Source organism: Microcoleus sp. Pol12B3 (assembly GCF_036701355.1).
Lineage (GTDB): Bacteria > Cyanobacteriota > Cyanobacteriia > Cyanobacteriales > Microcoleaceae > Microcoleus.
On the sequence record NZ_JAUBQS010000050.1, the window covers coordinates 1 to 46369 of the forward strand.

The following is a 46369-nucleotide window of genomic DNA, read 5'->3' on the forward strand; positions in this document are numbered from 1 at the left end:
TCCTGGCACATCTTTAGATGAACTCATCTGTGCCTACTGCGCTCAATAGTGTCTCTTTTTTATTTGAAATGACTATAAATTTATATTTGAAATGCCACAAATAACGAGTCCATTTATTTTACACAAGCCAGCGTGCGCTCAGTTATTTTATAACAACTCACAACTAATGACTAAAGCTTATCTTGCCGCTAACCAGACGATTACCAAACCTTTACCTTGGCCGGCTAAAGTTCAGAGGCGTAGGTCTCAGACAAATGTTTTTTAGCTGGAAATAACGGATATGCCACCAACATCCAAAGCACTTTTAGCGGAAGTCCAGCATAACACAGGAGCGACTCGAAACTTGCATTTTTATGCCAAGGGCGAAACCATTCCTATGATGTCGCATGGCCTTTGGCGAGTCTGTCAAGGTCTAGCACAACTGAGTACGCTTTATCCAACCGGAGAAGAAGGACTTTTGGGTTGGGTTGGGCCTTCGATGTGCTTCGGTTTGTGGTTGACAAGCTTGCAAACTTACCGAGCTACGGCGACATCAGATATTTATTTGATGTGGTATTCTATGGTGGAAATCGAAGCTTCTCCTCAATTGTCTCACGAGTTGCTGCCTCAAATGGTAAGGCGACTGCGACAAATGGAAGCAATTTTAGCGATCGCCGGACAGCGGCGAGTAGATGACCGTTTGTATCAGCTACTGCTATTATTGCAACAGGAATTCGGTCAGCCTGTGGTTGAGGGAACTTGTTTGAATATCCGCTTGACACATCAAGATATTGCTAATGCGATTTGCACGACGCGGGTAACAGTAACTCGAATGTTGGGAAAATTGCAGCAGCAAGGGTTAATCAGTCGAGATGGCGATCGGCATTTAATTCTTAACAAAGATGTTTTTGCGTCCAGGTCGGATTTGTTTGGCTGCAACCCCCAAGCTGTGTAGCAAGCGCCGAAAAAAATCTTATTCTGCTTCGCCAATCAGCGTAAACGCCGCCCAATCTTGCGGAGTTGGGTGCATCTTCATTGTCATCAGCATTGCTTGCCGCAAAGCTTGAGCTTTATTCGGTTTTTTCTGTAACTGGCGATAGAATTCTGCCATTAATTCCCCTGTCGCAGCATCGGGTACTGGCCACAGAGAAACGATAATACTGGAAACACCAGCACTAATTAAAGCACGAGATAACCCAAGCACGCCATCACCTGTGAGTTTTCCTCTGCCAGTATTGCAAGCACTTAATACCACTAATTCAGCATTTAATTTTAAATCCAAGATTTCGCTCGAAGTCAGCAATCCGTCATCATTTCCTGATGGAGCAAGGGCGATCGCTCCCGGTAAATCTCGCCTCTTCACTTCATTGAGTAATCCGTGAGTTGCCAGATGAATAATCCGGGCTTTTAGCATCTGTTGAACAATCGATGCTTTAGTCGCTTGAGCGCCTGTAATCGGTTTAGTATTCAGAAGTTGGGCAATTGTAATTGCTTCCTGTTCACTGCCCGGTAAGGGCTCTAATTGGCGCGGCGGGATGCCAATTTTGGGCATAATTGGATTGCCTACAACTAAGTTATTCTGGAGAGAAACTTGTTGGACTTTTTGCCGTGATTGGCGGGTTAACTGCAAAATTTGAATGGCGGGAGCGGTGAGGATGGTATGTTTTTCAATCAGATATTGACCTGTCGGATCTTGTAAGGCGACAAAGGGAACTAAAAACAGGGATTGATGGGGAATGAAGATGACAGGAGCATTCGGGTCAGTAGGTAAAAGATCGGCAATGGGTTGAATGAGTAGTTGATAACTTTGCTGTAATTTGGGGTAGATTATGCGAGAATTAGCAGGGGTAGAATCAGGGCGATTAGCCGCTTGTCGATTGGCAGTGTCCCCCGATACACCCAGAGCCTCGCGAGTGCCGCGAATCATCTCAGCTAAGGCTGTATCTTGCTCGTTGAATCCTCTCCTCCCGGTAGCAGCAGATACTCTGGTCCCTTCGGTGGCTTCGGGTAGATTGATGTTCAGAGATTTGAGGTCAACTGAGCGAAAGGTAATTTCACCAGTTGGCTTAATTACCCAAATATAAAGGGCTTGATGCTTAATAATTGAATACTCGACGAGGGTAGCGTTTTGCTCTTTAGCGATTTGTTGAATTTGCTGGATATTGGGGGGGTTGATAGTAGTTGTGGCAGAGGCAGATGCGGCAAGGCGAGATGCCAATAACTCCACAAAAGCTCTAGCTCTACCCCGTTCGGCAATTTCTAAAGCGTCGTTAGTTTTTTTCTGAGCAATGAAGACTTGTTGTAAATTGACGTAGGGGTTAGTTTGGGTTTCAAATATTGACACTTTATTGGCATCGTCTAATCCAGCACGGAGAGATTCCAAAACTTTAATACTATCAAGTAGGGTTTTCTCTGCTGCTGGGAGATTGCCAGAGTTGGAGAGAGCCACTCCTAGATTGTTGAGATGCGTCCCCTCGCTTTCGCGGTTTTTAATTTCTCGCGCGATGGCCAACGACTGCTGAGCGTACTCGATGGCTTTGGCGTAGTCGCCCAGGTAAAGGTAAGCAGTTCCCAGATGTCCCAGAGCCACTCCTTCACCTTGGCGGTTTTTAATTTCTCGCGCGATCGCCAACTTTTGCTGTTGGTACTCGATGGCTTTGGCGTAGTCGCCCAGGTAAAAGTAAGCAGTTCCCAGATGTCCCAGAGCTTTCCCCTCGCTTTCGGGGTCTTTAATTTCTCGCGCGATCGCCAACTTTTGCTGTTGGTATTCGATGGCTTTGGCGTAGTCGCCGAGGGTAAGGTAAGCAAGTCCCAGATTTCCCAGAGCTTTCCCCTCGCTTTGGCGGTCTTTTATTTCTCGCGCGATCGCCAACAACTGCTGGGTGTACTCGATCGTTTTGGCGTAGTCGCCGAGGGAAAGGTAAGCAGCTCCCAGATTTCCCAGAGCCCTCCCCTCGCTTTGGCGGTCTTTAATTTCTCTGGAGATCGCCAACGAATGCTGAGCGTACTCAATGGCTTTGGCGTCATTGGTAACAAGTTAAGCTAAGAAAGCATTTGTCAATCAGCAATTATGCTCAACATTTACTCGGATTTTGGGCATAAAACTGAGATTTGGGCGATCGAGGAATCCTGCCGAGGGTGATATTTATACCTACTCCCTCTCAAATCGTGAATTTTCCACTCCTCAAAAAGCAGTTTTTTTGAGTAATATTACTGATTGACAAATGCAATTAAGTTTTAACTTGTCACCAATGCTTTGGCGTAGTCGTCGAGGGAATCGTAAGCAACTCCCAGGTTTCCCAGAGCTTTCCCCTCGCTTTGGCGGTCTTTAATTTCTCGATAAATTATTAGTGCCTGTTGCCAAGACTGCAATGCAGCTTGAAATTGACTAATCTGATACTGCTGACGCCCTTGGTCTAACAGTCGGTCTGCTTCGGCTTTCCGCTGAGCTTGAGTTTGAGCCAAGGCCGGAGAATTGATGATTTTAAATTGAGAGTTAGGGATAAACCGAAACTCACCTATAGTCAGCGCCGCTAAGATTGAGATGAGTCCGGACAATCCAATTTTTTGCAGTTTCATAACTTTTGACAGCCCTCTGGTTTGAATATCCGCTTGACACATCAAGATATTGCTAATGCGATTTGCATGACGCGGTTCTGTTGACTGTTGACTGTTGACTGTTGACTGTTGACCGCAAGATAGCGACATCTACCTGGAAGGAAGAGGATTGGAGTAATGAATAGTCTTTTTTTAATTTCTCCCGATCGCAGTTCCGGCTTTAAACCAATTCTTTCTGGTAACAGTAACGCGAATGCTGGGAAAATTGCAGCCGCAAGGGTTAATCATTCGAGATCGATCTCGGCATTTAATTCTTAACAAAGGTGTTTTTGCGTCCGCCTCCGATTTTTTTGGCTGCCACCCTCCAGCAGTATAGCAAGCGACCGCCATTTGCATTTACATAATGCTGTCTAATATTAAAGCCAAAATCGAATTGCATCAGAATTGTCTGTCTTGATTTTCCTCCCCCTATCTACAGCAACACATTTGTAGCCGGAAAAGATATCATTAAGCGGTGCATCTATTTAGGACAAAACTCAATGGCTAACTCAACTCAAGAAACACCGCAACCAGACAAAAAAGAATTAACTCAGATCACAGCTAAACCTCAAGAACAACAAGAAGAACCGCCAAATAAAGGTGACGGGCGGAAATAGTCGATCGCGCGGAATGATACCGCAGCAGAAGATAAAGAAACCGGGTTTTTTGACTCTTATTGAAGGTTTTAAGCAAATATTGTGGTTAAAAAACCCGGTTTCTAATTATCCGCGAGTTTAGGAAATAACTTGACAAATTATTCGGTTTGTGCGGTGCCGTTGTTCGATCGTAACTTCGGCTTTCCAGACTTTCCACGGAGGCCGTCCAAAGAAACCACATCAGCCTCAGAACTCTCCCTAGCCACCCGAATTAGCAACCCCGACAACAACAAACTCGCCAACATCGAAGAACCCCCGTAACTAAAAAACGGCAGCGGCAAACCCGTAGTTGGCAAAACCCCCGTCGCCACCCCAATATTCAGCAGCGACTGTCCCACCATCACCACCATCACCCCAATCGCGACCAACTGACTCTCACTATTTCTAGCCTTCATCGCTACTCTCAAAGCCACAGTAGAGTAAGCCGCCAACATCAGCAGCAGGGAAAAACCTCCCACCAAACCAAACTCCTCAGCAAACACAGCAAAAATAAAATCGCTGTACTGAATAGGCAAATAAAATAACTTTTGCTGGGACATCCCCAAACCCACACCCCAAATGCCCCCAGAACCCACAGCCAGGAGACTTTGAATCAACTGATAGCCGTCTTGCATCGGATCAGCCCAAGGATTGAGGAAAGACATAATCCGGCGGCGCTGATATTCCCTAAAACTAATACTTAAAACGGCTAAAAGCATTCCCCCCATAGCCGTTGCGCCCAACTGCAAGTAAGGTAAGCCCGCCGCCAAAGCCACCAACCACAAAGTCATCCCGCACAAAGCCGTGGTACTTAAATTGGGCTGCAACAAAATTCCCAAAAGCATTGCGCCGAAAATTAACAGCCAAGTTAAGCGAACTTTATTCGTCAACCGGGACCAGTTGCCGAAAATGCGGGCGCTTTGGAGAACAAAAAACGGCTTAATCAACTCAGAAGGTTGAATAATCGGAACCGGACCCAGAGATATCCAGCGAGTCGCCCCGTTGATTGTGGTTCCCACCCCCGGAACCAAGGTCAGCCACAGTAATCCCAGCAGCAACAAAACGCCTAACTGAGATGTTTTCATCAGGTAGCGCAGTGGGGAGTACACCATCAAGTTAAAACCGGCCAGCCCGATCGCCACTGCGATTAGCTGTCGTTTAAAATAATAAAGGCCGTCTCCAAATTCATAATTGGCAATGGGATAGGAAGCCGAAAACAATGCTGTCAGCCCAACAAACAGCCACAGAAAAGTCAGCCACCTGAGCCACCGGGCCTCAGCGGCCCATTGAGACGCGCTGGGGTCAAAAAATGGAATCAAGCGTCGAATGTCGTTAGCCATAGGATTTTAGAATGATCTCAATAAACTCTAACAAAGATGGCTAAAGTACCAGATTGGTTAATTTACGCATTAATCTGTTCGCTATTATATGGTTTGTGGGGATTTTTTGGCAATTTAGCGACTAAATATATTGACTACAAAACTGCTTTTGTTTATGAAGTAATTGGCGCTATTTTAAGTACTTTATTTATTATTATCCAAACTAATAATTTTAGTTTTGAGGGAGATGTTAGGGGAATTTTGTTTGCCATGTTAGTTGGCGTTTGTGGCACGGTGGCATCATTAGTATTTTTTATAGCCCTTGGTAAAGGTGAAGTTGCCAATGTAGTGAGTGTTACGTCTATCTACCCGCTGATTACTATATTATTATCGTCTTTATTCTTAAAAGAGGCTATTACATTACCACAAATGCTTGCTGTTTTCTTAGCGATAATCGCAGTTATACTTTCTGCTTATTGAAATATTGGTCAATGATTAGATTAACAACTTTGGACATTCATCCTTCTACTATAACAACAAAAAAGAGGTCGCGATCGACCTCTTACCCCTCTACTAATCCAGCTTCGGCTCTTAAAGTAAACCTGTATTAGCTCCGGGCTTACCGGTAGCCAGTTGCACTTTAATAATTCTGCCGCCCATTTTCATAATTCTTTGCTGTTCCCGAAACCAGTTGTCGTAAGGAACAAGCTTAGTAAAATAGGTATTTTGCAATTCGCGCTGAGTGCGGATGCGGGTTTGACTTGGGACGCAAGCAGTCACCTTAAACATTCTCATGGGAAACTAACTCCTGAGTAGGTTTACAGATTATTAGATGGATTTTTTAAAGATTGAAGGCAGGGAGTTAGGAGTCAAGACTAGCTCGTTAAAACTCGTCGGGCTTTCTCGACAAGCCTTTGACGGTCTAGCAATCACTCTCAACTTCCCTGACCTCTTTTCAAAGCCAAAGGTAACAAGTCCAAAGTTAAAAGTTAAAAGACGCCAGAAATAAATGTTATTTCTTCTTCTTTCTTCCTTCTTCCTTCTTCCTTCTTCCTGAGTCTTAGCTCAAGCCAGAGCAGATGTAGTCGAAATAGACGCCCATTTCTTTACCAGCGTCAGAACCGACCAAACCGGCGGTGACTTCTTTCATTGCTTGGATTGCTTGTACGGTAGAACCGATGGGCACGCCCAAGGAGTTGTAGGTTTCTTTCAAACCGTTGAGCACGCGCTCATCAAGGATGGAAGGGTCGCCAGCTAGCATAGCGTAGGTGGCATAGCGCAGGTAGTAGTCCAAGTCGCGGATGCAAGCTGCATAACGACGAGTGGTGTACATATTGCCGCCGGGACGAGTTACGTCAGAGTACAACAGAGACTTAGCAACTGCTTCTTTGACGATTGTGGCTGCATTGGCGCTGATGGCTGTAGCGGCGCGGACGCGCAGTTCGCCAGAAGCAAAGTAATTCTTGAGCTTGTCTAGAGCGCTGATGTCCAGGTACTTACCTTGAACGTCAGAGGAATTGATAACGGCGGTAATTGCGTCTTGCATGGTTGTCTTGTTTCCTAGAAAGTGGCTGAGTCAGTCCAATTTTGGAGCTAGAATTTGGAATTTGGGATTTGGGATTTAAGATTTTTAAATGGCTGGTTATTTGCAAAAGCTTTTAACTTGTTGCCGGCAACCCCCAATTTTTCAATCTAAAATCGAAAACCTAAAATCGAAATTCCTTACTGCATCGCACCGATAACGTAGTCGAAGTAAGAGGAAGCTTCGGAAGCATCTTCTCCAGACAGCAGCGAACTTGCTGCACTTTTCATAGCGCGAACGCCTTCGGCGACGGCTTCAATCGGGGTGCCGAGAGATTTGTACATTTCGCGGACGCCGACAATACCGATTTCTTCGATCGGAGTAATGTCGCCAGCTACGATTCCGTAGGTGATCAAACGCAGGTAGTAGTCGAGGTCGCGCAAGCAAGTTGCGGTCATTTCTTCGCCGTAAGCGTTGCCGCCGGGAGAAACAACATCAGGGCGCTTTTGGAAAAGTTGGTCGCCTGCTGCCTTGACGATGCGTTCGCGGGATTCGCTCAAAATTTGGGCGATGCGGACGCGGCGTTCACCAGAGGTGACAAAGCTCTTGATCCGATCTAATTCACCTGGGCTCAAGTAGCGAGCTTCGGCGTCTGCGTTGACGATTGATTTGGTGACGATACTCATCTTGTGTGTACCCGCTGGATATTTTGCTATATGAACTGCTCTGCGCTGAGCTAGCGAAGGCGGGCGCTTGCGTCCCGTATCTTTCCTGCTCAGGCAGGAGCTTTGACGGGGAAGGCTGGACTTTCCACACTCAGCAACTGTTGAAGTTGTTGGTGGGTGACTGCCTTCGGTGCTTAACGGCGCTGGTTCTTCACGCCGGTGCGGTTGTGAGTGCTCGCACTAAGCCTGTCGCTTACAATACCATAAATGACTGATGCGATCTTTAATTTACGATCGAGATTGCAGCAGGCCACTTAGTGGCGATCGAGTGACTGTCCGGCAGTTAGTAAGAATATTGCTTCTCTGACACAACTACCTCTCGCAAGTATTTTGAGGCATTATGTTCACATTCTGAGTGTTACTGTAATAGTTTGTAACATTCCTTTTCATATTTGGGCCCTCGCTAGGGTGTTCTGCGTTAAAATTTCACGGCTCAAAAAATTGCTAAAATTATCTGGCAGCAAGGGTTGCAGCCGATCCAGCATAGAGGGGAAATTGTGGCGGGCGACGGCACGAGGGTCAAAGACTTCTTGCTGAGAGGAAAGGGAGACAGAGGGGGAGATGTGCGATCGTCTCACATCTTGCACCATTCTCAATAAATCGTGGACGGGCGGGATCTCTTGTCCAAGGCCTGTCAACTTAAGGTAAAACCGGCAGTCCTAAGCGGGAATGAATTCCCGCTTAGGACTGCCGGGTGAGCGGGAAGACTGGCGGACTAAAAGCTTAAGTTGACACCCATGGCTCCTGCCCAACTCCTACTACCCATAAGAACACTCACTCTTTGTGTTTGTGCAACAGACCGTCGGCCCTGTTCTCGATCGCGATGCCAGATATCAGAATCATCGGAAATCGTAACTTTCGAGCTTGTAGCTAGATTTGACTCTCACTTTTAATCTGGTGCGCCGTGAAAAGAAATCTATCAGCCGTTAAAAAAGCTTTGCAGTTTGGGATTAGCGGTGCTGTCGGCGGTTTCGTCGGCAATCTCATCACCGAACCTTTCATGCAGCGACTCCCTGGTTCGGAATCTTTTTTTGACAGTGTATTGTCTACAGGTCGCTGGTTTGGATTGGTAGGCGGTGGTATTGCTACTGCTATCATGTTCGGCTATTATTACTATATCAAAGGCAAGCCTCAAATTAAACAGGCTTTAAAAAATGGCGGATTGTTTGGTTTAATAGCAGGAGCGATTTCTGGGGCGATCGCCGAAGGTATTTACAGCGGAATTGGCGACGGAAACAACGAATTATTACGAGTAATTTGCTGGGGAATAGCTGGCAGTTTGTTAGGACTGGGACTTGCACAGCGGATTCCTAATTTGGGAGCGCTTCGCGGCACGGGAGGCGGCGGTGTTGGAGGAGTTTTGGGCGGCTGTTTGTTTATTCTGTTTGCTTACAATCTATCTGGTACCGCAGGCCGCTTAGCTGGCTGTGCTGCGATCGGTTTTTGGATTGGAATTATGCTAGTTGTAGCAGAAACTTTGTTTAACAAAGCTTGGCTGGTAATTAGTTACGATACCGGAGCAAATCGCACTCTCACTCTGGGTTCGGAACCAGTGACTTTTGGCAGTGATGAAAATTTGTCTATTATCTGCATTCCTAATGTTTCGCCCTTGGCCATGCGGTTTCAATTGGAAGCAGGTCAAATTGTTTGCGAGAATGTCGATAGCGGGGCGGTCAGTTATTTGCGATCGGGCGACCAAAAGAGAATCGGTAACTGTACAATTACAGTAGGAAACTCTGACTTGCCAGCGCCAACACCAGCAAATATTCCGCCTACCTTTATATCAGATCAGCCCGCAGTAAATTCTTTTACTAGCAGCAAATTATCTCTAAAATTAGCCAGTCGAGTTATTCCTCTGAGTGCGGGAACTCAACTATTTACCTCTGACATACCGAGTTTAACAGCCGCAGCATCTAACGGTCTTGTAGCTATAGTCACTTCTCGATCGAGAAACGAGCTTTCGTTAGGATTGACAAATTTGTGCGATCGCGCTTGGTGGGCTACAGACATTCAAGGCGATATAAAAATGGTAGAACCTGAAAGTACCCTGACTTTGGCATTGGGAACTCAAATTGAATTCGGTGAAATTGACGGCGAAATTGTGTAAGTAAGTAGGTAGGTAAAAACTCATCGAATAACATCATTTACAATAAGCTTTTCATGGGCGCGCAGGATCCCAACCCCCAAAAACTTACTCTTTGTGGAACGGGCATCTTGCCCGTTCTTAACAATAATTCAAGCAGAACTGCTGCTAACTCCATTAATTACCGCCGCACCAATCAAATGAGCTAAACGCAAAGCTTCAGGAACTTTACCAGTGTCTGTCAAACGCTGAAGAACCCTCGCTATTACTTCCGGTTGTTCGCCGCAAACTTGAAAAAAGAAAGGTTCAAAAGCGTGAATTTTCCCAGCGCGGCGCAACAATTCTAAACGGTATTCCGAGTCGGGTAAATGGCGGAGGGCTTTTTCAACAGCAGCTAAATTTGGTTGGCGGCGCATGACAGCAACACAAGGAATTTGTAGCCGCGATGCTAACTCGGTAAGGTCAATAATATTGAAACCGCCGAAAGCTATTCCGTCTAGCAAAACCAGATGCAATTGCGGCAGAAATTTGCCTCCGAGGAGTAGCCCAGAAATAGCATCCGTGGCATCTAATCCGTCTGGGAGGACTTGTCCCCACACCATTCCTTCAAATCGAGTTCCCCCGCAGACTATGCCTGCGATCGATACCAGACTCCCGCTTGTACGAGAAAAGGGAGCGTCGTCAAAGCCAATAACTTTAATTGTGCGATCGAGCCTGAGCAAATCTGCCAGTTTCAACTTGTGGAGTTCCCTAAACTAAAGTTTTTGAGATTAGGTTGTGTCTTACATAGTATCATATACGTTAAATATCTCATTACTAAAAAGGTTTTAGACAATTGGCAAAAAAATACGTAGCAGCCATCGACCAAGGAACCACCAGCACCAGATTTATCATATTCGATCGCCTGGGACAGATAATTTGCAGCAACCAACAAGAACACCAGCAAATCTATCCGCAACCAGGATGGGTTGAACACAATCCCGATGAAATTTGGCAGCGCACTCAAAGCGTAATTAAAAACACCCTCGAAATAGGCGATATCGACCCGCAAGATATTGCTGCTCTCGGTATTACCAACCAGCGCGAAACTGCTATTGTTTGGAACAGAAAAACTGGCAAACCTTACGGAAATGCGATTGTTTGGCAAGATACCCGCACTCGCTTTATTTGCGATCAATTAGCTGAGGTTGAGGGCAAAAATCGATTTCAAAAACGATGCGGTTTGCCGCTGGCAACTTATTTCAGCGGGCCGAAAATTAAGTGGATGCTGGACAATATTCCAGGATTGCGGGAAGCTGCAGATCGAGGGGAGGCGATTTTTGGCAATGTCGATACTTTTCTGATTTGGCACCTGACTGGCGGCGCGCACATTACCGATGTTACCAATGCCAGCCGCACGATGCTGATGGATTTGCAAACTCTCGATTGGGATGCCGAAACTTTGGAAATAATGGCAATTCCCCGCCAGATGCTGCCAGAAATTCGCCCTTCCAGTCAAGTTTTTGGAACTGCAAAAGGATTGCTTGCAGGTGTTCCAATTGCTGCTGCTTTGGGCGATCAGCAAGCCGCCCTGGTCGGGCAAACTTGTTTCAGTCTGGGGGAGGCGAAAAATACTTACGGCACGGGCTGTTTTATGCTGCTGAATACCGGTGAGGCGATCGTCCCTTCAAAGCAAGGATTACTAACAACAGTCGCCTACAAGATGGGGGAATCGCCCGCTGTGTATGCTTTGGAAGGCAGTATTGCGATCGCCGGAGCTCTAGTGCAGTGGCTGCGGGACAATTTGGGCATCATCAACACATCTGCTGAAGTAGAAACATTAGCAAATACAGTCGAAGATAGTGGGGGAGTTTACGTTGTACCGGCATTTTCGGGACTCTACGCACCCTATTGGAAAGACAGCGCGCGGGGAGTAATTGCAGGTTTAACTCGGTACGTGACTAAGGCACACATTGCCCGCGCAGTATTGGAAGCGACAGCGTGGCAAACGCGGGAAATATTGGATGCGATGAATCAGGATTCAGCAGTGCAGCTTTTGTCTTTAAAAGTAGACGGAGGTATGGTGGGAAATCACACGCTGATGCAGTTTCAGAGCGATGTTTTGGGAGTGCCTGTGGTGCGACCTGTGGTAGCAGAAACTACTGCACTTGGTGCGGCTTATGCGGCTGGTTTGGCGGTGGGCTTTTGGAGTCAGCTAGCCGAATTGCGCGACAATTGGGCGGTGGATTGTACTTGGGAGCCGAAAATGCCGATCGCACTTCGCGAGCAAAAATATCGCTTTTGGAAAAAAGCAGTTTCCCGCACATTCGATTGGGAAGAATAAATCGCTGATTTAACCCCAAAATCCGTATTTAGTGATATCCTTAAATCCCGCACTATTTTTCAACTTGCAAATAGATGATTTCCCTAAAGAACTTTAAAAAAACTCTCACCACCTTTCTATTGATACTGACACTGGCATTTGTAGAAATCGCCACTAATTCCCAAATTGCGATCGCAGATACAGCGACAAATCCCACCGCAGCAGAAGTTTTCAGCGCCAACTGTGCAGGCTGTCACATCAACGGCACCAACATTATCAAGCGTGGCAAAAACTTGAAACAAAAAGCATTGAAAAAATACGGCATGGATTCAATCGCCAACATTTCCAACTTAGTAACCAACGGCAAAGGTATTATGCCCGCTTACAAAGATCGTTTGTCGAAACAACAAATTATCGATGTTTCAGCTTACGTGCTATCCCAAGCCGAAACCGATTGGAAATAGCACCTCGGTTGATTATTTATAGCTTAGGCAATCTTGCCACAGACATCAGATATTTCTTTACAGCAGGTTGAAGCGCGAACAGAGTTTCACTTTCGGCTGGGACTGTTTCAATTAGCGATCGTCGTAAAAGCGATTCTAACGCCTTCAGCAATTCTAAACCCCTCTCTTGCTGAATATCGGAGTGCAAATTTTCACAACCAACAGGCTTGACTTCTTTCGCCATGCAGTGTAATAGCTGGATTTCTAATTCTGATAAGCGATTAAATTGCCGAGATAACGTATCGCTATAATCTCCCAGAAACAGCTCATTTCTTAAAAAGTTAGCAATGCTGTCCCCAAACATATCATGAATAGTTGTCGTTACTATTTTTAACGCTAAAGGATTGCCGCTGTATGCCTCTATCAATTGTGAGTATTCACCTTCTTCAGACAAACCCTTGTTTTTAAGGATTTCCACAGCCGCTTCTCCCAAACTACCCAATTTCAATGACCGTACCGATTGATTTTGACCTTCTAACGCAGCAATTTCTTTAGGTTTTTCGCAGCTTGTCAACAGCAAGCAACTTTGATGCTGCGATTTTCCTACTTGTTTCAGAAATTCCCCATACACTTGATATCCTTCTCGATAATTTCCTGTTAACTGATCAGTGCAGAAAACAGCTTCCCACTCATCTAAGATTATCAAACATCGACGCTTTTGTAAACACTGAATCAGGCGCTGGATACCATCAGCGATGATTGTCTGTTCTATTGCATTTGTGGAAGCGATTAGGTTCTCCAGGGAAAACTCAAGCTGCGAGTTCGCAGCTTGAAAAAATTTTTTATTCTGAGTAATGAACTGCAATTTATCTAAATCGCTTTGCGGTTTATCAGATAAAAATTCGATTAAATTGACCAGAGTATCTGCCAACACAGGTGCATGACTGAGGTTGACCCAAATTAAGCACTCAAACTGGTGTTTAATCAGATTTGTTAGCTTAGATGCTAAAGCAGTTTTGCCAATGCCACCCATACCCAATACAGCAACTAAGCGGCAGTTTTCTTGTAAAATCCATTGTTCTAAGTTAGCAAGTTCTGTTGTGCGCCCGCAGAAAATAGACGTATCCACCGCTAGCCCCCATTCAGTTCGATTTTCGATGGGAGTTTGGGGAGTTTGAGTAGAATTTCTCAATGTAGGAAGGAATGTTTTTCCACTACCCTTTTGTTGATAACCACGTATTTCTAGCATTTTTGGGATTTCTTTCCAGTCTTTCGGTTGTTGCAGCGTCAAAACTTGAATGTAGCGATACAGCCCTCTCGATAAGTCTACTCTAATACCGGCACATTCGCGGTGGAGTGCGGCGGCGATTTCCACCGGACTATAATTGCAAAGCAATCCTCGCAGGTAAGTTTTTTCTAAAGGAGTGAGTCGCTGCTTTCTACTGCTGGCGTACTCTTGTTTGGCTGCTGTCAAGTCTGCATATAACTGTTCGAGATTCCAGCCAGCCGCAGCCTCTATAAATTTCTGTGCTGGTATTTGCAAAAGTTTATTTCGCTGTGTCATGTATATTCATAATAAGTAAACACCCCGTCAACTCGATACAGCTACTTTTTCCGTCGGAAAAAGTTAGATGCACCTGATGCCACCTTGTAAGCGACTTTAATCTGTTTTGCCAGTTCAAGTCGAACACTTCCTTGCGATTAGAACACAATCTTGCTAAATCATGCGAAACTGTTTAGGTGAAATGCCTGTGTATCGGCGAAAGCACTTTGCAAAATGACTGGGATTGGCAAAGCCACACTCGATCGCAATATTGTTTATTGTCCATTCTGTCTGCTTCAATAGTTGCTTCGATCGCTCTACTCGTTGCTGAATTAAGTAGGCATGAGGAGTCATTCCAGTCGATTGCTTAAACAAGCGACAGAAATAGTATTGACTCATACCTAATTCGGCTGAAATTTCTGCTAACGAGACATTTTCACTAAAATGCTCGTTGATGTATTCAATAGCTTGCTTCAGTTTGTATTTTGACAAGCCGTCTTCATATTCCATCAGAGTATGCTTACGGGTTGAGTAATATGTTAAGCAATGAGCCGCTAGAGCCGTCGCCATTGAATCCGCATAAAAGCAACTATTATTTGGATCGTTTTCCAATACTGCTGTCAGTGCTAAGATAATTTGCCAAACTAGCAGATCGGGTTTTTTAAGCGTCAGATTAACTTCAACTCGATCTGGGTTTACTGACTCATAGGCGGCATGATTAAGAAATGTAGGCTCAAGGTAGCAGTGAGTGATATCATTTTCCTGACTCCATCTAGCCTTAATAGGTGCGTAAGCAGGAAGTATTTCAATGCAACCCGTTTCATCCCGGTCATGCTGCACTAGGTGACGCTTACCATCAAAGGCTAATTCCACTTCTGTTGGCTCCTTCCAAAATGGAAGACAAATTATATGTTGAGAACCAGATGTTTCAGGAATTTCCATTGCAGGCAGTTGATAGTGTGCTAGATGAATATTTTTCCATCCCGCGTCATGACTGGAGTGAACGAGCGGGCGCTGAACAAACTTTGAAGTTGCATCTTGTTGAGAATAATCAACAGCTAAAGGTCTTTCTGTTAGCATCTTTTTAAGTCCTTCCAATCCCTATGGATAAAATTTTTCTCCAGTAGCTACCTCATCGGTATAACTACGAGTTATACGGAAACTTTCTGTATAATATGCCAAATTTAGTAGATAGGCGGACTAATTCTATAAATAACACTTAGGATAGTTTTCAATCGCTAACTATATAATCAGGGTTTCAGGCTTTCATCAAGCCCCGATACAAACGGTAGAATGGCATTTTTAGGCTTTCATTCAAAAACTTTCCTAACGGGACTTAAACAAATTGCTGACTAAAATCGGCTTGTATTCCGCTGTGGGTAAATAGTTTAGCTCGCTCCGGGTAATGGAGGCTCAAACCAGTTGTAGTAACAGAATAGCAAAAAAAAACGATCTGAAACCATTATAGCGAATGGGTTTGAGCCTATTTTCAAGATAAACTTTGTTTAAGTCCCGCTAAGTATTGTTAATTATTAATTTAATTTAAAGAAATAATTTTAATCTGGTGTATTTCTCACAAAAATACCTAATAAAAATACTAATAGCTCTTAGGTAACTTATCGGTCTTGAGTGTTTTATAAATGTAGAAGGCAGTATTTTATAACACCTGCTATCAAAAAAGTTAAGAGGACAGCTTAAATGGCATCAATTCAACTGACCAATCGGCTAACTGCAACTGACAAGATTATCATACCTCCCTTGGGTTCTATTGATACAACAACTCGCGCTAAAGATTACATCTTAGAGGTAGAGTTAGTTAATCAGCCAATATCAATCGATCTTTTTAAAAATGATGTGGGCAGTAGCTATGACCCTTACGTGCAAGTCTTTCAGGTATTCAAAGGCAGCAAGGGTGCGAATGTCGCTGATAGGGGTATTCTTGTTGCTCAGGATGATGATAGCGGCGGCAGCCTCAACTCAAAAATAGCGCCGGGTGTTGGTGACCTACCAACTTTTCCTGCTCCCCCGCTTAGAAGTCAGCCTGGTGTGGACTATGTAGTCCGCGTGACTAGCCCTGAGACCTTAACATCACTTCCTGAGCCTTTCACATTACAGGTTTCCACTCCCAGTGGCAATGTCGCCTTGAAAGACCCCATAACAGGTGCGACTTTAGATGCACAAGGCAACATCATCGGGGGCGGTAGCGGGGACCCTCTAACAGGCAATCTTCCCGTCGCGCGTTTCTTTGACAAGGCGGCAGGAGGGCATTTTTATACCACAGACCCGACAGAGAAAAATGACCGACTAAACAACCCTTTTCGTTACCAGAGTGAAGGCGATGAATTTATCGCTCCAGCCAACGGTAACGCAAAGGTTCAACGCTTCTTCAATACAGCATCAGGAACCTATTTCTATACGAATAAACCTACTGACATACAGTTTATTCGCGACAACTTACCGCAGTTCCGTGCTGACGGAGACGCTTTCAATTCATATAACACGGCTGTTTCGGGTGCGATACCCGTCTTTCGTTTTACCAACCTGGCGAGGGAACGGGAAAATCCGCAAAATATTACACACTTTTTCACCGCAGACCCAAACCAGCGGCGGGCGGTACAGGGGAGGTCAGATTTCCGGGATGAGGGGGTTGCTTTTTATGCTCTTCCCGCCTAAGCAGGCAGTTGGATTCATCTAGGTTTAAAATGAGTAGTAGGGTGCGTGCGACGCACCCTACTTTTTTATCTATTAAACTTTTGGGTAACAAGCGATATTTTGGTCATCCTATGAACAATCTCAGTACAAAACCTTCGCTTTTCAAGGCTTTAACTGTAATTAGCTTGTGTTTGTATCTAATCTTAGCGGTTAGCCCGCCCGCTTTCGCCTCGATTCACAAATATCCCGAAACTGCTGAGACAGTAATGTTCCGATCCGTACAAAGCCTGCGTGATACAGACGATAAAGCATGGCAATTTGTTTTGTACAAGCGAGTAAAGTCGGGAGTAGTAAAGTCTTTAAATCTGAGATTAGTAGGATTTCCCGGAACAGAATTGCAGCACCCGGTTCCGCTGAAAGTTGCTGCGGGCAAGCGCGAAATTGGCAATGCTAATGATATTTGGAACGAATCGGGTTTGCCAATTAATGTCGGAGAATACGATTTCAAATCAATAATTACACAATTGGAAAGTAATCGACCTTTGCAGTTGAATTTGCCCGTGAAAAATCAAAATGAGACACAATTGCTGGTTCCTCCTTTTGCTGTCAGAGAATGGCGACTGTTGTTAGACAGAAATTAATTATACCAATTTAATTTGTGTCTACATTTAAAGTCCATACAATTTCCAATGTCACAAATCGCTATGTTTAAATTATGCCTTAAGGTAGATTTAACGTTATTGAAGAATAATAGAGTAGGGCAAAAACTACATAAATCAATTAATCGCACTGTAGATTTAAAATCGCTCAAGCTTCAGGGATGTATCAAAAATAACTTTATTTACATAGACCTTAAGGTAGATTTAACCAATTTGAAGGGTAATTATGAAACAAACTAAAAGCTGAGTTAGTCGGTTGACAAAACTTCAGTGTTTTAACGTAGGTGTATTCAGGGTGAAGCTACTATGACTTTAATCAGTAAAATTGTCCGAAAAGCTTTGGCAACAGGTTACTTAACGGTTGAGGCCGAAGAACAGTTGCGACAGCAGTTGCAGATGACTAAGTACGGCTTAGAAGATTTTGAGGCTTTTATTAATTTGCAAAAAGAGGTGATGGAGGGTAGGGTGAAACAGCAAGCTTTGGAATTGTTACGATCGCGCAAATGTTCTGTGACGGCTTGAATCCCGTCCGATCGACCTTTTGGATAAAATAAGGTCGATCGACATACGAAGGTCGATCGGCCTTTCGGGCGCGGACTCTCGGGCCCACCCCACAAGAAAATTCACTCTTTGTGGAACAGGCCGGAAAGCCTGTTCATAAAAATGATACGCCAAGCCTGGAAAAATGTTTCTACTGCATTCCTAGCTGTTGGCTTAACGCTTCTGGAACATCAACGGCTGTATCCAAACCTCGAACATTCTCCCACTTTGTATTCTCGTTCCATTTGACATCGCCAAAAGTGCGATCGCTAAGGTATGCGCCGCTGAGGTCTGCGCCGCTGAGGTCTGTGCCGCTGAGGTCTGTGCCGCTGAGGTATGTGCCGCTGAGGTATGTGCCGCTGAGGTCTGCGTAGCTGAGGTCGGCGTAGCTGAGGTCTGCATCGCTGAGGTTTGCGCCACTGAGGTATGCGTAGCTGAGGTCTGCATAGCTGAGGTTTGCGTAGCTGAGGTTTGCGCCGGAAAGCTCAGCGCCGCTGAGGTCTGCGCCGCTGAGGTCTGTGCCGCTGAGGTATGCGTCACTGAGGTTTGCGGCGCTGAGGTATGCGTCGCTGAGGTTTGCGCCGCTGAGGTTTGCACCACTGAGGTTTGCGCTGCTGAGGTTTGCGCTGCTGAGAAATCTCCCAACTGTTTGGACAAAGCCCAAATTCCCGATACAACAGCTATAACCGATGAGACACAACAACCGACTTGCATCGTCAAGTGTACCTCCAGCATTAAGTTTCCCACAAGGATAAAACACTATTTTGTCTTTGAATTCAGGTGTCTCCTGACCGTAACGGTGCAACTCCAACAGCAAAATCATCACATTCAAACCAGCATAAACATCTATTTGTCGCTGTCCCAATTCTTGGGTTTTCAATTGATCTCGCAGTAGGCGCATCTTCTTCTGAGGCAAGCTTTCCGGCAGCATATCAATAAATTCCCCCTCGCACCACCGCAGATAAAAATCCTCCAGACGCTGGAATAACTCCACAGGGCGAAACAGACTTTCCTTCCCTGCAAGAGCCGGAGTTGTTAACAACCCCATCAAATATTCCACAATTTCTTCTGTCAGCGGCCCATAACCCAACAAATCATAAATCTCCCAGTCCATCTGAGAGTCTTGAGTATTAAATTCTCTACGTTTCTTTCCCGGTTCCGTCCACTCTTCCAGACTTTCTTTCAATCGTTCCGCACACAGAAATTCACCAAAACTCTTGTGTACAAACTCCACAGAACCTTCTTTACTGCCTTGCTGAAGATAAAAAACCGCCAAAGCATTTCTCAGAGGATTATCGCCAATCTGTTTTTGTGCTTCTTCAAGTAATGCTTTAACCGAGTTGTCTTCTCTCAATCGTTCCCCAATCATCGCTACAGGAGCGCATTCCTCTCCCGACTGCACCACGCACAACCCTGCTTCTCTCAGGATGCGCCGCAAATCCTCTATTTCCAGTTCTGTCAACTTGCGATTGTCCTTTTCAGACCGCTGTTTTGTGAGTACCCAATTCACAGCTTTGTTGTAAATTAAAATTTTTGCTTGAGTGCTGTTAGTTCCTTGAAAATCGTCAATTTTCAACTCTCCATCTCGGTGCATCGCTGCTAACAGATAAAGCAAGAGCGGTTCTCGCGCCAAGTCTGATTTGACCTGTTCTGGACAACATTCATCTTGCAAAAAATGCTGAAAAGCTGAGGTTTTTTCTGCCCCTAATTGTGTTTCCCACTTGCTCAACCACTGCTGCTGTAGTTCGTCATCCATTACCTGAATTCCGACGCGCTCCAGATTATCCGGCATTTGCCTTTCAACACTGTGCAAAGCTAAAGGTCTGCCAGTAATCAAAACCCGGTGTCCCATTTCCGAATTCTGAGCGCAGTCCCGCTGAAATTGTCCTACTTGCTCGAGAAATTCCTTTAAACCGCCGCTGCTTCTCCCTTCCATCAGCAACTCGTCAAAGCCATCCAAGAAAAACAAATATCGCGTGTTTCTATCTGTCAACCAGCCGTCATCGCTAGCAAAACCAGCATTAATTGCTTTTTTTAGCGTTTCTGGGAAACTATTTTGCAATTTGGGAATATATCGCAGTCGAATTAACACGGGCGTCCAAACTGGATGAAAATGTTGTCGCACCCAGTCAGCAAACATCCGACAAAAAACGCTTTTACCGCGTCCGGGCCCAGCTTCGACAAACATCACCCGATTTTGTTTTTTTTCATTCTCAAGCAAATTTTTTGCCCAAGTTTCTAAATCGAAAGCTTCTGCATTATTTATGGGCTTACCATTTGCATCAAGTGGCTTTTCCTTCAGAGGCACGTAGATATCCTTGAATGCAAAATTTTCTGCAAATACGAGTTCTAGGGGTAGAGAGGCAATTTGTTCTTGCAGGTAGTTGTTAATGCTGTAATATTTCTCCTGTTCCTCACGCCATTCGCTGATAGAAGGCTGTCCAAGATGTTTCATGGCATCGCCGGAAGCTGCCCAAGCTTCGATTAAATAGCGGTGAGTATTAGCAGCAACTCTCTTTGTCAAAATTTGAGCTTCATCGGCATTGAGTCCGGCTTGTTGCAGCCGCTCTGACAGCACTCGGTTAAATTCCGTGGCTAACATCGAATCGCGAAAGCAAATAACAGTTTCTTTGGCTGCTTTATCGTTCAATTCTAAATCTGCCAATTTTTCAAGCAACTGCTTAACTCCATCGGAAACAGGAGTTTGCCCGATGCGATTTAACAGACTATCGTCTTGTCCAAGAACCTCCTTAAAACTTTCCAGATAAGCCGCCTGACTGACGAGGAAAATGCACTCAGCTAAAGTCGGCTGCTGTTGAGTTTTTTCTATAAAAAACGCCAGCATTTTCGCCGCCATCCCGATAAATGGTAATCCAGTTCCCACAACTTGAGCTAAGGGAGAGTTCAAAACCTCTAGCAGTAAGTTGCTATTGTCCAGCCCTTGTTCTTTGAACATTTTTGCCAATTCGGCGGCTGTTTTCCCAGCTTCTCCGATTCCCTCCGCTGCTTCGGCGGAACACAGTTCTTTGATATCAGTATTTAAGAATTTCCAAATGCGATTTGCCATTTTTACCTGCCCTATTTCAGAAGAGAGAATCTGAGAAAATCTACATTTAACTCTGTAAGCATTCCGTAGTTCGTCGCCACAAATCTGTTCTCAAACTAACAATTAGAAAAGATTAAGTGCCTTTTACCTTGACAAAACTACAACAATCCGCAATAATAGTAGATTGTCTGTCTAAATCCGGCTCGGATCAGGTTAAGACATTCCAAAAGCTGGAGAGCAGTCAGCAGTCAAAAGTCCACAACGACCAATGACCCATGACTCATCAGCTACCTGTACGGCAATCTCAACAACCATCCCATGACTTACGCAATCATTGAAACCGGCGGCAAACAATTTCGGGTAGAACCAGGCCGCTTCTACGACATCGAACTGCTTCACGTTGAAGCTGAATCCAAAGTCACCATAGACAAAGTATTTCTGATCCAGCACGAAGGCGAGGTTCATATCGGCCAGCCTCTACTAGAAAATGCCACAGTAGAAGGAACGGTTCTCCGGCATTTCCGGGGCCGCAAAGTCCTCGTCTACAAGATGAAGCCGAAAAAGAAAACTCGGAAGAAAAAAGGGCACCGTCAAGAAACAACTCGCTTTATGATTGACTCGATTAGCGTCAACGGTACAGTCTTAGCAGCCAGAGACTTAACTCAAGCAGTTGTTGAAACCCCCCAAACCGCCGAAACTGATTCAGAATAAAAAATAGTAAATACAGTTGAGGATATTATGGCCCACAAGAAAGGTACAGGCAGTACACGTAACGGACGCGACTCTAATTCTCAGCGTCTGGGTGTCAAAAAGTACGGCGGTCAAGTTGTCAAAGCTGGCAACATTTTGATCCGTCAACGCGGCACTAAAGTTCACCCTGGTAATAATGTTGGTATCGGCAGGGATGATACTCTGTTTGCCATGATTGACGGTGTGGTGACTTTTGAAAGAAAAGGAAAAACTCGCAAGAAAGTCAGCATTTATCCTGTTGTAGCAGCACCTGTGGCTGAAGCTGTCGCAGTTTAATTCTACGTTCCTAGGTTCGTCTGAATTTTTGATAACTTAACGTAGAACCGATAGTCCGACAGGGGTTTCATCCCCTGCCTCAAAGCTAAAGTCCTCTGAAGAGGACTGAAGAACTCATTAGTCCTCTTGAGAGGACTTTAGCTATTAGCCAGGGAATGAATTCCCTGGCGGACTAGAGGCTTAATTTGTCACCTATTTGTGGCTAGCCTCCCCCGACAATTGTGACAACTTCTAAGATGTCGCCCTCTTGCATCTGTGTAGTTTCCCAAAATTGTTTGTGCAGAATTTCCCCGTTGTACTCCACAGCCACCAAGCGCGGGTTTAATCCCAATTGTTCTAGTAATTTTGGTAACGGTGTGTCGATCGCACAATTGCGGGTTTCTCCGTTAACTTGCAGCGCAATTTGATTTATCATCAGTAAAATATCTGTTTTTAGGGCGGGTTTGGTAACAAAATTATATTTTATGCACAGATTTCCTGTGCTAAACCCGCCCTAAAAATCGCAAATAAACCTAGCTTTTTCCGTGCAAAGCTTTTTGAGCTTTCAGATTCTCCATCCGAATCAACTGCGAGATGAAAAACTGCGTGACTAAAGTAGGCTGTTCTGCTTCCATAATCGCGCGTACTGCGGCAACCCTTTGAGCTCCGGCATTCAATACTTCATCGAGGTTGTTGATATCAATTCCGCCGATCGCAAACCACGGAATCGGCGACTTATCAGCAGCATACCGCACATAGTCCAAACCCGCCGCCTGTTTATCAGGTTTAGTCGGAGTGGAATAAACAGGCCCAACTCCAATGTAGTCGGCTCCCTCTTCAATAGCTCGCTGCATTTCCTCGCCATTCGTAGTAGAACGACCGATGATCCGTCCCGGGCCGAGCAACTTGCGCGCTTCCGCCACAGGCCAATCTCCCTGCCCTAAGTGTACGCCGTCGGCATCCGCTGCAATGGCCAAATCCACGCGATCGTTCACAATCAGCAAAGCATCGTAGCGGTGACAAAGTTCGCAAAGCTGGCGCGCGTTAGCCAGCTTTGCGCCGTCGTCTGAGCTTTTGTCGCGGTACTGCACCAAAGTCAGTCCGCCTTGCAAAGCAGCTTCCACGACTCCCATCAAGTTGTCTCTCGGCGAAGTTACAAGGTATAACTGCGATCGAAGTAACTGCTGGTAGCGCCGGTAAGCCAGCAAATTGCTTTCGAGAGTATAAACCCGATAGCGCATCTGCTTAAAAGCTCCGCCCATATTCCGATCGTAAATTTTGCCGTATTCTTCGAGTACCCGCAGAGCTTCTTCCACCCGACAGAAATTCGCCTCCAGTAGCTGCTGAATGCTCGAACGCTGCTCTTCCTGCGGGTGAGTCAACTCCGTACCCGGATCGGCCGGCGTATCTCTAGCACTGCGAAGTTCTGCGACGTGCCAAGCAGCCAATTCTTGACGCAGTTGCTTGCACTCGCCAGCTAAATCGGCGTTGTTGAGACCAAACCTGCACCATTCTTCAATAATTCTCAACCCTTCCCGCGATCGATCTAAATTTGCATCTAAAATCCGGCAGAGGGCTGGCTGTGCCGGTAAAGTTCTGTTTTGTTTGTCGGTCATTCAGAACCACCCTAATTATAATTAATCTTACCAATCAACCCGCTATATTCTCTCACGCCGTCAAGATTGTGGCAAAGCAGGCGGCTTAATTTTGGCATAAACCGATGTAAATTAGACAATAATTTTTAAAGTTTTATTGAATTTGATGAAAACAAAGCATAATAGATCAAACTTGATAAGAGTGGAATCGTTAAACTGCATACCACACTTCGGAGGAGAGCCGTGAGGTTAGCAGAACAACACAAAAGATTAACAGCAGAAAACCCCAGCAGGCGGGTGAAATCAAAGTTCGATCGCAAAAACCCGACACCGAAATCGGGAAGCGGAACTCGGATCGCAAATCAGTGGGGTTTATTTATGCTCCTAAATTCTCAATATAGCGAGTGCAAAGAAAAGCGATCGCAAAAATCTTGTTTGAGTTCTTGCCTTTTGCTCGTTTTTGCCACCACCGCCCTTTGCAACCATCAACCGTCAGTTATCGCTGCCGGGATACCGGGAGTGCAGCTACTTTCTCAGACGCTCGAGAGCGAGATTAACATACTGTACGTCAGCTCGATCGGTGGCAGCGACACAGGAGGCAACGGCAGCGATCGAGCTCCGTTTAAAACCCTTACCTACGCCTTAAGCGTCGCCCCGCCCAAAACAGCGATTTTGCTAGCGCCCGGTACTTACAGCGAGCAAACCGGCGAAAAATTTCCATTAATGCTCAGGCCCAGCGTGACAGTTCAGGGAAATCCCAACACTCGCGGTCAAAATATTGTCATCAAAGGCGGAGGATACTTTATCAGTCCGACTTCGGCGGGTCAAAATATTGCGATTTTAGGCGCAGATGGGGCGGGACTCAGCGGGGTGACGGTGACGAATACCAACTATCGGGGTTACGCTTTGTGGATCGAATCGAGTTCTCCGACGGTTGTCAACAATACTTTTTCTGGCAGCACTCACGACGGAATTTCGGTAGTGGGTACTTCCAGGCCTACGATTGGCGGGAATGTTTTCTCGAAAAATGGAGCTAACGGCATTACAATTTTTGGGAGTTCCCAGCCGGAAGTTCGAGATAATGTGTTTGAAAACACCGGATTTGGGGTGAATGTAGCGCAGAACGCTTCGCCTCTGCTAATCGGTAACAAAATTACTCGCAATAAAGATGGCGTGGTCGTGCAAGCTAATGCTAGACCTGTGCTGCGTAACAATTATATCGAGAGTAATCGCCGGGACGGAATTGTGGCGATCGCGAGTTCTCTGCCGGATTTGGGAACTGCCGCCGAACCGGGGGGCAATGTAATTCGCAACAACGGTCAGTACGATGTCAACAATGCGGCAAAAGGTCAAGTAATCCCAGCTTACGGCAATCAATTGTTGAGCAGCCGGACGACGGGTTCGGTTGATGTGGCGGGAACTTTTACGCCGCCGCCAATGGGGGGAAGTGCTTTGCAGCTAAGGGCCGATCGACCTCCCAGCATCGGTGGCCCAGACACTTCTCTCCCTGTTTACACTCCCGGTCGGCTAAGTCCCAGAGTTGAAAGAGCGCCACTTCCCCCACCTGCGCCCGTTTCCAGGCGACCAGTGCAAAATCGACCGACACCGCCAAGCGCTCAGTTGCAGCAAGAACTTTCTGGGAGGAATGCCGCTGCTTCATCGGTAGTCCCAGGGACAATCGCAATTCCCGTGCCCGATCCGAATTATCGATCGGTTTCGGAAAGTTCGGTACAGCAACCAATTATTCCTCCCAATTTTGATAGTTCCAGTTCGGTTGCTTCCGAAGGTAGATTGCCGGTTCCGGGCCGCAACATTCCTATCGGAAGGGGCGGCTATGTACCTGCACCTTTAGGGGGGAATTCTTTGCCCGATGCCGAGGATAATTCGCCGTCATTTGATAGAGCCAGAGCTTTGGGTTTCCGGTATCGAGTTGTGGTGGATACCGACAGGCCGGGCGATCGACAAAAAATGCAATCCCTCGTTCCCGATGCTTTTCGCTCTTTTTCCAGCGGGCGACCGGTGATGCAAGCCGGTGCTTTTCGGGAACGCGAAAAAGCTGATGAATTGCTACAAATGCTCAGCGCTAACGGTTTGAATGCTCGAATTGAGGAGATTAAATAGTTATTGGGCATTGGGCATTGGGGGTTGGGCATTGGGAATATCCTTTCCGGCTAAGCTGTTCGGCATTTAAAGGAGCTTAACCAATAACCAATAACCAATAACCAACAACAAAATTTTAGGGCCTAGCATATCGGATGCCAGACCCTAAAAAGTTTGTAAATTAAGTTGATTCAAGTGGGTTTTTAGCTCTGCTGAGTTTCAGCAAACTACAACTAAGGTGGACTTTTTTGCAACTACTCTGCATACGAGCTAGCTATCAGCGGAGTCTATTCAGACTTCTGTGTTTGACTGTTGTGCGATCGCAACTTTTGATTCATACAATAGCCTCAAGCTATCTAACCAATACGAATCGCAATGTCAACCTTTCTTTGCTAATAAGCTACACGGTTCAGGCGTTGCCTGCGAACTAGAGCCGATCGGGACAAATACTCTAATTCCAAATTTTTTATCCAAGTTTTTTGTGCTTCTTGGTTTTGCCCCTCATGTTTTTAAGTTAACACCAACTGCGCGCATAAAAACACTTTGTTTACCAAACTTGACACTTTTTGACGTGCAGAAATACTTCCAAAAGCGATTATTAACAATTTGTACGATCGCCCGATACCGCAACGTGCATATCCGGCACTTTGCGCTTGCTATCAACGCAGCAGAGCTTCCCAAGTTGCGCGGCCGACAATGCCGTCTGCTGGCAGTTGATATTGTCGCTGAGCCGCCTTGACAGCAGCTTGAGTTTCCGGGCCAAACACGCCGTCAGCACTCACCCGCAAAAATCCCTTGACCCGCAGCCGTTCTTGCAAATCTCTGACTGCCGCCCCCCGCATTCGTCTTCTTAAAACCGGAAAATTTGTTGGCTGCGCTTGGGGGTTAATCTCTGAGTTGTCGGCACTTACAGGAGCGTTGGCGATCGGGTTTTCGATCGCGCTCGGAGTCGCAGGAAACAGCCGGTTCCAAGTATCTTGACCGACTATGGCGTCGGGAGGCAGGCCTGCTGCTTCTTGGAACTGAGACACAGCTCTAGCGGTGCTTTGTGAGAAAATCCCGTCTACAGTGTCAGGGTAAAAGCCCAATAATTTAAGAGCAGCTTGGAGTTCGCTCACTTCCGAGCCGCGGCTGCCCAATTTGAGCGTGGGGCGGACGATCGCACCTGTTTGAGCGATCGGGCTGTTGCTGTTACTCTGTTCGGAGATAGGTAGCTGTGCGACAGCAGGAGTAGGGGCGATCGATCCCATTACCAATAAACCGCACAAACTCCAGCCGAAGAGCAAACTTGGAACCTCGCGGGCTTCATTCCAGCTTGCTGTCAAGTTTTGGGACATTGGGAATTCGACCTCTGCAAAACTGGTAGCGATCGTACATCAAATCTGGAAAAAATTGGGAATTTGGGCATTGGGAATTGGGCATCGGGCATTTACTGGTTCCGAGGCAAAGCCAGGTTCCCACATTAAATCAAAACTCGCAACTTTTCCTTCCTTGCCTTTCCTAAAAAAAATTTATCCCTCTCAAATAGCTGCAATTGGCAAAAAAACTGCTAGATTGCCCTACAGAAAACATTGAACCGCGTTCATTGGGCCCCAGCAACACCATGTCCGAATCCAGAACCGCCAGCCAAATAGACATCGGCAACGTCAACATCGGGAACTTCCAAGTCGGCAGCATCAGCGGCACCAAATACAACGATTTTAACGCCAACGGCCGCCCCGATCCCGGAGAAGTCCCCATTCCCAACTGGCAAATCTACCTCGACCTCAACAACAACGGCCAGCCAGAATTTAACGAACCTTCCACCCTTACAAACCCGCAAGGCAACTACATCTTCGCCAACCTGCCACCGGGAACGTACCAAGTTAGGGAAGTCCAGCAGCCGAACTTTCGCCAAACTACCCCAAATCCCGCACCCATCACGATTACCAGCGGCACAAACGCTGGCAATATCAATTTTGGCAACAACTTTAACGCAGGGACGATCGCAGGCACAAAATTCAACGACATCAACAACAACAGCAGCCGAGATCCCGGGGAACAAGGGCTAGCTAACTGGCAAATTTACCTCGACCTCAACCGCAACAACAGGCTCGACGGCGGCGAACCTGTTACTTTGACCAACCCTCAAGGCAATTACGCTTTTGTCAATATTCCCGCAGGTACATATTTGGTCCGAGAAGTCCAGCAACCGGGTTTTCGCCAAACCACGCCTGACCCCGGCCCGGTTAACGTTACTTCCAACGCCACTGTCAACAACATCAATTTTGGCAATGTCTTTTTTGTCGGCAGCATCAGCGGTCTCAAATACAACGACCTCAATGCCAACAGCGTCCGAGATGCGACAGACCCGCCTCTGGCCAACTGGCCAATTTACATGGACCTCAACGGCAACGGCAGCTTTGAGCCCGGCGAACCCAACACCATTACAAACCCGCAAGGCAACTACACTTTTGCCAATGTTTCTCCCGGCCGATATTTGGTGAGGGAAGCCCAGCAACCGGGATGGGTACAGACTACGCCAAATCCAGGCCCGATCGACATAATCGGCAATACCAACGTTGTGGGCGTCAATTTCGGCAACAATTTTCCTACCGGCAGCATCAGCGGCTTTAAGTTCAACGACATCAACGCTAACGGTATCAACGAACCGACGGAGCCGAGAGTTGCCAACTGGCCGATTTACCTTGACCTCAACAACAACGGCGGCCGAGACCCCAACGAACCTTCGACTTTAACAAACGCCCAAGGTAATTTCTCTTTTATTAACTTGCCCCAAGGGATCTATGTGGTGAGAGAAGTCCCGCAGCCGGGTTTTCGACAAACTACGCCCAATCCGACTCCGATCGCCGTCGGCAACGGCACGAATGCCACTAATCTCAGCTTTGGTAACGTGTTGGTGACGGGCACGATCAGCGGTGTGAAATTTAACGATTTTAACGCCAACGGTCGCCTAGATCCCGGGGAACCCCCGATCGCCAACACTCAGATTTACATCGACCTCAACAACAACAGCAGTTTAGATCCGGGCGAAGCGAGTACCTTAAGCGACCTTCAGGGCAATTACAGTTTCCGCAATGTTCCGGTAGGTAGTTATGTTGTCCGCGAAGTTCAGCCACCCGGTTTCATTCAAACGACTCCGCCTGCGGTGGTTGTTGTGTCGGCAGAGATTCGGGCTAGCAAAATCGATGTGGTGACGGGAGATGTGGTGACGGCAGATGCTGAGGGTAGGTTGGCTAAATCCTTGAAGGACGACCCGCTGACGAATGCCAGCAGCTATGCGGGACTGGAACCTGCAGGTAATATGGTGGCGGATAGCTTGCCTTTGAGCGAGGGTCGTGATAGCGATCGAATTACTAAATTTTTGCGTGATGGATCTTTGGCCAATTTAGGCAATATTCCTAACTTTGGGCAACAGAATGTCGGTCTGGAGCCTCACTCACAAAGTGGTAATGTTGTCAACACAAAGGAATTAATTAATAAGGGGGCGATCGGGAACTGGGTCAGCACTGTGGCTGCGAGAGATTTCTCGGTTATGTAGGGTGAGACAAAGCTCGATCGCCCGGAATCCCAAACCGCAGATAAAAATAACGAAGAGGTGAAAGGGCGCTCGCGTGATACCCTATTGTTGGCAACCTCCAACACTCAAGCCTAAGTTCCGGCAACTCCGAAGCTGGCTTGTATATTGGGTGCAAGACTCAGAGGTAGTAGCATCTCTGTGAGTGAGAAACTATCAGGTAATTCCCCCAAACCCATCGGCGTATTTCCAGTCAGGGCAAGTCATAATCAAGTCCGGTAGCTCGATCGATGCTGGTTCTGTGTCCTTGGCAATCCCAGAGGAGGCGATCGTCTAGGACAGTGAACCAGGACGAACAAGAACGATGCCGCCGGACTTGATGTCAGGGGGGAGAAGTCAGTCTTAGGCTTTTTAAAGCTCGAAACAGCAAGTATGTACGGACAGAGAAGGCGTGCAAATCCTGAAGAAGTTGCCCTCAAATTGCCAGGGTTCTTCAAAACCTGATATACTTGCCAGCGACAAAGCTTGAGGCATTGTTGTGTGAGATGGGAACATTACCTCAAGTGCAGACGTATGTAAAATCGAGTAGCGGTTGTCAGCTATTAGTAAAAACTACTCAGCAAGTTACAACCCATACAGTAGTCTGTAATTTACGTGGATTTAGGTGTGAAGGAGAGAAATCATGGCAGATAACTCAAATAACTCAAACGAAGAGCGCATTGCCCAGCAATTACAGCCAGTGGTGGTTGGGAATGCTGGCCCGGCAATTTTAGGCATCAAGTTCTTTGACCAGAACCGGGACGGCATCCGACAGCCAACTGAAATAGGTCTGCGGGATGTCCCCATTCTCCTCGAACCAGCAACAAGCAGCAACGGTGTATTTAATGCTGGTACTGGCGAACTCTCAACCACGACGGACGCTAACGGCGCGTTCTCATTCATAAATCTTGTCCCCGGCAACTACGTACTTACGGAAACGGCAATACCTCCTGGTTTAACCCCTACTACTCCCAACCCCCTAGCTGTCACCGTTGGCAACAGAAATGTCAACGTTTTGTTTGGCAACGGCCCAGTCGATCAAGGCAGCCGAATCGTTGGATGCAAATACCTAGACATAGATGCCGACGGCTTCCGAGATGGAAATGAACCGGGGATTAAAAATGTCAGGATTTATATTGATGCCAATGGCAACGGTCAACGCGATGCAGGGGAACCCAGCACCTTAACAGACAAAAATGGTGCATGGTCGTTCAACGTAGCACCCGGAACCTACAAGATTCGGGAAGAACGGATCATACGACAAATTAGTTCCGTTACCGGACTAGAAGTTAATGCTACAAACGCAGAACCCTTAGAAACACAAGATTTTCCCCAAAGCACACCCCCCGGCAACGTTCCCGTACTCGACGTGACGGTAGCAGCCGGTCAAACCTTTGCCTGCGCTCAAGTTGGCGATACTCCGCTCTATCAAATTGAAGTTAACAAATTTCGAGACATAGACCGCAACGGCTTGCGAAATGTTGTTAGTGGAGTATTGGAACCCCCGATTGCCCGAGTACCGTTTATTTTAGATGTCAACGGGAACGGTCGCTGGGATGGAGCAGGCTCCGAACCGATAGCCATCACAGATGCCAACGGAGTAGTTACCTTCAAGGATTTGCGAGCTGGCAATTACAGAGTGTTGGAAATTTTTCCAAGTGTACTGCCTGCTGAAGTAGGTGGTGGTGTCCCAGGAAACCTCAATGCTCCAGTATCAACCACTGCAAACCCCGCTCTGGTTTCGGCACCAGGGCCGCAGGCGCGATTCCAGGGTACGATCAGCAGAGAGCAACCGCTGCTAGTAGCAGACTCAACCTACACGCTGAAACCAAACGACCCTAAATTCGTAGACTCCAACCGCGACGGCGTTCAACAACCAGGTGAAAGATCGATCGCGACCACTGGTGAGCGGCCGATTTTTGCAGCCCCAGTTACAACTTTACCAGCCCCCAACCCCTCGCCATCACTTACCTTTTCTCCGGTTGGAGCTACTCAGGGTATTGGCAGTAATGCCGGTGTGGGCAACACTCTACCAATCATCAATGTCTTCAAGTACAATGACTTGAATGCCAACGGTCGCTACGAACCAAATCAGGGTGAAGCGCCAATTAGCGGTGTCAGTGTCTTCCTAGACACCAACAATAATGGCACTCCCGACACTGGAGAACAGCAACTCAGGACAAATGACCAGGGAAGAGCCGCCTTTACGAACTTGTCACCGGGCAACTATATCGTCCGCGAAGTTGTACCGCCGAATTTCTCGCCTTCTACTGCAGATCGCGTCGATGTTACCCTCAATCTTCAGGACGCCAACGTTACCTTTGCCAACACACCCAGCAGCAACATCACCGGGTGCAAGTTTGAGGACTTCAACCTGAACGGTTATCGAGATGGAAACGAACCAGCTATTCCTGGTGTCAGTATTTTTATCGATACTAATGGTGACGGTCAGTTGCAAGCAAATGAACCGACTACTACTACCAATCAGTTTGGTACCTTTGCATTCAACAATTTGCGCCCTGGCACTTACAAAATTCGAGAAGTAACGCCTCCTGGTTACTTCCAAACTACCCAACCAGTAGATGTTGTTCTCGGTGCAAATCAAACCTTTACTTGCGCTTTGGTCGGTAACTCCCGCCGTTACGACCTCTTGGTTCCTAAATTCCGAGATGACAACCGCAACGGTATAAAAGACGGAAACGAACCGCCTCTTGCCGATGTGCCCTTCACTTTGGATTTGAATGGCAACGGCCGCTACGATGCTGCAACAGAACCGCTGGTGAGAACTGATGCTGCTGGGATTGCTCGGTTTAATAATTTGTCTCCAGCCAGCTACTCTGTTTTGGAAGTCTTCGATACTCCGGGCGTTCCCAACAATTTCCCGATCCGAACTGGGCCCAACCCGGTTAGCTTTGACGTGCCGGGCCCTAACACAGTACCGACAACTCCAGAAAGAGTTATTCAGAGCGTCGATCCGGTGACTGGCGACACGGGTGTGGTAACTGCTTCTAGCATCCCCGATGCTCTGCTCGACGGCGGCATTTCACCGGATGCTACCGTTAACGCTAGCAGCGCCGATAGCTTGCTCGCACCTCAGAGTGCAGGTTTTAGCCCCTTTGTTAACGGGGACGATTTGCAACGCGAGGCGAGTTCGCTGGTTCTACAGTTTTTAGAAAATAACGGTCTCAATGACAAGGATTCTAAATGGATCTTGGGCGCTTCTTCTACTCAGAATGCTCAGCCTTCCTTCTCTTAATGTTAGGTTGGGTTTCTAGTTCGAGACTCAGCAATTAGTAACTAGCTTCTTTAAACTGCACGTCAAATCATTTTTTGGCGTGCTTTTTTCTGTTTTGACACTAATTAGAGGCTCGCGGGGCGGGTTTATCGATTTCTTGAATTACCGGAAATATTGTTCGTGAAACCCGCCTCTACAACAAATATATCCCGATGCTGCTAGAGGGGGGTTTTACCGACAATCTTTGAGGAAAACTCACAATTTATATAAACCAGCCCGCCACAATCATGGGTTCGGCTGACGGATTTATTTATCTCTTTAATTACTGTCTTTAGTCGTAGGGCACGATCGGCAAAAAGAGCGATTCCCCGCCTCAAGAAAACCTTTATTTATAGAGGTAGAACGTAGAGGAATATGTTATGCCAACTCAACAACAAACCAATCCGGCTCAACATCAAGAACAGCAACCCGGTATTGAATCCCAAATGACCCCGCAACCCCAATCCTTTGCGGAGGGTTATCGCGGTAGCGACAAATTACGGGACAAAATAGCCTTAATTACCGGCGGAGACAGTGGGATCGGGCGTGCAGTGGCGATCGCCTTTGCCAAAGAAGGCGCTAACGTGGTCATCAGCTATCTCAACGAAGATGATGATGCCAAAAAAACCAAAGAGGCGATCGAACAACAAGGCCGCCGCTGTATTGCGATCGCCGGCGACATCGGCGATGAAAGCATGTGTCAAAACCTTGTAGAACAAACAGTTAAAGAATTTGGCCATCTCGACATCTTAGTCAACAACGCCGCCGAACAACATCCCCAAGAAAGCATAGAAAACATCACCGCCGAACAATTAGAGCGCACCTTCCGCACCAACATTTTCTCCATGTTTTATCTTACAAAAGCCGCTCTCAAACACCTCAAAGAGGGAAGTGCAATTATCAACACTACCTCTGTCACCGCCTACAAAGGCAATCAACAATTACTAGATTACTCCTCCACAAAAGGAGCAATTGTTGCCTTTACCCGTTCTTTGTCTCAAAGTTTAGCTGAGAAAGGAATTCGCGTCAACGGAGTCGCCCCCGGTCCGATTTGGACGCCTCTAATTCCTGCAACTTTCCCTGAAGAAAAAGTGGAGAAATTTGGTGCAGACACTGCCTTGGGACGCGCAGGTCAACCCGATGAAGTTGCCCCCAGTTACGTGTTTTTAGCTTCAAAAGATTCGTCTTACATGACTGGTCAAATTTTGCATCCCAACGGCGGATCTGTTATTAACGGGTAGATTTGGCGCGAGTTAATATATAAATAACCGCATTTTGTGGGGGAACTTTCACCCACAACCTCTGACTATAACTCACCATATAAATAAACCCGCCCCCACAACCACGTTACCTAGGGCGGGTTTATTCATTTTTTTAGTTATATTCAATCTGCTAGCATCGTCGGGCGTAAAATCCAGTCAACAGTGATGCCCACTTAGCTTCGCCAAAGGGTTAACAATCACGGACGATGCAACCGAAATTGATACAATTAATCTGCCCTCATCTGCGGTTAAAAAAAGAGAATTTATCCAGCCGCAGATGACAAGAGATTGACGCAGATGAAGGCTGATGAAAAGAATAGATAAATGAATAATTCCGATGCTAACAGATTTGATATTAGTTTTTGAACATTGGTGAGTTTACACAAATGACACAAATGAGTTTACACAAAACAGTAATCCCGCTACGTGGGTAGCGGGATTGATAGGTTGCAGTTTAGCTAGTTTTTAGCTCGCCTAGAGCTACAATTAGCTCGCTGCTGAATTAGCTCAGGTTAGCCATTTCTTGCTGGATAGTGCTTTTGGCTGCTTTGAATTGAGTAGCCATTTGTTCCATTTGTGCTTCGCTCAAGTTGCGGCGAATTTGAGGGAACATATCGTTTTCTTCTTCTTTTACGTGATCTTGAACCGCTGTTTGGAGCTGTTTGATTTGGGCTTTGAACTCAGGAGAACTCGGGTTCATTGACTTAATCTTGGCGAGCATTTGCTTCATTTCTGCTTGCTCGTCGTACAGTTCTTGAGTGTTGCTGTAGTAGCTGCGAATTGCTGGGTAAACAACTTGTTCTTCGGCTTCGGCGTGAACGCTGAGGTCTTTGTAAAGTTGACCGAAGAATTCTTGTAGTTTTTGAGGATCGTCGGTGCTTGCGATTTCCATAAATAGGGTATCGGTTTTGCGGTGATCCATTGAGATGATTTCGGTAATGTTCATCTCATCTTTGCTGCGGGTAACTGCACCGCCGATGATGCCAGTCATGGCTGCCATTGCATCTTGTACGCGGGCCCAAACGCCTTGGTCGGGGTCTTTGCCGGTCAGTTCGCGCACGCCTAAAATTTCGAGAACTCCTTTAAGTTGTTCTTGGTGAGCGCGGTTCTCAAAGTTAACTGTGTTGAGGGGGGTAATGGCAGCTTCTATGTCAGCGCCGACTACTTGAGCAGCTTTGTGAATTAACAAACCGGCCATTGTTTGTTTGTGTTTGAGCAGTTCGTGCTGGCTGACTTTTTCAAACAATGTGAGTTCAGAACCTTGCATGAGTTTCTGAACTTCTTCAATCATTTTTGTGCTGGTTTCTTTGGGCTCGGCTTGAATGCCGTATTGCACGATCGTAGTTTCTAATACGCCCAAGTTTTTGCGATCGTCTTCGAGCATATCTCGGAAGCGCTGGGCTAGTTCGGAGTCGTTGCAGGAATTGATGAACAATTGCTCGTTAGCGATCAACAGGTTTTGCAGCGCTTTCATGTCTGCTAATTTAGTGGCGATCGCTTGGCGCTTGGTATCTTCTAGGGTAGCTACCATCTGTCGTTTCTCCTCTCAATGTCTTTAGTGTTCTTACATCTCTTAATTTATTGATATATTCTGATAACATCCTCTTTCTCCCGACTGATTCATTAATATCCCGCGCAACCTATTGACTTTTAAACCAAGAAATGATAGTTAATTAATGCTAAGGTCGTTTTTGAAAAAAGCAGAAATTACCCTTAATAACAACCGCCAACTGACAACTACCAAGCGCCAACTGCCAGCAGTCAACTGACAACTGCCAACAGAAGACGGACTTTTGTATCAATTAATCCCGATCGCATAGCTGGAAGGCGCTACCATAGTTGCAGCCGAAGTTAACTAAAGTTTAAGAATAACTAGCTTGTCTCAACTGCTCACTGCTTTAGAGTTCCCAGCCAATGTCTGGAAGCTGAATAATGGGTTAACGGTCATTCACCAGCGGATTTCGGCCACACCGGTGGTCGCGCTAGACGTGTGGGTGAGGGCTGGCGCTACGCTGGAGCCAGATTCTTGGTCGGGAATGGCTCATTTTCTAGAACACATGATATTCAAAGGGACGGATTCGATCGCGCCGGGAGAATTTGACCAGGTAATCGAAAATCGCGGCGGTGTCGCCAACGCAGCTACAAGTCACGACTACGCGCATTTTTTTGTTAACGCAGCAGCCGATTATTTAGCAGAAACAGCCCAGCCGCTGGCAGAATTGCTGTTGCGGGCTTCGATTCCGGATCGGGAATTCGATCGCGAGCGAGATGTGGTACTCGAAGAAATCCGTCAAGCTCAAGACAATCCCGATTGGCTGGGTTTCCAAGCCATGATGGAAACAGTTTACCAGCGGCATCCCTACAGGCGATCGGTACTCGGCACGGAAGAGCTGCTGATGTCGCGAACTCCCCACGAAATGCGCTGTTTCCACCGATCGCACTATCAGCCGGAAAATATGACTGTGGTGGTAGTCGGGGGAATTGATGAAGAACAGGCTAGGGAGATCACGGCGAAAGCATTCGAGCAGTTTTCAGACAGGTGGGATTGTCCCAAATTAACTGCAGAGGCGGAACCGCCACTGATAGAAATTCGCCGTCAGGAATTGGGCCTCCCCCGATTGGAACAAGCGCGGCTGATGATGGCCTGGACGGGCCCGGGAGTTGAACATTTGCAAAGTGCTTGCGGCTTGGATTTGCTGTCGGTGTTGCTCGCAGACGGGCGGACTTCGCGTTTAGTCAGGGAACTGCGGGAAGAATTACAATTGGTAGAGGCGATCGACAGCACTTTCTCGCTGCAACGGGAATCGAGTTTATTTACTATCAGTGCAGTCTTGGAAGCCAAGGATGTCGAACAGGTGGAATCTCGGATTTGCGATCGACTTTGGCAATTGCAGTCTGAGCCAGTTTCCGAGGTAGAATTGCTCCGCTGTCAGCGTTTGCTGTGCAACGATTTTGCTTTCTCCCTCGAAACGCCGGGACAGCTCGCCGGTCTTTACGGATATTACAATACGATCGCCACTGCGGAATTAGCGCTCAGCTATCCCACCAGGATTAAAGCATTTGGGCCTTTAGACCTCCAGCGCCTAGCTCAACAATATCTCTCTCCCCGACGCTATACAGCCGTGGTACTCAAACCAATCTAATAACGGTTGACGGTTGACGGTTGACTGTTAATTGAAAAAAGGTAAGAGAAGACTTGCAGCTAAAATAGCAAGAGCGATGGTTACATTAAGTCATCATCGTTTTAGGCATATTAAACATATGTCATACAAAGTAGATTTAGGTGGATTCCTAGATTTACCGGGTTAAATGTATCTGTTACTGTGGTCAACAATCAACAGCGAACAGTCAACAGCCAACAGTCAACAGTCAACAGTTAACAAAGAATTCAATGAAAAATGAAATCCAGCGCACGGTTTTAGACAACGGTATTGTTGTCTTAGCAGCAGAAAATCCAGCAGCAGATATTATTGCAGCTAGGATATTCCTGCGGGCCGGCAGTCGCTACGTGCAGCCGGAACAAGCAGGATTGTGTCACTTGCTGTCGGCGGTAATGACTAAGGGAACCGATCGGCTGTCTTCGCTGGAAATTGCCGAGCGTGTAGAATCGGTGGGAGCGAGGTTGAGTGCCGACTCTACTACAGACTATTTTTTAGTGAGTTTGAAGACGGTTTCTGCAGATTTTGAGGAGATTTTGGAGTTGGCGGCGCAATTGACGCGATCGCCTACTTTCCCGGAAGCTGAAGTCGAACTCGAACGCCGCATTGCCATATCGGCAATTCGATCGCAACAAGAACAGCCGTTTGCGATCGCCTTCGAGCAATTGCGGCACGCGATGTACCAGGAACATCCCTATGCTTTTTCTCCCTTGGGCACGGAAGCTACGATGTCAAAGCTCACCAGAAACGAGCTCGAAGACTTCCACAAAACCTATTTCCGTCCCGATAATGCAGTTATTTCTATAGCCGGCAGAATATCCACCGAAGATGCGATCGCCCTGATCGATCGAACTTTTGGATCCTGGAAAGCGCCTTTAACACCCCTGCCAACTTTAAGCGTCCCCCCCCTGTCACCCTCCCCTGAATCGGTCGTTACGGCGCAAGATACGCAGCAATCAGTGATTATGCTGGGCTACCTCGCACCCTCTGTCAAAAATCCCGACTACGCAGCGATTAAGTTGCTGAATACTTATTTGGGTAACGGTTTGTCGAGCCGATTGTTTGTGGAATTGCGGGAAAAGCGGGGCTTGGCTTACGACGTTTCCGCGCTCTACGCGACGCGCTTGGACACGGCTCAGTTTGTCGTGTACATGGGTACTGCGCCGGAAAATACGGCGACTGCTTTTGAAGGATTGCGCGCAGAAGTCGATCGACTCGCCAACACCGAACTAAGCGAGGAAGAATTGCAAGCTTGCAAGAATAAAATGCTCGGTCAATATGCTTTAGGAAAACAAACTAATTCGCAAATTGCCCAAGTTTTAGGTTGGTACGAAATTTTGGGATTGGGAATTAAATTTGACCAGCAGTTTCAAGAAGAAATTGCACAGGTGACAGCTTCACAAGCGCGGGATGCTGCTAAGAAATATTTTGTAGAACCGTATATTTCTTTGGTTGGCCCGGAGGCGGCGATTGCAGAGTTGGGAGTGGCGGCTGTTTGTTGAGTAGGAAATGGGCGATCGAACTTTTCAAAAGTTCGATCTGTTCGATCTGATTATACGCGAGCGCCCGGACCTGATATAAGCTCCAGCAGAATATGTCAATATCCCACCGATGGTTGAATATTCACTAACATCATTAGGTGAAATTTTCCTCGAGCCGATCGCAACGCTTTACGAGTGGGGTGAGATACATCTTGCTGACTTAGCAGCGATTCGTACTAATCGAGAAAATGCACAATGAGCGATCGAACGGCTCAAATCAGCGGCCGTAGATGTCTTTAACTCAGCACCCCGGGTTTCGTCTGTATGCTGGATTTAATTTGTTCTGCCGCGCCCGTTCATTCACTTGGCACCACTTCGCGTGACGCTAGGAAACCAAGGACAATTGCCACCAAAATCAATGCTGGAACATCGCCGAGGAGGTGTCCGCGTTCCGCAGAATCAATCACTGCGTGTACCGCCATGATCAGCCCGTGGACCACACTCGACCACACGGTGAACCAGATTAAGCTGAGATGCGTTTCTGGTTTTCGAGAAGCCCACAGCAAAAAGACACCAAGCGTCGCATAAATGCCGACGATCATCTGTTCGTATTCGTATTGACCTGGTTGCCACGACCAGCCAGACGACCAAACCTTCATCAGTGGATAGACAAGCAGAAAGGCAATTCCGACAACAACAAGGGCGATTCGCAAGTATCGATGATGCTGATCCATTGCTCTAACCTCCTATTATTTTCGAGTATAGTCTCTACCAACTAGATTCGTATTTTCGCAGTAAATATCTTGAGCTCGATCAAAATAATACCTCCCACGATTGTGGTGCCGTTCTAAACGCTTCTGAATCAACCACAAAGAAGGTGCTTATCAAGATCGGCTTCCCGCCACACCCCCATAGAGGACTTGTCGCATAACGGTTGATTTGAGCGGCAAACGATCCATCCTAACTAAAAATATCATAATTGAACGTTTTCTGTTCCGGAGCGGTCTAAATTGAACAGACGCCCGATATGTCTAATTTATATGTACTTAGTAAAGCACTTTCAGATAAAAAAAGAGCTGACTCCGTGGGTTAGCGGACTCCTCGCCGCTTCCCTGCTGGCAGGAGTAGGCTACACAGCTTACAGCCAACTCACAGTCAAATCCAGCCGCGAAACCAGACGCAGGGAAAAAACCGTTGCTGTAGAAAGGGTGAACCTGCCGATTACAATTTCGGCAAACGGCACAATTGTGCCCGAACGTTCCGTTAACGTCAGCCCCAAAACTTCAGGAATGCTCAAAAGTTTGCTTGTCAAGGAAGGAGATAAGGTTGAACAAGGGCAGATTCTCGCCTACATGGACGACTCCAACCTCCAAGGGCAACTTACCCAAACTCGCGGACAACTCGCAGCCGCCGAAGCAAACCTGCAAAAATTGCTCAACGGCACTCGAACCCAGGACATTGCTGTGGCTAAGGCAGTGTTAGCAGAACAACAGGCAAGTCTGGAAAAATTGCTCAACGGCAATCGAAGCCAGGATATTGCCGTAGCTGAGGCACAACTAGCTGAACAACAGGCGAATTTACAAAAATTGCTCAACGGCAATCGAAGCCAGGATATTGCCGTAGCTGAGGCACAACTAGCTGAACAACAGGCAAATTTACAAAAATTGCTTAAGGGCAATCGCCCTGAAGACATAGCCCAAGCAATCGCCAAACTCAAAGATGCCGAATACGCCAAAAACCAAGCTGAGGAAGACTTTCAGAGAAATCAGGAACTCTATAATGCCGGAGCCCTTGCTTTGCAAGTTGTCAACAACTCCCGCACCGCGCGCGATCGAGCTCAAACGCAAGTCAGACAAGCCGAACAAGCTGTAGCTTTGCTGAAAGCGGGTACTCGCCCTGAAGAAATCGCTTCGGCGCGCGCTGCTGTGGAGCAAAAACGGCAAGCTTTGACCCTGGCGCGATCGGGCGCACGCCCCGAAGAAATCGCAGCAGCCCAGGCCGCCGTCGAGCAAAAACGGCAAGCTTTGGCCCTGGCGCGATCGGGCGCACGCCCCGAAGAAATCGCAGCGGCGCAGGCGGCCGTCGAGCAAAAACAGCAAGCTTTGGCGCTGCTAGAAGCAGGTTCTCGCCCCGAAGACATCGCCCAAGCCCGCGCCCAAGTTCTCGCCGCTAGAGGCAGCCTGCAAAGCGTTCAAGCGCTGATCGGCGACACTGTGCTGCGGGCTCCTTTCACCGGCACTGTCACCCGCAAGTACGCCGATCCGGGCGCTTTTGTGACTCCCACGACGGCAGGTAGTGCGGTTTCTTCGGCTACTTCTTCTTCGATTTTGTCCTTAGCTTCAAAAAATCAATTAGTAGCAAACGTAGCAGAAACTAATATTTCTCAGATTAAGATCGGCCAGGCTGCGTCTATTCAAGCCGATGCTTTTGCGGGAAAGACTTTTGCAGGTAAAATCACTCAAATTTCGCCTCAGTCGATCGTCCTGCAAAATGTGACAAGTTTTGAGGTAAAAGCGGCAATTATTAATGATGATAAAGAAATGCTGCGATCGGGTATGAATGTGAATGTGGAATTTAAGGCCGGTGAACTTAAAAATGTTTTGGTAGTTCCGACTGCGGCAATTGTCCGCCAACAAAGGGAAACGGGGGTTTTTGTTCCCGGTGGAGAAGATGGCAAACCTGCTTTTATGCCGATTAAGACTGGTATGACGGTGGATGACAAGACGGAAGTGCGATCGGGTTTGAAAGGAAATGAAAAAGTGCTGCTTACTTTCCCGCCCGGATCGCGGCCTAGATCCCAAAATCCATCGTCGGGTGGAATTCCGGGTTTGCAACCGGGTGGCGGCACTCGTTTGCGTTAGTAGTCATTAGTCATTAGTTAGTGGTTGACAATTACCAATTGCCAATTACTAATTTCTAATTATTACTTACCAATTATCACTTACCAACAGCACTACACGGATAGCGGTTTTTTTCCTCTTGCTTCTTCTTTCTTCCGTGTTGCTTATTCCTTCTTCCTTCAATTTCCGGCTTACCCATTACCCATTACCCATTACCAATGAAATTACAGACTCGCCCCCGCACCAACAAAATCTCTAACGTTCAAATCGCTTTCATGGCGACAGAGGCGCTGTGGAATAACAAATTACGTACCAGTTTAACTATGCTGGGCGTAATTATTGGGATATCTTCGGTAATTGCCATTACTTCCGTGGGACAGGGAGTACAAAAATCAACTGAAGAACAGTTAAAGGCTTTGGGTACAAATGTGCTGTTGGTGTTATCCGGCGCTGCGCGATCCGGTGGTGTCAGTCAGGGAAGCGGTTCTGCTACTACCCTTACTTGGGATGACGCAAAGGCGATCGGCAAACAAGCTCCTGCTGTTAAGGCAATTTCGGCTTATTTGCAGCGCCAAGTGCAAGTCGTTTATGGCGGACAAAATTCATTTACTGCTATTTTGGGAACAGATTTAAATTATCCCGATGTCAAGAACATTCAACCTCAACAAGGACGGTTTTTTAACGAGGATGAATTGAATGCTGCTGAGCCAGTAGTTGTCCTCGGTTCTAAGGTGCGGGACGAACTTTTTGGAGCCGGAGCTAATGCGCTCTCCTCCGATATTCGCATTCAGGGAAACCGCTATAAGGTCATTGGAGTGATGGAAAGCAAGGGGTCTGTAGGGGGAACCGATCAGGACGATCGAGTGTATATTCCCCTCAAAAATATGTCTTCGCGGATTGTGGGCAGAAATTCTTTAGCGGGGATTGCGATCTCTGGTTTTTGGTTGGAAACTGCGGGCGAAGCGGATTTAGCGGATGCTCAATTTCAAGTAGAAAATATCATGCGCTTGCGCCACAATATTTATCCGCCACAACCGGATGATTTTCGAGTTGTAAATCAAGCTGAGATAGTTAATACTTTCAGCAATGTGATAGGTTTATTTACGGTTATGATCGGAGCGATCGCCGGAATTTCTTTGGTGGTTGGCGGCATCGGTATTGCTAATATTATGTTGGTGTCTGTTGTAGAACGTACTAAGGAAATCGGGATTCGCAAAGCCGTAGGCGCTACTAATGCAGCAATTCTGATTCAATTTATGGCGGAATCTATTTTAGTTTCCACGGTGGGGGGAACGGCGGGTATTGGGTTGGGAGTTGCGATCGCCTTTGGGGCTTCGACAGCGTTCAAATTTCCGTTTGTGGTTTCTGTATGGTCGATCGCAGCCGGTTTTGGGCTGTCTTTTACTGTCGGGTTGTTAGCTGGAGTATTGCCGGCTCGGAATGCGGCTCGCTTAGATCCGATCGCAGCCTTGCGGAATGATTGAACTTAGTGACGATCGCCCCAGTTAAATTGAAAAGTCCTGCACGCAAGTGTGACAATTATAGTCCTGGGCTTACGTGTGGTCTGAAACCGGGTTTGATGCACGATCGGACTTGGTTGTCGGCGACAGATGCGCTAATTCGCTAACGCGACTCAGACAAAAATTCCATCAAAAAAGGCTGCAAACTAACACAGGCAAAGGGTTTGAGCTTGAATTGGGATCAGTCCAGAACTGACAAGGATTTCAGCTATGACGTGGCATCCAAATCTTTCCCTTACCTAGACAGCTTTTCAGGTCTTTAAGGGGCTAGAAAATGTCTAAATCCCATTAAAAATAATATATAGCCTTTCTCATAAAGATGAGGTACAAAAACGGCAGTGAGTAAACCAATTCCAAATATTTTTGCCCTGTAACGGCATTAAATCGAAACCAACAGTACCTTTGCTAAATCTTGATAATTACCTGACGGGGTGACAACCCCGTCAAAACCCTGATAAAATCAAGGATATAGCCCTCATCCCTCGGTGAAAAAAGGGTAGCTTATTTCGTCTAATCCTGATTAATTCTGCAATAATATCTTGACAAAACTCCATCCCAACTACCCAAGATTGACCATATATCCCAATCCAAAAGCTACTGTGTCGTCGCTGGGAACGTTGAGATTCTGTGAGGCGACCGACATACTTTTGAATTCCCATCTGCTTGATTTTTTGACCTTGTAGGATAGCAGAACTATAAGCAAGAGCAATGAGGAGGATTAATTTCTGTAAGCGTTCATTACTAGCATAACTCTTCTCTAAATTATAACGACCTGTTTTACAATCTTTGAACATGGCTTTTATACCCATGCGACTTTTGAAAGCAGAAATCGCTGCCTGATGCGTCTCTAAGTTAGTGAGAAGATACCAAGCTTCATCCTCCCCCTTGCCCTGATATTTACGACGCCAATAACCAGCCACATTAAACAAGCCAAATCCTTTTTGCTTAGTGACTTTAACACCTGTGAGGAAAAGGCGAGTTCCGGGTAACATTCCCAGCTCGGATAAATGGGTGTACTCAGCAAATTCTTGCTGAATATAGCGCTCCTGTTTTACCCTAAGAACAAACTTTACATTCTGCTCGCACAGGCAGCTTCCAAGCTTAACACTGCCAAATTCTCGATCTCCTATAATGATAATTTTGTAATCCTTTAAAAGCGTTAAAATCGGTGTAATTAGAGACTGCTGCTCGGCAATATTACTACTTCCCTTCTTATCCAAGAGTTGCCAGTATAGGGGAATAGCTCGCTTGTCCCAAATCAGGCTAATTACAAAAACATTTTTGTCGCCCCATTGTGTGCGATCGATAGCCAGGTTTAACGATTTATGATTTTTAAATTTTTCCTTTAATATTTATTTGATGAGAGGAAACCAGAGACTTTCTACTTGGAGGCAATCCAATTTGAGAAATCGTTGCAGGCTACGCCTGCGACTTTCAAATTGAATCGGGTAAGGCATCAAAGAAGCTAGCAATTCCAGGCTTACTTGTTTGTGGCAAGTAAGCAGATATACTAACAGGGTAAGAGCATCTCAATCAAGCTTGACAAAAGGAGTTGAGAACAGTCATCATATAATCATTATTCATAGAAGCCTGTTTGATTTTTTGACGAAGACTACGCTGCAATGTTTTCTCCTGATTAAGAGCGTTAAGTGCCATCCGTCTCAGGATGGCAAAATTACTCTTGACTATGACCTGAACGAATCCGACATTGATCCTCATGGAACGTGACTTCTATTGTCCAATGACCTTGGTTTTCAATAGTCCAATGTTGACGAATGGCACGACCAAGATGTTGAGCAGCCGCAGGCAGAGAAGTCAGATAAAATTGGACTTCATGAGTCGTTTTGTTCCAAAGATGGCGGATTCTTTCAATAATGACAATGATTTGCAGTCCCGACCACTGGTCTTGTTGATAAAGACCACCGAAAGCCTCTAAAGGAACAGCCCAAACATAACGTTTTTCAGTGCGATGGTGTCCCTTTTCAATCTGTTGGTTATAACTAACGTTAAGGCCTTCCAAGTTATTAGCTCTTCTGGTATCAAACCATTCTTTAACCTGAGAATGTAAAGTGGGATGATTGGCTTTAAGAGATACAATATAATCAGCTTTTTTGTAGCGAATTTGTTTCACAATCTCGCTTTGCGTTCCCATCGCATCAATGGTAACGATCGCCCCGGTCAGGTCTAGTAATTCTAAGAGTGCCGGAATAGCCGTAATCTCGTTGGAATGATACTCAACTTTAACTTGCCCTAAAACTAAACGCTGTTCACTTGCCCAAGCCGTGACCAAATGCAAAGCTTTTACGCCTTGATTACGGTCATAAGAACCTCTAACACTTTTGCCATCAATGGGGATAATCTCGCCAACTACCGAACCAAGCATACTTTGAAGCCACTTCGCTAAACATTGTTCTAAAGCATCAGGATTGATTTTTTCAAAGACTCGTCGAAAAGTATCATCACTCGGAATACCATTGGGTAATTCGAGAAATTCCTCTAACCATTGTTGTTTAGCGATGCCATAATTTTCCATGTCTTCCCAACCTTCGGCACCGCTAATGACGGCTAAAATAGAGATTACTAAAATATCTTTTAATAAATGTTTTTGGGTTCTTTGAACTCTGGGGTCGGGGAGCTCTGCTACATAATTCAATAAATTAGCTTGGATTTCGCTTAGAGGTGTTAACTGTCGTTTTTCTGCTCTTTTAGCTTGAGATTTTACAGCGAGTTTCAATCTAGGTGCAAAACCATTTGTCATTGTCTTTAACTCCGTTTCAACTTGATTGACTTTGTTAAGAGTCAAACTTGATTATAGGTTTGAGTTCGGTTCACAGGTATAAAGTCTATTGGCGTTTTTTTGTCAAGTACAATTTATACCAAATTAGATGAGCTTACCCTGGATATACTAAAATCTTTAAAGTCAGGTATTCGGTAGCTTTTAGCTGTTCTTGTAAGTGGATTTGGTAAAATGAAGGAAACATATTTAATAGATGGGGGGTTTTCACAATCACGACCCCATCTTTTTTTACCACAAAAGCTCCAAAAGCTCTACAGCAAATGCTTTTGACGGGGTTGTCACCCCGTCAGGATAATTACTCGTCTTGATAGAACGCAGAATATTTTTAAGTTTTACCCATAAATTTTTAATTGGGGATAAGTCCGGCGAATAGGGCGATAAATATATTAATTTTGCCCCTTTTTTGGATGGCTTTTTCTAATTATTCCTCGGTAGAAATAGTACACTTATACATCACTAAACAACCCAATTTACCTAATTTTGGCAAGGGTTTTCAGATGATAAAATCCTCAAATGTAATTACATTTGAGGATTTTACTAAATTGACTGATGTTATGACTTCATTGACCGATATATAGCCTTTTTCAAAAAGATGAGGTATCATGTTACTGACCCTCAATCGTGAGGGTCAAACATAGAATATCAAAACAAATTAACTAGGTAGTCCTGCATAGCAAGGAAAATCAATGGTTTTAATTGATAGATAAACTGGCGTTATACTCATGAATAAAATACC

General features: G+C 46.3%; 37 protein-coding genes and 2 pseudogenes. 20 read left to right on the forward strand and 19 right to left on the reverse strand.

The annotated features are described in order from the left end of the window. The first annotated feature begins 280 nt into the window (after positions 1–280). Entirely contained in the window at positions 281–934 is a 654-nt protein-coding gene (locus tag QUA53_RS21590) for a Crp/Fnr family transcriptional regulator (RefSeq protein WP_333099292.1), read from the forward strand. An 18-nt stretch (positions 935–952) separates the two neighbouring features. Here the strand turns inward: QUA53_RS21590 and QUA53_RS21595 are convergent, their stop codons facing one another. Together QUA53_RS21595 and QUA53_RS21600 are read right to left on the reverse strand one after the other, a co-directional pair. Further along, complete coding sequence (locus QUA53_RS21595; protein WP_333249071.1) at positions 953–2992, reverse strand: CHAT domain-containing tetratricopeptide repeat protein; 2040 nt, start codon at positions 2990–2992, stop codon at positions 953–955. Between the two features lie 224 nt (positions 2993–3216). Further along, the gene (locus QUA53_RS21600; RefSeq protein ID WP_333099296.1) at positions 3217–3687 is read right to left on the reverse strand and encodes a hypothetical protein; all 471 of its coding nucleotides are present in this window, start codon (positions 3685–3687) and stop codon (positions 3217–3219) included. 85 nt (positions 3688–3772) lie between these two features. Between QUA53_RS21600 and QUA53_RS21605 the strand changes: the two genes are divergently transcribed. After that, positions 3773–3913, forward strand: a complete 141-nt coding sequence (locus tag QUA53_RS21605) for a hypothetical protein (protein ID WP_333099335.1) — start codon at positions 3773–3775, stop codon at positions 3911–3913. Between the two features lie 417 nt (positions 3914–4330). Here the strand turns inward: QUA53_RS21605 and QUA53_RS21610 are convergent, their stop codons facing one another. Beyond that, the gene (locus QUA53_RS21610) at positions 4331–5551 is read right to left on the reverse strand and encodes an FtsW/RodA/SpoVE family cell cycle protein (protein ID WP_333099298.1); all 1221 of its coding nucleotides are present in this window, start codon (positions 5549–5551) and stop codon (positions 4331–4333) included. Between the two features lie 36 nt (positions 5552–5587). Between QUA53_RS21610 and QUA53_RS21615 the strand changes: the two genes are divergently transcribed. Continuing rightward, entirely contained in the window at positions 5588–6010 is a 423-nt protein-coding gene (locus QUA53_RS21615) for an EamA family transporter (protein WP_333099300.1), read from the forward strand. Positions 6011–6121: 111 nt separating this feature from the next. On the opposite strand, the gene QUA53_RS21620 is transcribed toward QUA53_RS21615, so the two are convergent. The 4 genes from QUA53_RS21620 to QUA53_RS21635 form a co-directional block, all read right to left on the reverse strand. Next, positions 6122–6325 (reverse strand): phycobilisome linker polypeptide, encoded by a 204-nt coding sequence (locus QUA53_RS21620; protein ID WP_006634929.1) that lies wholly within the window; start codon positions 6323–6325, stop codon positions 6122–6124. A 265-nt stretch (positions 6326–6590) separates the two neighbouring features. Continuing rightward, positions 6591–7076 (reverse strand): allophycocyanin subunit beta, encoded by a 486-nt coding sequence (gene apcB, locus QUA53_RS21625; RefSeq protein ID WP_006634930.1) that lies wholly within the window; start codon positions 7074–7076, stop codon positions 6591–6593. 176 nt (positions 7077–7252) lie between these two features. Then, a complete protein-coding gene (apcA, locus tag QUA53_RS21630) occupies positions 7253–7738 on the reverse strand; it encodes an allophycocyanin subunit alpha (protein WP_015176901.1) in 486 nt (161 codons plus the stop codon). Positions 7739–8163: 425 nt separating this feature from the next. Beyond that, positions 8164–8367: a hypothetical protein gene (locus tag QUA53_RS21635; protein WP_333099301.1), complete on the reverse strand. Its 204-nt coding sequence runs from the start codon at positions 8365–8367 to the stop codon at positions 8164–8166. Between the two features lie 314 nt (positions 8368–8681). Here QUA53_RS21635 and QUA53_RS21640 point away from each other — a divergent pair, with 314 nt between their 5' ends. After that, on the forward strand, positions 8682–9884 hold the full coding sequence (locus QUA53_RS21640) for a hypothetical protein (protein WP_333099303.1): 1203 nt from the start codon (positions 8682–8684) through the stop codon (positions 9882–9884). Positions 9885–10012: 128 nt separating this feature from the next. On the opposite strand, the gene QUA53_RS21645 is transcribed toward QUA53_RS21640, so the two are convergent. Beyond that, positions 10013–10597, reverse strand: coding sequence for an endonuclease dU (locus tag QUA53_RS21645; protein ID WP_333099304.1), 585 nt, complete (start codon positions 10595–10597; stop codon positions 10013–10015). 98 nt (positions 10598–10695) lie between these two features. On the opposite strand from QUA53_RS21645, the gene glpK reads away from it, so the two are divergent. Further along, a complete protein-coding gene (glpK, locus tag QUA53_RS21650; RefSeq protein WP_333099305.1) occupies positions 10696–12183 on the forward strand; it encodes a glycerol kinase GlpK in 1488 nt (495 codons plus the stop codon). Positions 12184–12257: 74 nt separating this feature from the next. Beyond that, positions 12258–12626 (forward strand): c-type cytochrome, encoded by a 369-nt coding sequence (locus tag QUA53_RS21655; protein ID WP_333099307.1) that lies wholly within the window; start codon positions 12258–12260, stop codon positions 12624–12626. A 16-nt stretch (positions 12627–12642) separates the two neighbouring features. Here QUA53_RS21655 and QUA53_RS21660 read toward each other — a convergent pair whose 3' ends face one another. Further along, positions 12643–14169, reverse strand: a complete 1527-nt coding sequence (locus tag QUA53_RS21660; protein ID WP_333099308.1) for an NB-ARC domain-containing protein — start codon at positions 14167–14169, stop codon at positions 12643–12645. 153 nt (positions 14170–14322) lie between these two features. Next, positions 14323–15228, reverse strand: a complete 906-nt coding sequence (locus QUA53_RS21665) for an AraC family transcriptional regulator (RefSeq protein WP_333099309.1) — start codon at positions 15226–15228, stop codon at positions 14323–14325. Positions 15229–15846: 618 nt separating this feature from the next. On the opposite strand from QUA53_RS21665, the gene QUA53_RS21670 reads away from it, so the two are divergent. From QUA53_RS21670 to QUA53_RS21680, 3 genes are all read left to right on the forward strand, one after another. Then, positions 15847–16821: a hypothetical protein gene (locus tag QUA53_RS21670; protein ID WP_333099311.1), complete on the forward strand. Its 975-nt coding sequence runs from the start codon at positions 15847–15849 to the stop codon at positions 16819–16821. A 110-nt stretch (positions 16822–16931) separates the two neighbouring features. Continuing rightward, positions 16932–17441 carry a DUF3122 domain-containing protein gene (locus QUA53_RS21675; RefSeq protein WP_333099313.1) on the forward strand — a complete coding sequence of 170 codons (510 nt, stop codon included), beginning with the start codon at positions 16932–16934 and terminating at the stop codon, positions 17439–17441. Positions 17442–17765: 324 nt separating this feature from the next. Continuing rightward, positions 17766–17981 (forward strand): hypothetical protein, encoded by a 216-nt coding sequence (locus QUA53_RS21680; protein WP_242716252.1) that lies wholly within the window; start codon positions 17766–17768, stop codon positions 17979–17981. Between the two features lie 169 nt (positions 17982–18150). On the opposite strand, the gene QUA53_RS21685 is transcribed toward QUA53_RS21680, so the two are convergent. Then, complete coding sequence (locus tag QUA53_RS21685) at positions 18151–21066, reverse strand: pentapeptide repeat-containing protein (protein WP_333099315.1); 2916 nt, start codon at positions 21064–21066, stop codon at positions 18151–18153. Between the two features lie 297 nt (positions 21067–21363). On the opposite strand from QUA53_RS21685, the gene rplU reads away from it, so the two are divergent. Together rplU and rpmA are read left to right on the forward strand one after the other, a co-directional pair. Then, positions 21364–21756: a 50S ribosomal protein L21 gene (gene rplU / locus QUA53_RS21690; RefSeq protein WP_333036112.1), complete on the forward strand. Its 393-nt coding sequence runs from the start codon at positions 21364–21366 to the stop codon at positions 21754–21756. Positions 21757–21783: 27 nt separating this feature from the next. After that, the gene (rpmA, locus tag QUA53_RS21695) at positions 21784–22071 is read left to right on the forward strand and encodes a 50S ribosomal protein L27 (protein ID WP_194070535.1); all 288 of its coding nucleotides are present in this window, start codon (positions 21784–21786) and stop codon (positions 22069–22071) included. Positions 22072–22273: 202 nt separating this feature from the next. Here the strand turns inward: rpmA and thiS are convergent, their stop codons facing one another. Together thiS and QUA53_RS21705 are read right to left on the reverse strand one after the other, a co-directional pair. After that, entirely contained in the window at positions 22274–22486 is a 213-nt protein-coding gene (gene thiS / locus QUA53_RS21700) for a sulfur carrier protein ThiS (RefSeq protein ID WP_015176890.1), read from the reverse strand. 97 nt (positions 22487–22583) lie between these two features. Next, the gene (locus QUA53_RS21705; protein ID WP_333099316.1) at positions 22584–23666 is read right to left on the reverse strand and encodes a thiamine phosphate synthase; all 1083 of its coding nucleotides are present in this window, start codon (positions 23664–23666) and stop codon (positions 22584–22586) included. Between the two features lie 222 nt (positions 23667–23888). On the opposite strand from QUA53_RS21705, the gene QUA53_RS21710 reads away from it, so the two are divergent. Continuing rightward, entirely contained in the window at positions 23889–25766 is a 1878-nt protein-coding gene (locus QUA53_RS21710; RefSeq protein WP_333099317.1) for a DUF1565 domain-containing protein, read from the forward strand. 638 nt (positions 25767–26404) lie between these two features. On the opposite strand, the gene QUA53_RS21715 is transcribed toward QUA53_RS21710, so the two are convergent. Then, entirely contained in the window at positions 26405–27082 is a 678-nt protein-coding gene (locus QUA53_RS21715) for a peptidoglycan-binding protein (RefSeq protein ID WP_333099318.1), read from the reverse strand. Positions 27083–27348: 266 nt separating this feature from the next. Here QUA53_RS21715 and QUA53_RS21720 point away from each other — a divergent pair, with 266 nt between their 5' ends. The 3 genes from QUA53_RS21720 to QUA53_RS21730 all read left to right on the forward strand — a co-directional run bounded on the left by QUA53_RS21720 (position 27349) and on the right by QUA53_RS21730 (position 33816). Beyond that, positions 27349–29286, forward strand: coding sequence for an SdrD B-like domain-containing protein (locus QUA53_RS21720; protein ID WP_333099320.1), 1938 nt, complete (start codon positions 27349–27351; stop codon positions 29284–29286). Positions 29287–29944: 658 nt separating this feature from the next. After that, a complete protein-coding gene (locus tag QUA53_RS21725) occupies positions 29945–32557 on the forward strand; it encodes an SdrD B-like domain-containing protein (RefSeq protein WP_333099322.1) in 2613 nt (870 codons plus the stop codon). A gap of 398 nt (positions 32558–32955) precedes the next feature. Beyond that, positions 32956–33816 carry an SDR family oxidoreductase gene (locus QUA53_RS21730; protein ID WP_333099323.1) on the forward strand — a complete coding sequence of 287 codons (861 nt, stop codon included), beginning with the start codon at positions 32956–32958 and terminating at the stop codon, positions 33814–33816. A gap of 523 nt (positions 33817–34339) precedes the next feature. Here QUA53_RS21730 and QUA53_RS21735 read toward each other — a convergent pair. Then, on the reverse strand, positions 34340–35368 hold the full coding sequence (locus tag QUA53_RS21735) for a hemerythrin domain-containing protein (RefSeq protein WP_333099324.1): 1029 nt from the start codon (positions 35366–35368) through the stop codon (positions 34340–34342). A gap of 346 nt (positions 35369–35714) precedes the next feature. Here QUA53_RS21735 and QUA53_RS21740 point away from each other — a divergent pair, with 346 nt between their 5' ends. The 3 genes from QUA53_RS21740 (at position 35715) to QUA53_RS29310 (ending at position 38735) form a co-directional block, all read left to right on the forward strand. Then, positions 35715–36980 carry a pitrilysin family protein gene (locus QUA53_RS21740; RefSeq protein ID WP_333099326.1) on the forward strand — a complete coding sequence of 422 codons (1266 nt, stop codon included), beginning with the start codon at positions 35715–35717 and terminating at the stop codon, positions 36978–36980. 248 nt (positions 36981–37228) lie between these two features. After that, entirely contained in the window at positions 37229–38497 is a 1269-nt protein-coding gene (locus QUA53_RS21745) for a pitrilysin family protein (RefSeq protein ID WP_333099327.1), read from the forward strand. 100 nt (positions 38498–38597) lie between these two features. Then, a complete protein-coding gene (locus QUA53_RS29310) occupies positions 38598–38735 on the forward strand; it encodes a hypothetical protein (protein WP_445304967.1) in 138 nt (45 codons plus the stop codon). A 97-nt stretch (positions 38736–38832) separates the two neighbouring features. Here QUA53_RS29310 and QUA53_RS21750 read toward each other — a convergent pair whose 3' ends face one another. Further along, entirely contained in the window at positions 38833–39210 is a 378-nt protein-coding gene (locus tag QUA53_RS21750) for a DUF6632 domain-containing protein (protein WP_333036129.1), read from the reverse strand. 306 nt (positions 39211–39516) lie between these two features. Between QUA53_RS21750 and QUA53_RS21755 the strand changes: the two genes are divergently transcribed. Together QUA53_RS21755 and QUA53_RS21760 are read left to right on the forward strand one after the other, a co-directional pair. Beyond that, on the forward strand, positions 39517–41337 hold the full coding sequence (locus QUA53_RS21755) for an efflux RND transporter periplasmic adaptor subunit (protein WP_333099329.1): 1821 nt from the start codon (positions 39517–39519) through the stop codon (positions 41335–41337). A 197-nt stretch (positions 41338–41534) separates the two neighbouring features. Continuing rightward, positions 41535–42800: an ABC transporter permease gene (locus tag QUA53_RS21760; RefSeq protein ID WP_333099331.1), complete on the forward strand. Its 1266-nt coding sequence runs from the start codon at positions 41535–41537 to the stop codon at positions 42798–42800. A 479-nt stretch (positions 42801–43279) separates the two neighbouring features. Here the strand turns inward: QUA53_RS21760 and QUA53_RS21765 are convergent, their stop codons facing one another. The 3 genes and pseudogenes from QUA53_RS21765 to QUA53_RS29315 all read right to left on the reverse strand — a co-directional run. After that, positions 43280–44188, reverse strand: coding sequence for an IS4 family transposase (locus QUA53_RS21765; protein ID WP_333099336.1), 909 nt, complete (start codon positions 44186–44188; stop codon positions 43280–43282). Between the two features lie 181 nt (positions 44189–44369). Beyond that, positions 44370–45594, reverse strand: a pseudogene (locus QUA53_RS21770) (ISAs1 family transposase). Between the two features lie 267 nt (positions 45595–45861). Then, positions 45862–46026 (reverse strand): annotated as a pseudogene (locus tag QUA53_RS29315) (hypothetical protein); the annotation flags it as partial. Positions 46027–46369 lie beyond the last annotated feature (343 nt).

What these genes read in the sequence shown, in the direction of transcription:
- QUA53_RS21590 (WP_333099292.1), top strand. Translation starts at nt 281, where the DNA reads ATGCCACCAACATCCAAAGCACTTTTAGCGGAAGTCCAGCATAACACA.
- QUA53_RS21600 (WP_333099296.1), bottom strand. Translation starts at nt 3,687, where the DNA reads ATGTCGCTATCTTGCGGTCAACAGTCAACAGTCAACAGTCAACAGTCA.
- QUA53_RS21610 (WP_333099298.1), bottom strand. Translation starts at nt 5,551, where the DNA reads ATGGCTAACGACATTCGACGCTTGATTCCATTTTTTGACCCCAGCGCG.
- QUA53_RS21615 (WP_333099300.1), top strand. Translation starts at nt 5,588, where the DNA reads ATGGCTAAAGTACCAGATTGGTTAATTTACGCATTAATCTGTTCGCTA.
- QUA53_RS21620 (WP_006634929.1), bottom strand. Translation starts at nt 6,325, where the DNA reads ATGAGAATGTTTAAGGTGACTGCTTGCGTCCCAAGTCAAACCCGCATC.
- apcB (WP_006634930.1), bottom strand. Translation starts at nt 7,076, where the DNA reads ATGCAAGACGCAATTACCGCCGTTATCAATTCCTCTGACGTTCAAGGT.
- apcA (WP_015176901.1), bottom strand. Translation starts at nt 7,738, where the DNA reads ATGAGTATCGTCACCAAATCAATCGTCAACGCAGACGCCGAAGCTCGC.
- QUA53_RS21635 (WP_333099301.1), bottom strand. Translation starts at nt 8,367, where the DNA reads ATGGTGCAAGATGTGAGACGATCGCACATCTCCCCCTCTGTCTCCCTT.
- QUA53_RS21655 (WP_333099307.1), top strand. Translation starts at nt 12,258, where the DNA reads ATGATTTCCCTAAAGAACTTTAAAAAAACTCTCACCACCTTTCTATTG.
- QUA53_RS21660 (WP_333099308.1), bottom strand. Translation starts at nt 14,169, where the DNA reads ATGACACAGCGAAATAAACTTTTGCAAATACCAGCACAGAAATTTATA.
- QUA53_RS21665 (WP_333099309.1), bottom strand. Translation starts at nt 15,228, where the DNA reads ATGCTAACAGAAAGACCTTTAGCTGTTGATTATTCTCAACAAGATGCA.
- QUA53_RS21670 (WP_333099311.1), top strand. Translation starts at nt 15,847, where the DNA reads ATGGCATCAATTCAACTGACCAATCGGCTAACTGCAACTGACAAGATT.
- QUA53_RS21675 (WP_333099313.1), top strand. Translation starts at nt 16,932, where the DNA reads ATGAACAATCTCAGTACAAAACCTTCGCTTTTCAAGGCTTTAACTGTA.
- QUA53_RS21680 (WP_242716252.1), top strand. Translation starts at nt 17,766, where the DNA reads ATGACTTTAATCAGTAAAATTGTCCGAAAAGCTTTGGCAACAGGTTAC.
- QUA53_RS21685 (WP_333099315.1), bottom strand. Translation starts at nt 21,066, where the DNA reads ATGGCAAATCGCATTTGGAAATTCTTAAATACTGATATCAAAGAACTG.
- rplU (WP_333036112.1), top strand. Translation starts at nt 21,364, where the DNA reads ATGACTTACGCAATCATTGAAACCGGCGGCAAACAATTTCGGGTAGAA.
- rpmA (WP_194070535.1), top strand. Translation starts at nt 21,784, where the DNA reads ATGGCCCACAAGAAAGGTACAGGCAGTACACGTAACGGACGCGACTCT.
- thiS (WP_015176890.1), bottom strand. Translation starts at nt 22,486, where the DNA reads ATGATAAATCAAATTGCGCTGCAAGTTAACGGAGAAACCCGCAATTGT.
- QUA53_RS21705 (WP_333099316.1), bottom strand. Translation starts at nt 23,666, where the DNA reads ATGACCGACAAACAAAACAGAACTTTACCGGCACAGCCAGCCCTCTGC.
- QUA53_RS21715 (WP_333099318.1), bottom strand. Translation starts at nt 27,082, where the DNA reads ATGTCCCAAAACTTGACAGCAAGCTGGAATGAAGCCCGCGAGGTTCCA.
- QUA53_RS21720 (WP_333099320.1), top strand. Translation starts at nt 27,349, where the DNA reads ATGTCCGAATCCAGAACCGCCAGCCAAATAGACATCGGCAACGTCAAC.
- QUA53_RS21725 (WP_333099322.1), top strand. Translation starts at nt 29,945, where the DNA reads ATGGCAGATAACTCAAATAACTCAAACGAAGAGCGCATTGCCCAGCAA.
- QUA53_RS21730 (WP_333099323.1), top strand. Translation starts at nt 32,956, where the DNA reads ATGCCAACTCAACAACAAACCAATCCGGCTCAACATCAAGAACAGCAA.
- QUA53_RS21735 (WP_333099324.1), bottom strand. Translation starts at nt 35,368, where the DNA reads ATGGTAGCTACCCTAGAAGATACCAAGCGCCAAGCGATCGCCACTAAA.
- QUA53_RS21745 (WP_333099327.1), top strand. Translation starts at nt 37,229, where the DNA reads ATGAAAAATGAAATCCAGCGCACGGTTTTAGACAACGGTATTGTTGTC.
- QUA53_RS21750 (WP_333036129.1), bottom strand. Translation starts at nt 39,210, where the DNA reads ATGGATCAGCATCATCGATACTTGCGAATCGCCCTTGTTGTTGTCGGA.
- QUA53_RS21755 (WP_333099329.1), top strand. Translation starts at nt 39,517, where the DNA reads ATGTACTTAGTAAAGCACTTTCAGATAAAAAAAGAGCTGACTCCGTGG.
- QUA53_RS21760 (WP_333099331.1), top strand. Translation starts at nt 41,535, where the DNA reads ATGAAATTACAGACTCGCCCCCGCACCAACAAAATCTCTAACGTTCAA.